The following is a 57671-nucleotide window of genomic DNA, read 5'->3' on the forward strand; positions in this document are numbered from 1 at the left end:
GTAGCGAGGGGACGATTTGAACGTCCGATCTTCGGGTTATGAGCCCGACGGGATAGGCCTGGCTACCCTACCTCGCTAATGTTCTTTTGTATTATTTCTACTATTTAATTTCTGACATTTCATTTGTCAACACATAAGAATAGCAAACATAGTATATAAAGCTATGGGTTACTTTTAAAAATGAGCTTATTTTTGAATTTAATGTTCAATGGAGTATAATTTTAGTAGTTTAGGCAGTTTGGATATTTATTTTTGGCAATTGTCGAGGGGTAAAAATTAAGTAATTGACGGAAAATATATAAATGTAGAAGACAATAGTATTATCAAATATAATCATATCAAAATTTATCAGAACATAACAGAACTTATCAAAATTTGTAAATTAATTATATCGCGTATAATTATAAAATTAAGACTTATAAAACAATCTTGCAACGAAAAGTAGATTTATAAAGCTCCAAATGGTGAATAAATGAAAATTGATATGCACGTTCATACGATAAATTCAAGATGCTCTATGAATTCTATCGATAAATTGGAAAAGATTTGCACTAAAAGTGGCATTACTCCGTTTATCGCTGACCACGACCAATTAACTAAGGTTAAATTTGGCGTGGCAGGCGAAGAAATTTCTACAGCCAAGGGCGAGTTCATAGGATTATTTTTAACGGAACAAATTAATACTAAAGACATTTTTGAAGCATTAGATACAGTTAAAGAACAAGGTGGTCTCATATATTTACCTCATCCTTTCGACGTTAGGAGAAGGAGAACACTTGCCAAGTTTAATATTTTAGATGATAAAGAATTTATTAAAAGAGTCGATGCTGTGGAAGTCTACAACAGCAGATGCGTCGACAATAAACCGAATTTACAAGCCAAGGAGTATGCAAAAAAGTACGACCTTTTAGCTGGTGTCGGTAGTGACAGCCACTTTTCATGGGAACTCGGCAACGCGTACATGGAAGTCGAAGATTTTGATTTAGAAAATCCTAAGCAATTTTTAAAAGTTTTAACAAAAGCTAACAAGTCCATAAACACGGTTTTTAGATGTACAAGGTCAAGACCATTGAATATGCTATTTTTCAGCAAACTATCAAAAAAAATCCATAAATCAGGATATGCAGAATATTTTGACAATATTAGGAGCATTTTTTAAGTTTTTAAGTTTTTAAGTTTTAAATATGTTTTTTTAAGTTTTTGTATATTTGACATATTTTAAATTATTTTACCGTATATTTTTATTATAAGTTTTATTATGAGTTTATTGTAAATTTTATCATATTATGAGAATATACCACAGGATTGCGTGAAAAAATGGATAGTTTTGTTGAAGGAATTATGAATTTAATTTACCAAAGTTTTATTGATACCATCTACGACCTTATCGGGATTATTGTTCCCCTAATCATAATAATTGCAGTTCTTTTTGCAATGTACTACATCTATAAGAATAGATTTCGAATATTTGAAAAAGAAGGCGACCGTATGAAAATAGAATTGTCTGAAACGCGTAAAAGGAAAGAAAAAAAGAAAAACTGAAATAAATTAAGTAAAAAAATAATAAAAATAGTAAAATAAGGATAATATTATTTAATTTTAGGTAAATGGGGGCATTACCCATTAATATTCTATTATTTTCGCATTGCTTAATCTTTTAAATCCGTCTTTTTTAACGAGGTATAAATCTTCGATTCTTACTCCAAATTTACCTATATATAAACCGGGTTCTAATGTAACCACCATATTCTCTTCAAGAGTAAATTTAGAATTCTGGGAAATTGAAGGATTTTCATGTACTTCTACACCCACTCCGTGTCCCAATGAATGAATAAAGTATTTATCATATTCTTTAAAATAACTTCTAACACTTGTTTCTAACTCTTTTGTGGTTATTCCACTTCTCAAAGAATCTTCTGCAATTTTTTTTCCTTCGTTAACCATTCTGTAAATGTCAACCATTTCTTTTGTTGGGTCTAGAAGCACAGTTCGTGTTATATCCGAACAATAACCTTTATACACTGCCCCCAAATCCATTAAACATATGTCTTTCAATATTTCGTCAGAAGGCATGCCGTGTGGCAAAGATGTCTTATTACCAGTTATTGCAATTGTGTCAAAAGAAGGTTTAATACTACCGCTTTTTTTCATGATGTATTCTAATTTAGCAGCTATGGAATTTTCCGTATCGGTTAAATCATCTCTACTATCCATTAAATATTCAGATATAGATTCAACTGCTTTGTCACTTATATTAGCAGCTTTTGAAATATTCTTTATCTCATTTTTATTTTTAACCATTTTCATCTTTGTTAGTTCTTTAGATACTATTTTATAACCCAAACGAACATATTTTAAAAATCCTACTGGTAAATCCCCTTCAACTCCGTTGCAACCATTTAAAGCTTCCCTCCATCCTTCAAATTTAGTTATTATTATATCCTTGGATTCATAAATCTTAGCCAATTCGTAATCCAATTTAGATACCTGTAATTCTATTTGATTTTCCTTTGCATTAATTATTAACACTGAAAAATTTGGAGAATAATCTTCCAAAAAATAATTTATATTTTCTTTTTTTATAAATACTGCTTTATTTATACTGTTATTTTCCATATACCTTAAAAAATGGTCTATTTTTTCTCTTTTAGTTCTCTGAATCATTCATACACCAGCAAGAAAATTTTCAATATTTCAATTTTTCAATTTTTCAATATTACTTATGATTATTATAACGAATCATAGTAGCTATAAAATTATACAAATTCAATAATTTATATATTATCGAATCTAAACACTATAAAATTAATCTTAATTATATTTATAGGTATAATATTTGTTATTGCCTATAATAATTTTTATTCGATTTTAGACTAAAAGAGATATTAATACAATAAATACCATTAAAATAAAAAATTAAAAAGTAGAATAAGGTTATTAAATAATAATTTACTAATTAATTAGTTAAAAATTTCTATATTTGCACCAATTGACTTTATAACATCTACAAAATTCGGGAATGATATAGAAACTGCTTCTTCACCTTTTATTTTAGTTTGACCTTGTGCAAGCATTCCTGCCATTGTGAATGCCATTATTAGTCTATGGTCGTGATAGGTTTCTAATTCTGCACCTTTAAGAGTCTCGCCATTTTCCAAATCTAAACCTTTTATTATCAAACCGTCAGGTTTTTCTTCTATTTTAGCACCCATTTTTGTTAACTCCTTAGTACATGCCATTAAACGGTCACATTCTTTTATACGTACGTGCTCACCATTGTATATTGTCGTAGTACCTTCTGCAAAACACCCCAATACTGCGATAGTAGGTACTAAATCGGGTGTATTTTTTACATCAATGTCAATACCTTTCAATTTAAATTTAGAATTGGTTGAATTCTTAATAATTACTTCATCTTCTTTTACTTCTAAATTAGCGCCCATTCTTTTTACAATACTTAAAATTTCCTTGTCGCCCTGTTTTGAATGTTTAAATAGATTTTTAATGGTTATGTCAGAGTCCAAAAGGACACCCATTGCTATTAGATAGGAAGCTGAAGAATAATCACCTTCTACGATATAATCTGTAGCTTTATAAGTTTGATTAGCATCAATCAAGTAATTATTATTTTCTTTTTTGATATTTACTCCAAATTTATCCAATACGTCGATTGTAATATCTAAATAAGGTTCTGATTTTAAATCGCCCTCAATTAATATCTTACTGTCTTGACTGTTAAAAGGTAGTAACATCATTAAAGAACTTATAAATTGGGAGCTCATGTCTCCTCGTATTTTTACAGTGTTTCCTGCTATTTCAGAACTTTTAATTACCAAAGGTGCTTTATTATCATTTGATAGTACTTCAATGTTCAATTGGCTTAAAGCGTCTATTAATGGACCCATCGGTCTTTTTCGTATCGAATTGTCCCCATTTAAAATTACTATTGATTTTTTATCATTTTTATCGTTATGACTTGTTTTAGTGTTGGAGTTAGATTTTACCTGAGATACTAGCGAGGTTAATATCCTGAGGGTTGTACCACTATTTCCAATATCTATTACATTTTTTGGTACTTTTAAAATGCCTTCTGACTCTATTATCCACTTATCGGATTTTAAATCTATTTTACTCCCTAATGCCTCCATTGAAGTTAAGGAAGATATGCAATCTTGACTGTTTAAAGGCTGGACTATTTTCGAAGTTCCTTTTGATAAACCAGCGCATATAACTGCTCTATGTGTATATGACTTAGAAGGTGGTGCATATACTGTTCCACTTATTTTTTTTGTAGGATTAACTAATAACATTGAATCACCATGATTTCATGAATAATTTGATTTAATTTTTATTTTATAATTTACTTTAAAGTTTATTTTACTATTTTATCCTGTTATATTTTATATTATAACTATAAATTCATATTAATAAATATATCTTATTTGTATTTACATTTAAGTATGTAAAAGTATATGAATGTTAATTAAATATATGAAATTAAACAATTTAACAATATATCAAAAATATATAATCAATTACATAATGAATATGTGATTACATAATGAATATACAAAATGTTAAATTTTAATTGAATTATTCGAAATCAAAAACTCAAAATCAAAAAGGTGATTTAATGCCGATTCATCCAATAGATTTTAGATATGGAACCCCTGAAATGAAAAATATATGGGAAGAAGAAACCAAACTTCAAAAAATGTTAGAGGCTGAAGCTGCACTTGCACAAGCTGAAGCTGAAATCGGAATGATACCAAAAGAAGCTGCTGAAGAAATCAACAGAAAAAAATCTACTGAATTCGTAAAACTTGAAAGGGTTAAAGAAATTGAAAGAGCTACAAGACACGATGTAGTTTCAGTTGTTAAGGCTTTCGCAGAAGTTTGTGAAGGTAATGCAGGAGAATACATCCACTTTGGTTCAACATCAAATGATATAATTGATACTGCCCAATCATTACAGTTTAAAGATGCGGGCGATGTTTTAGAGCAGAAATTAGTAATTTTGAGAAACGAATTACTCCAAAAAGCAGAAGAACATAAAAACACAGTTTGCATTGGAAGAACACACGGACAACACGCTGTTCCTACAACCTACGGTATGAAATTCGCTTTATGGGCTACAGAATTACAAAGACACGTTGAAAGATTACAGGCTGCTAAAAAAAGATTGGCTGTTTCAATGATTACTGGCGCTGTTGGTACAATGGCTGCAATCGGCGAAAACGGAATGACTGTACACAACAGAGTTGGCGAAATATTAGGTCTTGAACCTGTTTTAATATCAAGTCAAGTTGTACAGAGAGATAGGCACGCTGAATTTATGGCTGTTGTTGCTATGATTGCTCAAACACTTAACAAAATTGGCGTAACCGTTAGAAGTATGCAAAGAAGTGAAATTAAAGAACTCGAAGAAGAGTTTGACGCTTCAAAACAAACTGGTTCATCAACCATGCCTCACAAAAGAAACCCAATCACATTTGAGCAAATTTGCGGTTTATCAAGGGTTATTAAAGTTAATGCACTTGCAGAATTTGACAACATGGTACTTTGGGAAGAAAGAGATTTAACAAATTCATCATCTGAAAGATGCTTATTCCCTGAAAGCTGTGTTTTATTAGACCATATCTTGAATTTATCAATAAAAGGATTCAGAAAAATCACTGTAAATAAAGAAAACGTTCAAAGAAACCTTGAAATGTCAAAAGGTTTAATCATGGCTGAACGTGTTATGATGGATTTAGCTAAAAAAGGAATGGGTAGACAAACAGGTCACGAAGTTGTTAGAACCTGCGCTATGAAAGCTCATGAAGAAAGTAGACACTTAAAAGACGTTCTTATGGAAAATGAGGAAGTTATGAAATATGTTACGAACGAAGACCTTGATAAAATGTTTGATTATTCAACATACATAGGTCTTGCCCCTGAAATCGTTGATAATGTATTAAAAGAGTCTAAAAACTGGTAATTTTAAGTAAATTGAATACTAAAAATAAAAATAAAAATAAAAATAAAAACAAAATAAACTAGAAATAAAAATAAAAATAAAATAAAATTTATTGTAGAATAAAATTAATTATTGAATAATTCATTTATTCTATCAATTCTTTTTTGAATTAATTTTTTTGTACCGATATCTCTTCTGTAGAATACTTCTCCTTCGAAGTTTTCGATAGCATTTTGAGCGATTTTTTCGGCATCTTCGATTTTGTCTGCAACTCCTACAACAGCAGCACTTCTTGAGCCGGTTATGTATAATTTACCATCTTCTTCGTTTACTGATGCGTAAAATAAAGTGGCTCCTGTTTTTTCTATTGCTTCGACATTGATTTTTAACTCTTTGCCTTTAACTGGCTCAATAGGGTAGCCGTTTGGTACAATGTATTTACAAACAGTTGCTTTATTGTCAAATTCAATGGTTATTTTATCCAATGTTCCATTTGCGATAGCTTCACAAACTTCTACAAAATCAGTTTTTAAAATTGGCAATAAGTTCATAGCTTCAGGGTCCCCAAATCTTGCGTTATATTCGATAATTTTAGGACCGTTTACTGTTAACATGAATTGACCATATAAAAATCCTTTATATTCACCAACTTCTGCTTTAATAGCATTTACGGTGTTTTTCATTATCTCTTTTGCTTCTTCGTGCATTTCTTCGTTTAAAAATGGCAACTTATGGTTTGGACATGAATATGAACCCATACCGCCGGTTATAGCGCCTTCATCATCATCGTATGCGTGAGGGTGGTCTTGAACAGGTGGCATAAATACGATGTTTTTACCATCTACGAAACCATGTAATGTAAATTCAACACCTACAAGTTTTTCTTCAATAATTAACTTGCCTCCCCCAATACTTTTATCAAATACTTCTTTTGCATACTCTTTTGCTTCTTCGTTATCTTTTAATTGCTCACCAACTACTTTAACGCCTTTACCGCCGGTTAAACCTACTGGTTTAACTACAACTTCTTTTCCTTCCTTAGTCATTTGGTCGATGAATTCAAATACTTCTTCGCTGTATTCGTTAAAAGCTGCGTAACTTAAAGAACCATTTACATTGTATTTTTTGAATAAATTTCTCATGAATTCTTTGCTTGTTTCGATTTGGGCAGGCAATTTGTCAGGTCCTGCAGTAGGAATGTCTAATTCTCTTAATGCGTTAGCCACACCTGCACCTAATGGAGCTTCTGGCCCTATTACTGCCAAAACAGGCTTTATTTTTTTTGCGAAGTCAACTACTGCTTCAACGTCTGTTTCAGGATTAAATGAAACTTCTTCGGATAATTCTATAATGCCGGGGTTTTTGATTTTCATAAGTGTGTACAACTGTACATCCTTGTTTCTTTTTAAAGCTATTGCTATTGCGTGCTCTCTTGCACCGCCACCTACGAGTAAAACTTTCAAATTATCACCAACAGTGTTATAAAAATTAAATTTAATTTAATTAATTTAATTAATTTAATTTACAATTCAAAATTTATTCAAATATACAATTGTGAGTTATTTATTGCCAATTAGAATAATTAGATTAAATATAGCATATTATCCATTTACTTAATGATATTTTAAAGTTACCACCATATCATATATTTAAATTTACAAATATAGGTAATTAAATAAAAAAGGAAAAATAAATAAATAAATAAATAAATAAATAAATAAATAATATTTAATTTTCCTCATTATCTATGATATCAACGTTGTTTAAATCTACTTCAGTATACTCTTTTGTACTAGTATTTAAAATACCTATTGAAGCTAAGCCCGTTAGCATTCCAAAAGCTTCTCCAGGATTTATTACTAAAACTCCGTCTACTTCTTCAAATTTTTGCTCGTGTGTATGACCGTGTAAAACCACATCGTAGTTTTTTGAACGAATTACTGAATCCAAAATTTCTGCGTCCTGACCATGTAATACAAAAAATTTTAAGTTTTCCACGTCAAAAGATAATGAATCTTCGATTTTATTTTCCGGATTTATATCTAATAACCATTCTTTTAAACGGGTCTTTTCTCCATCATTATTTCCATAAGTAGCGTATAATTTAGAGTTTAAATTTTTAAATTCGCTTATTACGAACAAAGAAACAAAATCACCACAGTGTACAACTAAATCAACATTAAAACGATTAAAAACTTGGATAGCTTTCCTAATATTGGGTAAATAGTCGTGCGTATCCGATATTAAACCTATTTTCATAAATTCACCAAACAAAAAAATTATAAACATTGCTTAAAACAAGACAATATTTTAATAATATATCAACGCCCAAATTAAGAAAATGTATTTTTTAGGGCATATTTAATTTTACATTATTTTAATATTTAATGTTATTCATATTTCTATAAATGTAATATTAGTATATAAATATTTATAAATATTTAAAATATTAAATTATATGGTTTTATTATTATTCTTATTTTTTTATTCTTATTATTCTTATTATTCTTATTATTTCCACGATATTATCATAATTATTTCTTCAAATTCAATATTAAATCCATCATTCCATCGATAGTGTAGGTTTTTTCAGGCATTATTGAGTCAAAACCAAATTTATCAACATTTTCTTTGGTTATAGGACCTATTGAGACTATTGTACACTTTTTAAATAAATCCATTAATTCGTCATCCGCATGTTTAAAGAAATTCTTTGCAGTTAATCCACTTGTAAATGTTAACATTAAATTCTCTGAACCCGTATCTTTTAAAAGTTCTTTTAAACCGTTTAATTTTTCAGCTATATCTTCCGGCTCCCCTGAAGTGTAAACAAATAACAAATCAGCGTTTAAATTTTTAACTAAAACATCCCTTGTTGCAGGCGTAGTTGGAATTAATATTTTTTCGTCAGGCTTTACAACTTTTTTAAGAGCCTCTAAAAGATTTTCTGCAGTATAACTATTTGGAACTAAGTCAGGTTCAAAATTAAAGATTTTCTTGAACTCTTTTGCTGTTTCAGTACCTATTACACCTATTTTTTTATCCTTTATCTGCATTTTTTGCGAATCAGTTAAATTCCTAAACAAACCTTCAATTCCCCTTGGACTTGTGAAAACTATCCAATCATAACCGTCGAGTGATACTTCAACATTTTTAAAGGATAATTCTAATGTTGGCAATATTAATGGCTCAAAACCATTTTTTTCCAATAAATCTGAAAAATACTTAGCTTTTTGCTTAGGTCGTGTGATTAAAACTTTCATATTACCCCTTTTAACAATGTTTTTTTAACTCTTTCATATACTGAGTTACTTTTCGAACGTCAGATTCATATTTAACCATTTTTATGAAATCTTTATGTAATTCATTGATTTTTTTAGAATTTTCCATATTATTAATAGCATTTTCTATATCTTGTTCAACTTCTAAAATATTTTTAATAACAGAATTAACAATTTTTTCATCAATTTCGTATTTTTCCTTAAATTCTGAACTATCTTTTATATTGTATTTAGTAGATATATAATCTATTTTAGCATGTATAGAACATAATTCTTCGTCAAATACTTTTTTCATTGAATTTATGATTATATTATCATCCACTAGAACACTGTTACAAGCGATTTTCTGCTCATTAACTTCTTTGTCTTCAACTTTTTCGTTGACTTTTTCAGAAATATTTTCCATTTGATTTTGATTTTGGGCTTCATTTTCTTCAGATTTCAATATATCCCCTTATTTTATTTTAAAACTGTTATTTTATCTTATTTCTTTTTTTTATATTATTTTTTATTCTTCTTAGCGTTATTTTTATCTTGTTAATTATTATATTTTTTTACAATATATTAATTATTATTATTATTATTATTATTATTATTATTAGTATTATTATTAGTATTATTATGATATATGTTGATATAACCATGTTATTTATGTTTTAGATTATGGGAAAACTATATAATTTAATAGTTGTTATTTAGTATTATTTATTATTGATTTAGTTATTAATAATTTGATTATGTTAAATAAATTTATTAGTTGAATTTGTTGAAATCGACATAATAAATACCGTAATTTAAAAGGTGAACTTATGTTAAGAAACATTAACGCAAATTTTGATATTGAAAAAATACAAGCTCGTGAGGTTTTAGATTCAAGAGGAAACCCCACAATCGAAGTTGAAGTATTAACTTGTGGTGGAGGCTATGGCTCTGCAATTGTACCAAGTGGTGCTTCAACAGGTACTCATGAAGCTTTAGAATTAAGAGATAAAGATAACCGATACGGTGGTAAAGGAGTATTAACTGCTGTTAACAATGTTAATGAAAAAATAGCTCCATGTTTAGAAGGTATGGACACAAGAATGCAAAGAACCGTTGATGAAACACTTTTAGAATTAGATGGAACTAAAAGCAAATCAAACCTTGGAGCTAATGCTATTTTGGGAGTATCCTTAGCTGTTGCAAAGGCGGGTGCAGATACTGCCTCAGTACCTTTATACCGATTTATTGGTGGAAGTAATGCTTACGTATTGCCCACTCCAATGATGAATATCATAAACGGCGGAGAACACGCAGGAAACGCTTTAGACTTCCAAGAATTCATGATTATGCCTGTAGGGGCAGACAGCTTTAAAGAAGCTTTAAGAATGTGTTCTGAAACATACCAAAGCCTTAAAAAAGTAATTGCTAACAAATACGGTAAAGATGCTGTTAACATCGGTGACGAAGGAGGATTTGCGCCGAATGTTAAAACAATTGAAGAAGCACTTGCTATATTATCAGAAGGTGTTAAAAGCGCGGGATATGAAGATGAAATTGTATTTGCTCTTGATTGTGCAGCTAGCGAATTCTATAATTCAAAAGAAGGGGTTTACGAAGTTGCCGGTGAGAAATTATCAAGTGATAAATTAATAGAACTCTATAAAAATATGGTAAACGAATATCCAATCGTATCAATCGAAGACCCATTAGATGAAGAAGATTTCGAAGGTTTTGCGACAATTACCCAAGAATTAAAAGGTACTCAAATTGTTGGTGACGATTTATTTGTTACAAATACCGAAAGACTTAGAAAAGGTATTGAAATGGGTTCAGCTAACTCATTATTGTTAAAAGTAAATCAAATCGGTACATTATCAGAATCAATCGATGCAGCTAACTTATCATTTAGAAATGGGTACAGCGTTGTAGTTTCACACAGAAGTGGAGAAACAGAAGATTCAACCATTGCTGATTTAGCCGTTGCTTTAAATGCTGGACAAATCAAAACAGGAGCTCCTGCAAGAGGAGAAAGAACTGCTAAATACAATCAATTACTTAGAATCGAAGAAGAATTGGAATACTCCAAATATGCTGGAAAAGACTTTAAAATTCCATTCTAAAAATTAAACTATTTAATTTATTTAGTTTTTTTATATTATTTTATATTATGTTATTCTTTTAGTCTTTTACTTATTTTTATTTAGTTTTTTATTCTATTCTTATTATTTTGCTATTGATTACCACTATTTTCCGTTATTTTAAAATACAAAAATAAGTTATAAATAATATAGAATTATAATGATAATAATTAAAGTAATAGTTATATAATACATTAAAAATGTTTAAAAAAAATTAAAAATTATTTATTAAATCGGTGAAAATATGGAAATTAATCACGATTACAATGTACAATTGTTTAAAGACTTAGGATTTGTACGTAAACAATGTACAGAATGCGGTCAACACTTTTGGACATTAGATGAAGAAAGAACTACCTGTGGAGACAGTCCTTGTGACCAATATAGCTTTATAGGTAACCCAATTACCTCAAAACCATATACCTATAACGAAATGTTAAACGAATACAGGGAATTTTTACATTCAGAAGGTCATACACCTATTAAAAGGTCTCCTGTTGTAGCTAAAAGATGGAGAGACGATATTTTACTTACAATTGCTACTATTGCAGTATTTCAACCTTGGGTAACTAGTGGATTAGTAAAACCGGTTGAAAATCCGCTTACAATTGCTCAACCTTGTATTAGATTAAACGATATTGATAACGTCGGTAGGACAGGTCGTCACTTAACTTGCTTTACAATGGGTGCTCACCACGCTTTCAATACAGCTGATGATTTCAAATACTGGACCGATAGAACCGTTGAATTATGCTACAAATTCATGACAAAAATCGGAATAGATGGTAAATCAATCACATTCATTGAAAGCTGGTGGGAAGGTGGAGGAAACGCTGGACCTTGCTACGAAGTAATAACACATGGTGTAGAACTTGCTACATTGGTTTTCATGCAATTTAAAAAAGTTGGTGACACTTACGAAGAGATACCGCTTAAAATCGTCGATACAGGATATGGTATTGAAAGATTTGTATGGGCATCACAAGGTACTTCAAATACTTACGAAGCAATATTTAGCAATATAATCAATATTTTGAAGAAAAACGCTGGAATTGGCGAAATTAACAAAAAAATATTAGATGAAAGCGCCAAATTAGCTGGTTTAATGGATATTGAAAACGTAGGGGACTTGAGAGTATTAAGACAACAAGTTGCTGAAAAAATGAATATGGATGTAAACGAACTTGATAAAATATTATCTCCTTTAGAATACATCTACGCTATTACAGACCACACAAGATGTCTTACTTTCATGTTAGGTGATGGTATCGTACCTTCTAACGTTAAAGACGGATACTTAGCAAGATTAGTGTTAAGAAAAACACTTAGGTACATGGAAAAAGTAGGTATTACAATGAGCATAACAGATATTGTAGACTTACAACTTGAAGAATTAAAAGAAAACTATCCTGAATTAATGAATATGAAAAAATATATTCATGATGTGTTAGAATCTGAAGAAAGAAAATACGCTCAAACCGTAAACAAAGGTAGAGGTATGGTTCAGAGAATGGTACAATCAGGTAAAAAATCAGAAGTTGCTGAAATTACGCTCGATGATTTGATTAATTTATACGATAGTAAAGGATTACCGCCTGAATTAGTACAAGATATCATATTAGAAATTAATGAAAATGAAATAAATAATTATAAGAGAATTGCAGAAAGAAAAGGCGAAACAATTAGCGAAGATAAAATAGCTGAAATTAAAAATGGGCAAATTAAAATAAATGTTCCTGACAATTTCTACACAATCGTTGCTGAAAAACACGAAGAAGAAAAATCAGAAGTTCAAAACGAAAATATCGATAGTAAAAAAGAACTTCCTGTAGTTAACGTAAATGGTAAAAGCGTTGAAGCTACTGAATTCTTATTCCATAAAAACAGTAAACAGACTGACTTTAAAGCAAAAGTTCTTGCTGTTGTAGAGGATTATGTTATTCTTGACAAAACCTTGTTCTATGCAGAAGGTGGGGGTCAAAAATACGATATTGGTACTTTAAGCGGTATTGATGTTGTTGACGTACAAAAACAAAATAACGTTGTTTATCATAAAGTAAGCGATGTTAAAGGCTTTAAAGTTGGAGATATGATTTATGGAAAAATCAATTGGGAAAATAGAATCAAATTGATGAGAAACCACACTGCTACCCACATTATAAACGCTGCAGCTACAAAAGTGCTCGGTAAACACATCTGGCAAACTGGTTCAAATGTTGATACCGAAAAAGGAAGATTGGATATTACACACTTTGAGAGAATAACCAGAGATGAAATCAAGGAAATAGAAAAAGTTGCAAATGAGATTGTACTTAAAGCTATTCCCATAACCTGTGAATTCTTAGAAAGAAACGAAGCTGAACAAAGATACGGCTTTAGCATCTATCAAGGTGGTGTAGTTCCAGGAGATACGCTTAGAATTATTAGCATTCCTGATATAGATACCGAAGCTTGTGGTGGTACACACTGTGAAAATACTCTTGAAGTAGGATACATCAAAATCTTAAAAACTGAAAGAATACAAGATGGTGTTGAAAGACTCGAATATTCAAGCGGTAACAACTCCGTTGGAGAAATTGCAACTATTGAAGACTTAGTATTAGATTCTGCTTCAGTTTTTGGTGTCCCCATGGAACAATTACCTAAAACAGCTGAAAGATTCTTTGAAGAATGGAAAGAACAGCGTAAAAAAATAGAAGAACTTCAAAAGAGAGTTGGAGAACTTGTAAAATACGAACTTGGCAATAATTTTGTGAAAGTTGCTAAATTTGATGTACTAGTTGAAAAAATTGATGCTGATACTAAAGAATTAATGAATACTGCAGATAACCTTGTAAAAGACGATAGTATCGTCGTATTACTTAATAATAACGGCAATATATTATTAAAAAGAGGAGATAATGTAGAAATCAGCATGAAAACTCTTATCAGGCAAGTTGCAAAAGGTGGCGGTAAAGATAATTTAGCACAAGGTAAGTACACTGATGAATTTGAAGAAATTAAAAGCAAAGTTATAGAATTTATTGGGAATTCTTCGATTGACTACGTAATCTAAATTATTTAATTTCTTATTCTTTTATTTACCTATTATTTTAATTATTTTCTTTACTGGTTATTTTTTACAATGCTCAATAATTTTAGTAATTTTTTGTAAATATTAATAAATCTTGATAAATTTTATACAAAATTGCATAAAACTTTTATACTTTTTGGAAGTATTTATTTTAAGAGATACATCATTTATAATTAATAATAATGATGAATATAAGATATAGTAATAGTTTTGAAAAATTATAATAATAAAAATAATTGTGAACAATACTATCATAAATTTAAATTAAAAAAAGTAAATTTAAAATTTATTAGTTGGCAGTTCTTTTTTAGGTGTCATTATGTATATACCCGCTCATATTACAGGATTTTTTAAAATAGTCAGAAAAAACGAAAACTTAAAAACAGGTTCCACAGGTGCAGGATTCTCACTTGATAAAGGAACTAAAACGGAAATAAAAGAAGGCAAAGGGAGAATTTATTTCAATGGCGAAGAAATAGACCTTTGCCCTGCTAAAGACGTGCTACATCACTTTAAAAATGTCGTAGGAGAAGAAAAGTTTAATATTGATGTACATTATACCTCAGATTTCCCCCTTGGCTGTGGTATGGGGACATCAGGTGGTTGTTCCCTTGGATTAGCCCATGTATTAAACGATACATTTAATTGTAATGAAAAACCACTTGAAATAGCACATATTGCAGAAGTAAAATGTAATACTGGCTTGGGTGATGTAGTAGCTCAGGAATATGGTGGTATTGGGATAAACACGACCCCCGGATTACCTGCAAATATTAAAAAGCTCAAATTAGATAATATAAACGATTATTACGTCGTAGTGGACATAATAGGTAATAAAAATACCGATACAATTATAAATAATCCAAAATGGATAGAAACAATAAATATTACTGCTGACGCCAAACTCGAAAAATTATTAAAAAAACCAACTTTAGACTATCTTATGGAACTTTCATATGATTTTGCAAAGAATACGGGGCTTGCAACAGATGAAATCATTGAAATTTGTGAAGACCTCAAGTTTACACTTGGCGCTTCGCAAGCAATGTTGGGAAACACGATATTTTGTATTTGTACAGAAAAAGAGTTGAAAGATGTTGAATCCATTCTTAAAAATCCCGTAACTTGCAAAATATACGAATAATTTTCTTCTTTTATTATATACTCCATATATTATATTTTATTATTTTATATCCTATTAATTTTATTATTTTATATCCTATTATATTCTATCGTATTAGTTTGTAATAATATTCAATTAATGACATGATTAATAATTTCAAATAATTATATATATCAGTATAGCAATTATTTAATCTTAAAATAACAATTAATCAATTATTTAAATTTACGAACAATATAAGAGTTAATTAACATTTCTAACTAATTTACAAGGATAAAATTTTAAATAAGGTGTAATTATGCTAAATACAGCAAAACTATTGATATTAATGGCAGGATTAACAGGATTATTATATGCAGTCTGTAGTTTATTCAACATACCCCCAATATTTGCATTACTATTTGCCCTAGTACCTAACTTAATCGCATACTTTTACAGCGATAAAATAGTTTTATCGTCCTATGGTGCAAGAATTGTGACGGAAGAGGAAGCTCCAGAACTCTACAGGATAGTTTCAAGAGTTGCAGAACGTGCAAATATACCAATACCAAGAGTAGCACTTATTAATACGCAAACCCCAAATGCTTTTGCTACTGGAAGAAGTCCAAAAAAAGCAGTTGTAGCAGTTACATTGGGAATTATGGAATTATTAAACGAACAAGAACTTGAAGGAGTTATTGCTCACGAAATAGGACACGTAAAACATAGGGATATACTTACAGGTTCAATTGTAGCTACAATAGCGGGTGCTATTGTTTATATGACGCATATGTTACAATGGGGTCTAATATTTGGCGGTGGACGAGATAATGATAATCCAGGCGGTTTTATGGGTTCCATACTTGCAATAATCGTTGCTCCTATCGCTGCCTCAATTATACAGATGGCCATATCTAGACAGAATGAATATAAAGCAGATGAAGCGGGTGCGTTATATTCCAACCCAGTTTACTTGGCAAATGCACTTAATAAACTAGAAAAAGGGGTAAATGCGTACCCTTTGAAAAATGGTAATCAAGCTACAGCGCATATGTTTATTGTAAACCCATTTAGAGGAAAAGATTTTGCTAGTTTATTCTCGACACACCCTTCTACAGCAGATAGGATAAATAAACTTATGGAAATGGCAGGAAATCCAAAATATTTGCGATAATATAAAAAAAGTTTAAATGTATTTATTTTCTTTTTTATTTATTATTTCGGTTATTTCTTTTATTTTTTATTTTTTATTTTCTTTTTTTATTTTCGTTTTTTACTTTTAATATTAGGGGTCATTAATTTAAAATTATTCCTAAATATTATTAATTTTAAATAACGTTTAAATAAGTGTATTACAATTTTGTATATGTGAACTATAGATATAGATTTAAATAATTAAATAAACAATTTATTAATGATAATATTATGTCATAATATGATTAAAACTTATAATTATTGTCAAAATAGGGATTAAAATGGATAAAAACGAATTAGGACTTAGTATTGAAACAGATGTAAATAATAAAAATATTCAATCGATTCTTAATATTATTAAGGAAGATAAAGGTTGTACCTCATATATTCATGAATTTAAAACAGAATATGGCAAGGAATTAATTCATTTAGAAGCTGAAAATTTAAAAGATATTGAAAAAACAGTCTCTAAAATAAATAATTTGGAATTTGTTCATAATGTTGAAGTCCATGATACAATGGATAAAATATTTGGTAAAAGAGTAATCATATTTGGTGGTGGTAGCCAAGTAACACAAGTCGCAATCGGAGCAATTAGTGAAGCAGACCGTCATAATATACGAGGAGAACGTATAAGTATCGATACCATACCTATTGTGGGCGAAGAAGAGTTGTACAATGCAATATTGGCATTTCAAAGATTGCCAAGAGCTGGAGTACTGGTACTTGCAGGTTCGTTGATGGGTGGAAAAATAACCGAGGCGGTTAAACTAGTCAAAGAAAATACCGATTTACCAATTATTTCATTAAATATGTTTGGTAGTGTAGTTAACCATGTTGATATAGTTGTTTCAGACCCTGTTCAGGCAGGCGTACTTGCAGTAATGACTATAGCTTCAACAGCCAAATTTGACATAACAAGGATTAATAAAAAACTTATCTAATTAGCAATTAATTATAAAATTGCAATTTTTTTTATTTCTTTTATTTATTGTATTTTTTACTCTATTTTTATTATTTTTATTATTTTTATTTTAAATTAGTGATATTATCACCTTTTGATGTTGTCATATATTCCATAAAATATATATTACATATTGCGCATATTAATAAAAAATGTAATATATAATTTCAATTATTCGTATGAAATAATTTATAAAATAACAGTAAAAAACTAAAACAACATAATATAAATTAAAATAATTAAATTAAAAGAATTAAAACTTTTATGTATTTTAAAGTATAATTTATTTAATTATTGGGTGATTAAATGATAAAAACCGTTGTGGGAAGCTATCCTGTTCTTAAAAAACAGCAACCCCAAAATTTTAAAGAAAAGGTGCTCAATAAATTAGGACTATTTGATGAATTTAAAAAATCGATGAACCGAGCTATAGAAGCACAACTTGAATCGGGCATCGATATTATAAGCGATGGTCAGGTTCGTGGCGATATGGTAGATATATTTACAAGCCAAATGTATGGATTTGATGGCAAAAAAGTTATTGATAAAATAGAATTCTTAAAACCAATAACATTAAAGGATTTAAAATATACTAACGAGTATGTTAAATCAAAAAACCCGAATATCGGAGTAAAAGGTATTTTAACCGGTGCTTGTACAATAGCATCATCCATTAGGGTAGAAAAATATTATTCGGATAATAAAGACGAAAGTTTAATCATGGATTTAGCAAAAGCCTTAAACAAAGAAGCTTTAGCAATACAAAATTATGTTAAAGTAATCCAAATCGATGAGCCTATTTTATCGACAGGACTCTACGATATGAAAATTGCTAAAAAAGCCGTTGACGAGATAACTAAGGGTTTATCGATTCCAATTGCAATTCATGTATGTGGAAACGTTAAAGATATATTCGAAGATTTAAATGAATTTAACGTGGATATATTAGACCATGAATTTGCATCTAATAGGGCTAATTTAGATATTTTAGAAAGTTGCAGAAAAAAAATAGGTTTTGGATGTATAAACACTAAATTAAAAACTATTGACCCAGTCGATAGTATCAAAGGATTATTGAGTGAAGGAATTGAAATCATTAAACAGAATCCTTATATAAATGATGATTTAGACGGCAATATAATTATAGACCCAGATTGTGGTATGAGATTGTTACCTGAGAGTGTAGCTTTTGGAAAATTAAAAAATATGGTTGTTGCGGCTGAAGAAATTGAAAAAGAGCTGTATAATAAATAATATAATAATATACTATAATATAATAATATACTATAATATAATAATGGACAATATAAGATATTAAATAATAAAAAAGGATAATAGCACAGCATTCATATACTTATATAATACTAATAATATGTTTAAATTTAAAAATAAGGCGTCATAATCTTAAATTTACAATCGAAACTATATAATGCCTAATAATTACCTAAAAATGAATGTTATTCAAAAATTAAACTTAAACATTTTAAATATAATGGATTATATAAATAAATACAATGTCCTAAATAATCAAGTCCCCTGCCCAAATAAATAATGATTGAAACAGCAAACTCTAGTTGTTACTATCAAATTATGTCAATTACTATCAAATTTACACTGGAGATAGTATGATTAAGAAAAAAAGTTTTGAAGATAATTTCGATGGAAATATAAATAAGAAAGAAAAAAGGAATTTAAAAAATTGTACATATCATAATAGAGGATTAATCTTTAAAGTAATTATATTGACGGCATTAGTAGCATTTTGTACAGTTTCCTCAGTTGAAGGCCTAAAAATACAAAATTACGATGTAAGCTGTAAAATAAATACTAGTAATATAGTCAATGAAACTATCATTTTAAAAATATACAACAATGAAAGCGAAGACATATCGCAAGTGAATTTCGATATTCCACAGATATTCTCAAATCCATCCTTAAAATCGGAGCATGGTGTCAAATCATATGGTTTAAGCACTATGGAGGGAGTAACATCATTGACTATGGATTTTGAAAAACCATTGAAACCCGGAGCTACCACGACCTTATCCATTGGATTTGTAAGAGATATAGATATTGACTATGAAGGTAAAAAATTTGTAACGGTGACCGTACCTGCGTATGATTCCAGATTTACAATGGAAATAGCACTACCCCAAGGTGCAAGTATTGTATCACCAGCAGAAGGTATATTAAGTATCTCTCCACGAGATTACTCCATAGAAACGGATGGTAAAAGAATATATATAAAATGGTCGAAAGATTTGGATGCCGATGAAAAATTTTTCACGTCTTCAGTTAATTATGCTATATTAACACCAGTAAATCCCCCTATAGATACCATACATGATAATACAGACTATTTAAATGTATATACAATATCATTATCTGCAGTTATAGTATTGCTTTTGATTATCGTATTATATCTGATATATAGGCTTAAAATAATTCTTAAAAAATCGATTGAAGATGAAGAATTAGATGAAGAAAAAAGGGATGAAATTAACGATTTAAGGAGAAATTTGGAAATTTCAGAAGTTAATCTAAAAAATTGTAATAAAGAAATTGATAAACTTGAAAAAATCAATTCAAAACAAAATTTAGAGCTTAAAGAATTACATGACGATTTAGAATTCTACAAAATTAAAAATGTAGAATGCAATAACACAATTACAAATTTAGAAAGCAAATTGAAATTTGAAAAAGAAATGAATGAAAAACTTTCTGATGCAATATCTGAGCGAGATAAAGAAATTAAAGAATTAGAAGAATATCAAGAAGCATGCGAAAAACAGAAAAAAACAATTTCTGAATTAAATAAAGAACTTACGTCCAAAAAAGAACATATTGATACTTTGGAAGTAAAAATAGACAAATATAGCGTTGGAAAAGCTGAAACTTTGTTAAATATATTAACGAGTGAAGAAAAAGAGATAATAATTATAATTAAAGAACATGGAACTATATCTCAGAAAGAAATCGTTGATATTACAGGATATACCAAATCAAAGATTTCAAGAATGATTTCAGACCTTGAACAACGAGGTATTGTTGAAAAAATCAAAGTAGGTAGGTTAAATAAAATTAAACTATCTAAAAATTTTGAAGATAAGGGAGATATGTCTTAATTCAATTGACCCAATATTTCCAAAATTATCTTTTATTATCATTACTACTATTATTATTATTATTATTATTATTATTGCGCCAGATTTCAAATTACTAGTTCTATTCTTATTCATTCATATTGTTCATATACATTCTGTTATTTGTTTTCTATTTTTAAACTATATTTATATTCAATTGTGTTGCTAAGAGTACCATATTATGAATTTATTATGAATTAACAGAAATTTTATATACTTCAAGTAGATATTTATAAGAAAACTAAGAGTATATATAAAAATATGTAAAATCAATAGATTAGAATAAGTGAATAATTAATATAAGTTAATAAATAATAATTGACTAATTGAAATAAATGTTAAACAAAATTTAAAAAAAACAAACATATTAGAGATTAAACCTAATTTATTTTATAACATATTCCAAGGTGGATATTATGAAAGTATTGATATCAGTTTGCGGTGAAGGATTTGGACATACCACTCGGTGTATTGCCCTTGGAAAAGCACTATCTAGGAAACATGACGTTAAATTTGTGGCATATGGCAAAAGCAAAGATTTTATAGAATTATCAGGCTATAGGGTCTTAGAAACTTATCCTGAAATAAAATTATCGGGAAAAAACGGTAAATTTGATATTACCAAAAGTATGTTTAATACACAGTACCACCCTGCGAAGGCAGTTAAGAGAGAATTACAAATAATAAAAGATTACGACCCAGATTTGGTAATTTCAGACTGTAAATATAGTACTATATTAGCATCTAAGATTAGTAAAAAGCCATATTATATAATAACAAATCAAAATGCTACAAAAACTCAAAAAAAGGAAAAATACATCGTATACCCAGTTATGAAGGTATTGAATGCAGTGAATAAATCTGCGGAAAAATTAATAATTCCAGATTTACCCTTACCATATACCATTTGCGAGTACAATTTAAAAATGATTGATAATTTACGATTTAGTGGTCCTTTAATCCGTTACGATGTTCCCACTGATGAAAGCGAATACGCTGAAGACTACATCTTGAGTGTAATTGGTGGATTCGAGTATAGACTTAGAATACTAGAATTAATAAATAAAATATCCAAAAAAACAGGTTTGAAAGTAAAATTAGTCTGTGGTAGTGAAGAAGTAGCCAAAAAACTTGAAAAAGAAAAAGGTGAAAATGTCGAAATAATTCCTGTGTCAACTGAAATGGACAAATTAATCAAAAAATGTTCTATGGTAGTTTGCCACGGTGGTCATTCGACACTCATGGAAGCAGTTAGTTTTGGAAAACCAATCATAACAATTCCAGATTTGGACCATCCTGAACAGGAAAACAACGCTTTGAAGATTCAAAATCTAAAATGCGGTATAGCACTTAACTATAAAATTCTCGAAAAAGAATTGGAACCATCAATTATGAAGATTATGAATGATAAAACATATTCTAAAAATGCAAAAAAGCTTAGAAAAATTGCTTTAAACTATGATGGGAAAGAAAAGCTAATTGAAGAATTTGAAAATTCAATACTCCAATAAATACTATTTTTTATTTTTATTTTACTTTTAGTTTACGTTTAGATTATTATTCTTATATTCTTATATTCTTTATTCTTATATTCTTTATTCTTATATTCTTATATTCTTATATTCTTTATTTTATTTTTAGTTTTTACAATTAATTCATAATTTAATTATATTAGTATGTTAATTATAATTATAACAAGAATTAGAATTATAAATTTAGAGATACACTATTACATTTTAAGGTGAATAAATGACTATTAAAAATAGCTTAACAAATCATAGTAATACTTTTAAGGACTTAAAAATAACAATATTGTCTGGAGGAACTGGTACGCCAAAATTAATTCAGGGATTCGACAATATTGAAGAATTAGATAAAAAAAATATGTCCATTATAGTAAATACGGGCGAAGATAACTGGATTGGAAACATATATTTGTCACCCGATGTAGATACTGTATTATATACCCTATCGGGACTTATTAATGAAGAAACCTGGTACGGTGTTAAAAACGATACGTTCGAGTGTCATGAGCAGTTGAAAAAGTATGGATTTGATGAAGTATTAAAAATAGGAGACAAAGATAGAGCATTGAAAACACATAAGAGCAACTTAATAAAAAAAGGTGCTAAACTATCAAATATCATCGATGAAGAAAGAAAAGGACTCGGGATATGTGCTAAAATATATCCAATGAGTAATGACAAAGTTGAAACTAAAATCTTAATCGTTGATGAAGAAAGTGATAATAAATTAATTGATAATAAATCAGATGTGGGTGTTAAAAAACAGCATTTATTAATAAAATTCCACGATTTCTGGATAAATAGGCGTGGAAATTCCAAAGTAGTTGACGTATTTTATGAAAATTCAAATTATGCGGAAGCTGTTGAAGGTGCTATAGAAGATATTAAAAATAGTGATATTATAATAATTGGACCTTCAAACCCGATAACATCTATAAATCCCATATTGAGTATCCCAAAGATTAGAGAATGTCTGAAAAATAAAGTTGTTTATGCCGTATCTCCAATAATAGGTAATAATCCAGTTAGTGGACCCGTAGGTACCTTAATGCAATCTAAAGGGTACGAAGTTAGCTCAAAAAGCGTTTATGAAATTTATAAAGATATATTGGATGTTTTTATTATAGATACTTCCGATTCGAATGATATTATAGATAATATTGGTAATATTGAAATTTTAAAATGTAATACGATTATGAAAAATATTGATGATAAAAAACAACTTGCAAAAGAGATATTAAACCACTATGTTAAGAATTTTAAAGAATAATCAATATATAATATAAGATATTATTAAAAAATGATTTAATAGATTAATTATCAAAGAAGGAATAATTGAATTATTAAAGGTATTAAAGATAATAGATGTTATTAAAAATAATTAATATGTTATGGTATTAAATAATAGGAAATAAAATATATGAAAGTAACAAAATAATATAAAATAATATAAAATTTATAAAATATATGTGGTTTAGCATAAATACATAATCTCAGGAAGGAGATAAAAATGATACAAATAACTGTTATGCAAATTGATAATTACGGACCTTGGACAGTAACCCCAAACCCTCGAAGGGAAAGCGATTTACAAGCTCTCCAATCAAGATTATACACTGACTTAAGCTTACAATTCGGAGCTCATAAAGGACTCGTATTTTATACAAGATTTGACAATTTAATTGCTGTTACAAATGGTATTGACTTAGAAACTCATAAAAGAATTCAAAACAGCGTTAAAAATAGATATCCTTTTACATTGAGTATGTCGATAGCTTCTGCAGAGACGCCTTATGAAGCTCAGAAAATTGCTACAAAAAGATTACAAGAGTACGGTAGTGCACAAGACGAAGTTAGAAAAGAAGTATTCGATGTATCAACTGAATTAGTATCAGAAAATGAAGGATACGTACAATTAGCCCATATTGATATTGACGATGTTACGGGCACTATGACCGATAAAGATTCGGCATATGACACGTATTTACAAATAAAAGATGCACAAGTAAAATTATTTAAATCTTTAAGAAACTACAACGCTCTTGGCTTTTTCATAGGCGGAGATAATTTTATGTGTCCATGTAATGGAATGAATGAAAATGATTTAAGCTGTATGTTTGAAGATATTTTAAAATCCGATGGGATTAGTTTAAAAGCAGGCTTAGGCATTGGAAAAACTGCTGAAGATGCTTCAAATCTTGCAGATATTGGTTTAGAAATAATTAGAGATAAAAAGTGTGAAGGTTCAGTATATACATTAAGACAAAACTCTGAAGAATCACTTAAAGTACCTCATAACTACACATGCTCATTTTAAATAGCTCGTGTATTATCATTAAATTAAATAAATAATTAAATAAATATACTTATATCCCCTAATATCTATTTTAACATAATTTACGAATTTTATTCTTTTATTGAGATGTTATATTATGAAAAATTTAAAAAATAAGGATTATTTAATAGATTTAGAATATTTAAAAGATTTAAAAACTTTAAACAATAAAATCGTTCTTGCACCTATGGCGGGCATAACAGATGCAGAATTTTGTAAAAAATTTAGTAATTTTGGAATCGTATGTATTGGGGCATACAATCTTGACCCTGAAACTTTAAAAGCAAGTTTTGAGATTGAAAAAAGAGGTAGAAAAGAATTTAATATCCCTCTAGACAAATTTAGCAACTATATAAAAAATGAAATTAAAGAAATTAAAGAATCTCAAAATAGTAAAAATTCATTAGTTTCTACGAATATACGGTTCAAAGACTTAGATTTATATAGTAATCCCCATTTGATAGATAATTTACAATCAGTTATTGGAAATTCGGATATAATAGAGTTTAATTGTCATTGTAGACAGCCTGAAATTACCAAATTAGGATTGGGTCAAGAGTTGATTACCAAAAAAGAAATAAAAGAATTAATTAAAATTCTTAAATTTATACAGGGACTTAATATTAAAAAAATACCTTTATTTATAAAAATAAGAGCAAATTATATTTCTTCAAAAGAGTTAATCGATAATTTTAATGAAAGTAAAATAATTGATTATATAGACGGTATTCATATTGATTGCTTTAATCCGGGGCATAATTACCCAGATTTAGAATATTTAAAAGAATTAAGGCAAAAATTTCCTGAACTTATTATTATTGGCAATAATTCCGTTAAATCAGAAAATGATGCAAAAAAAATGTTAGAATATTGTGATTTTGTATCTGTTGCTCGCTGTGTACTAGCCAATAATATAGAATGGATTGAAAATTTTAATAAAAACAATATTAAGAATAAGAATTAGAACTTAAGAATAAAATAATTAAAAAATTTATTAATTAAAAATATATTACTCATTTATTAATCGTTTTCCCAATATATTGCATCTAATAATATAGCTACTGGATATCTCATAGTCTCTGACATATCCGTTGCATATTTTATTATTTTTTCTGCTTCTTCAGGTGTTTTTGGGCAATAATAAGGTATTTCTGCAACTTCTAAGAGTTTTTTAGTCCATTGACCCATTGGGATTTGTGCAGATATTTTTTCCTTTAAATCTCCCCGATGGCTAATTATCATTACGAGCGGTATTTTATAAACTTTTAAAAGGGAACCTATAGCATTTATAGAATTGCCCAACCCGGAATTTTGCATTAAAAGAGCTGTTTTACGACCTGCCAAATGAGCTCCTGCGCAAATTCCTAGGCCTTCTTCTTCCCTAGTTACTGGTATATGTATCAATTTGTTTTTTTGGGCTTCAAAATCTATATCAGGACTGTTTTGATTTAAATTATTCTCAATTTCATTTTCTATGAGGATAATTAAATTTTTTAAATTTGCACAAGGCACACTTACTATAAAATCCACGTCTGAAGATTTTAGCGCATTAAAAACTGTATTACTTGCTTTTAAATTATTTTTATCATTTTGGTTCATAATATCACGAATATAATTATAACTTAATAAGGTATCTTTAAATTTAGATAATTTATTATCTTTTTAGGTTATATTTCTAAATTATATTTTTATAAGAATTTACAATATCACGTATAAGTTATATAATATAAGATAGTATCTACTATGTAATAACTGATATATAATAATAGATTTAAATATTATAGAATTATTGTATTTCTACGTAAAGTTAATATTTTGATGAAAAACGGTGCTAATATGGAATTAAATAAGGAAATTAATAAAGAAAATAATAAAGAAAATAATTATAGTAATAACAAAATTAATGAAAAATTATTTAATAACTTAAATGTACATCTAGAAGGATATGGTTGTACATTAAACACATCGGATACGGAAATAATAAAAAATTCAATGATTGAACAGGGTTTTAATGTATATACGGGAGATTTTAAAATTTCTGATAGTGAAAATATAAACTTGGTTGTTATAAATACCTGTATTGTTAGACAGGAAACCGAACATAAAATGATTTCGAAAATCAAAAAATACAAAGAATCAGGCAAAAAAGTAGTTGTAGCCGGTTGTTTGGCAAAAGCACTATCTAAAAAAATAGAAGGATTATACGATGCTTTAATAATGCCTAGAGAAGCTCATTTGTCCGGTGAAATTGTAAAAGCTGTTTTTGAAGGTAAAAACTATCAAGAAGTTGTAAAAACAAGTGTAAGTTCTATAGACAACAAATTGAACTATTTGGCTAAAGATAATACCGATAATACCCATAACAAAGTTAATAGTAGCAATAATTTAATAATGGCATTACCAATATGCGAAGGTTGTCTTGGAAATTGTACTTACTGTATTGTAAAAGTGGCTAGAGGTAATTTAATATCTTACGAGCCAAAAAACATTGTAAAAAAGTCTGAAGAGTTACTAAAGTCAGGTACTAAATGTTTATTAGTAACTGCTCAAGATACGGCTTGTTACGGTTTTGATAGAGACGATAATTATAGATTACCAAATTTAATAAATGATATTGTAAATAATAAAAATTTAATAGATAATACGGACGAAAATAAAACATACAACTTTGGAGTTAGAATTGGAATGATGCATGCAAATTATGCAAATTCATTTATTGATGATTTAATCGAGACATATTCCAACGAAAAAGTTACAAAATTCTTACACTTGCCTATCCAAAGTGGTGACAATGAAGTACTAAAAGATATGAATCGAGGCTATACAGTTGACGAATTTATATCGGTTCTTGACGAATTTAAGCATAAAGTAAAAGATTTAAATTTCACTACGGACATTATTGTTGGATTCCCTACCGAAAGTGAGGAAGCCTTTGAAAATACATTAGAGGTTTTAAAACAGATAAAACCAGATTTCACACATGGAGCTAAGTATTCACAAAGGAAATATACTGTAGCAGGACGTATGAAACAAATAGATACCAAAATAAGAAAAGAACGCTCTGAAATACTTAATAAACTTCGAAGAGAAATAAGCTTTGAAAATAATAAAAAGCATATCGGTCAAACTTTTGAATGCTTAATTGTCAAAGAAGGAGAAGCGATAACCAATAACTGTAAAAAAGTATTATTTGATTCACCAGATGATGCAGAAATCTCCATTGGAGAATTTAAAACAGTTAAAGTTACCGGTGCAGGCACTTTTGGTTTACAAGGTAAACTATTAAATTAAAAATGTTTAAAATAATAAATTTATTTTAAATATGTAATTTATTTTAATTAATATTTAAGTATTCTAACATCTAATCTAATTTTTAGTTAACAATTCATGTATTTCATCTAAATCCATTTCTATTGGTTCGGATATTGATATAACAGGTTTCTTTTCATCATTATATCTTGGAACGATATGAAAGTGAACGTGTGGAACTTCCTGACCTGAAATAGGCTGATTATTGTTTATTATATTGTATCCATCCATACCTAAGACTTTAAGCTTTTTAACCATTTTATGAACTAAAACTATTAATTTTGAAGCTAATTCTTCGGACATGTCATCAAAATCTACGTAATGTTCTTTTGTAAGGATTAAGGTGTGACCTCTTGATTTTGGGAAAGCATCCATAATTACTAAAAAATCATCATCTTCATATAATTTTCTTGAAGGTATTTTGTTGTTTACAATATCACAAAATATACACATAATTTCACCCAATTAAATTCCCATATGATACTTTTAAAATATTCTTAGTACCTTATTATCTTAATATTTTAGTATTTTAGTATTTTTCTAGCATTTTCTTTTGTTATTCATTCCTTATTATTATTAAATTTACTATTTTATATAATTTTATATATAATTTTAAAACATTAAGTAATACACAAAACGACTAAATATACTTTTATATACTAGTATATCTAATTTATATTAATCAATCGGTGTAAAAATGATATTAGTGTATAAATTTATCATATCAGTATTTATAATTGGTTTAATAGCATATATGAGTCACAAAAAGAAATTTTTGGATACAAAAGGGATAATTGGCTCTTCGACTATGGCTTTTATTATAATAATGGGTACTGATATAACTTGGCTTTTAGTATTAATTAGCTTCCTAATTTTAGGTAGTCTTATGAGCAAAGTAGGGTATGGGAAAAAAGATAAATTAAAAATGGGTGAAAAAACCCGTTCGTTAAAAAACGTACTTGCAAATGGGTTAATGCCATTGATATTCGTTATATTGTATATTGGTGGACTATTAGATTATCCAACTGCGCTTTTGGGTTACTTGGGTTCGATTGCTGCAGCTAACTCAGATACATTTTCGTCAGAATTAGGCATGGTATTCGGCGGAAGTCCTAGATTAATTACGACATTTCAAAAAGTAGAAGTTGGAACTGATGGAGGCATAACCTTTGGAGGTACATTCTTTGGTTTGATTGGTTCTTTTACAATAGGGTTAATTGCTATGCTACTATTCGGAAAAATAGAATATTTAGGTATTTGTACCTTATCCGGGATATTCGGTAACTTTGTAGACAGTCTTGTAGGAGCTACATTTGAACGTAGGCATTTATTAAATAATGAGTACGTTAATTTCATTGCTACACTCGCAGGAGGACTATTTGCCATATTTGTAGCAGTTAAGGTAATTTAAAGGGAAATACGTTAGGAAATGATAATAATTTATTTTTAATCCTTTAATTTATTATATTTAATTTTTAAACTATTATTTTCAATTTAAATTTATTATTGTAACTTTTTAATCAAACTTTCAGATAATTTTTTAGAAATTGCCATTAGAGCTAAGATGGGTGGTTTTCCAATACTCTCAGGCAATATGGAAGCGTCACATACATACAAATTTTTTATATTTGATTCAAAATTATTATTTACTACTTTGCCAAGTTTACAAGTGCCTGATGGATGGGAACCTCTTGGTATGGTAGAATATATTTTATTAATACCTAAATCTCTTAATATAGGGGTTGCAGTAGCCATTGCCTCCATAAATATCTGAACATCTTTTTCAGACATTGGTTTAGATATTGAATTTTCGAGTATTGAGCCATTTTCACTATCTTTTATTTTTATCATAAAACCAAATATGTCTGATTTTCTGATTTTCATACTGTTTTCACTTTCTTCCATTATTCTATTATATAATAGCTCGGAATAGTGGCTACTTAAGATGTAATCACCATAGTCTTTGTAAATTGCCATTGGAACTTCTTTATTGATGTTACTATCAATTAAAACGCCTCCAACAGTTACAAAACTATCAATAAATAAATTTTTTCCCAAGTCTTCACTATTTATATTTTCTTTGGCATATAACTTTGATAATATCCGAGGGCTGTTAACTCCACCCGCACAAAGTACTATGTTTTTGGCAAATATACTAAAATTATTATTATTATTATTATTATTATTAGTATTATTATTAGTATTATTATTGGACTCATTTTCCAAAATAACTTCGAATTTATAATTATCTTGTTCTTTTAAGGATATATCGATTACTTTTGAATTCAAAATAATTTCAGATTCTTTAAAATCCTCATTGGTTATATCCAAAAATTCGTAAAAATATGCTCTTGCCTCACAGCCTTTATGAGCACAAAGTCCACAATTTATACATTTATCAAAGTTTACTAATTTAGGAGTTTGTTTAAATCCTTTATTTATCAACTCGACTTCGTAACGTGATAAGCATTCTTCAGGAACTACGGATATATTAAGTTCTTTTTTAAGCTCTTCGTACTCTTTTTCTAGATTTAAACCTTTAATATTAACTTCCAAAGCGTTTCCTACAAAATAAGAACCTGCCCCCCCAATACCCTTAGCGTATATAGTTTCTATATTATTTCCTTCTTTTTCAATTACATATTCGGGTTTTAAACCACCCATTTCTACAATACCTATTTTTAAATCATTTTTATTATGTTTATTACTTTTTAATTGTTTTTTGAGTTCTTTATATACTGAACTTCCCGATACGCCAGCGCCTATAATTAAAACGTCGTATCTAGGCGGTATATCATATTTGGTTGTGTCACAAGTTTTACAAATCATATTATTCCCTTTTAAATTTGCCATAGTGTCCCTTTTTTATTTTTTAGATTATTCTTTGTTTTTAAATACCTATTTCCGAATGGATAATTTATTTTGATATTGCATAATTTTAAATAGGTAATTTTATAATAAACTTATCAATGTTTTTGAAATTAATAGCAATGTTATATAATATATTATATGTTAAATCCTATAATATTATTTTTATTTAATTTGGAGTAATATATTTTCAGTGGAAATTAATTTAATACTAAAACGATATTGCATAAAATGATATCTTATATAAAATAAGATTAAAAAATAATGGTGATACTATGATTATAATTCCAGGTTCAAAATCTCAAAAATTAGCAAAAAATGTTTCTGAACTATTGGGCTGGCAGTTATCAAGAACTGAAGCAAAAAGCTTCCCCGATGGCGAAAAATATGTAAGAATTCACAGCGATGTGGAAAATGAAGACGCAATTATAATTCAAACACAAAATACTCAGGAAGCAATTATAGAATCTATTTTATTATGCCAAGCTTTAAAAGAAGAAAAAGCTAAGAGTATAACTTTAGTTGTTCCTTATTTGGCATACGCAAGACAAGATAAAAAGTTCAACAAGGGCGAACCTGTCAGCATAATTGCTTTTGCTAAGATTTACTCACAATTCTGTGATAGAATAGTTACAATTAACCCCCATGAAACACATATTGAGCAATTCTTTGAAATACCATTTATATATGGAAATGCAGTTCCTAAAATAGCAGAATCAGTTAAAGAAGAGTTAAACAACCCTGTTGTATTATCCCCTGATAAAGGAGCTATAGAATTAGCAAAAGAGGCTTCAAAAATAATAGGTTGCGAATACGATTATTTAGAAAAAGTTAGGTACTCCCCAACAGAAGTAAACATTGCACCTAAAAACTTAGACGTAAACGGTAGGGACGTATTAATTGTGGATGATATTATATCTACTGGCGGTACAATGGCTACAGCAATAAGTATGTTAAAACAACAAGGTGCAAATAAAGTAATTGCTTCATGCGTACACCCAGTATTAATCAATGATGCTTTAAACAAATTATACAACGGTGGTGCAAATAAAGTAATAGGAACAGACTCTTACGCATCAGAAGTTAGCTTTGTAAGCGTAGATACTATTATAGTAGATGTTTTAAAAGATTTATTCTTAAAATAAACTCATTAAGATATGCAAAATAAATAAATAAATAAATAAATAAATAAATAAGAAACTGAAAATTAATATATTTTTAATATTATATTAATATACTTTTAATATATTTTTAAATATTATTTTCAGATTCTTCAATTACTTCAGACTTTGATTTTAATTTTACAAGAATATAATTCTTGATTAATGATTTAGAGATATATGCAATATCTTTTAATACATAATTATCTATTTTTAAATTTTCAATTCTTTCGTGCGACCTATCGTAATCCAATTTTATTCTTAAACCATCTAATTGAGTTACAATTGGCATGGGTGCGAATATACCGTGAACATCTGCTATATTTTTTTCTATTTCATCTTTTAAAACCACTGGAGGTATTATAGGGGGGTCGTATGATAATTCAAGCCTTTTTTCACCGATTTTCTCGGTGATATTTTCTATCATATTATCTAGCGCCTTAATTTCAGAGCCTCTTCTTAAACGTTGGCTACGCCTACCTAAATTTCCAATGTAGGTTTTACCAACTTCAATTTGTTCAGGGCCTCCAGTGACAATTACTGGAATATCTACATCAAATAGATGGGTTTTATCTTCAATACAGCTTTTAAAATTACCCATCACGTATATGGCAAGGTCATGTTCCTCAATAAGCCTTTTTTCCTTTTCCTTGATTTGACTTATTGATTTTCCCGCACCGTGCGATAATCCTATCATATTAGGCTTAGCTCCAAATTTACGGACGTATTCTGAAACGTCACAAGCTATATGGGGCAAATGATGACGTGACAAACTTGGTGCCACCACTGCAATTTCTATTCCTGCTAATGGAGTCTCTACAACCTTACCTTTGTAATTTTTTGAAAGGTTTTTGAATTCCGCTATTTCATCTTCTGGAAATGCGACAGTCATGAAAACATCCAATTGCATAACGTGCTCTTGGATTATAAATCCACCCACGTCTTCAATCCATTCTTTTAGCTCATTGTGTTTGTAAACTCCGCCTTCATACCTAACTATTTGATACATATAATCACCATACTGTAATTATCATAAATTATACTAGTACTTTTAATTAACATATTGCATTTTGTATTATATTTTATTTGTTAATCCATACTATAAAACAATTTATAATTATATTTGTAATTTATAATATATATCAAATTACATTCAAATATAAAGGGTATAATTATATCTATAGTCGTTTATTAAAGTAATGTTTTAATGTTGACTAAAATAATTTATATATCTAAAATAATAATCTTTATGAGATACAAAATACATGTAAAATAACGACAAGTAATTTTAACATTTAAATTATAATTAGAAAATAATAAAATAAATATAAAAATCTTGTTATTTTATATACTATTTGGTGATAATTTGGAGAATATAAAAAATAATAATAATAATAATTTAGACAGTAATGGTAAAATAAACGTTGTTGGACACGCTGCAATTGATTATATTTTTGATTTAGATAAATTCCCGGAATTAAATACATCAGTGCAAATTCCTAGTGCTAAAAAATACTATGGAGGTGCTGCAAGTAACGTGGCAGCACAAATATCTAATATGGGCATAAATTCATCATTGATATCTTGCGTAGGTACTGATTTCATCACATCTGGATACGAAGAGTATTTAAAAGACTTGGGGGTCTCTTTAGACTTTGTATACACATCCACAGAAGAAGAAACACCAAAAGCTTGGATATTTACCGACCCAGACGCTAATCAAATTACATACTTTTTATGGGGGGCTGCGAAACATTACAAAGAGATAATTGTACCAGATTTTGACGGGGATATCGTACACTTATCGACAGGAGACCCAGAATATAACATAAAATGCGCTAAAAAAGCTAAAGAATTAAACAAATTGGTTTCTTTTGACCCAGGTCAGGATTTAACATTGTATAGTGCTGAAAATTTAGAGGAAATAATTAACTATGTAGATTTCCTATTTATGAATCATCACGAATATAGAAGAATAATGGAAACAATAAATAAAACACCGGAAGGTATGAAAAATAAATTAAATTACTTGATTGTAACCTACAACAAAGATGGTAGCCATATATACCATGAAGGGGAAGAAATAAAAGTTCCTGCAATTATGGTTGAAGCTATGGACCCTACAGGTGCAGGAGACAGCTATAGAGCGGGCTTTTTATCTGCTTACTTAAAAGGATATTCTTTGGAAAGTTGCGGTTATGTCGGAGCCTGTGTAGCATCCTATGTGGTTGAAAAAGTAGGTTGCCAAACAAATTTGCCTAAATGGGATAAAATTACAGATAGATTGTCTGAAAAATTAAATTATACGTTAAAAGAGTTATAAAATTAAATAAAATATTTAATTTCTATTTTTTATTTAATATTTTAATATTTAGTTATTTTTTAATAATTTAATAATTTCTTCAAGTAACTCATCTAAGTTAATCCTCCCGATTACGTCGGTTACTGGTAAATTTAATTTTTTAGATATATCTCGTAAAATCAAAGATATTTCTTCGTCACTTTCAGAATCGAATAATTTTTTCGAATTTACAGTGACTCCAATTACTTTTTTACCAGTTAATAACTCTGTGGCTAATATGTGCTTAGTTATATCCTCTAAATCTAGCAAATCAGAAGCTAATAATATATAATCCGGATTAGAGCCTAAAAGAAGAGCAATACTTATTACACTTCCACCCCTTCCAGTTCCAACTTCCAAAGGGTTTGCAAAAATACCCGTTTGTCCAGAAACTATCATTAAATCATTTTCCGTTAAGTTATTTTCCATCTCTATTTTTTTCATAACTCCTAATATGGTGGGTGCCACATGACATATTGGTATTGGTTGGGGTATAACCATTTCGTCTGCACCGCATATCATAGATTGAGGTTCGGTACCTAAAACACCCAAATTAATTCCTTTGTTTGTTAATTCATTTTTTAAAGTCATGCATGCTGTAAATTTACCGGATTGCCTACCTGTGCCCACTATTGTAAGGACTTTAGGTTTTATACCATCTAAACCTTTATATGCGTAATCTTCAACTTTTTTATAAATTTCAGGGTCTGAAATATCCCTTACAGATACGTTGTGATTTTTTGCTAGTGCAAGCAAACTTTCGTTATTTTCGATTCTTTGCAATCTTGCCATGTTTAATATTTTCTTTCCTTTTTTAATCTCATTTGATATTGTTTTTTCCCAAATAAGTAATTCCTCGTCATCCAATATCTCTTTATTCCAAATAAAACAAGTGTAATCCTTTTTAGTATTACTATCATCAATATTATTTATATTGATGCTATTGTTCGTGTTATTATCAGTATTTTTAGTATCTATGTCCTTTGTAATGTCATTAAAATCATTAAATTCTATATCAATTATATTTACAAATCCAAATAATTTTATTCCATCTGCCACTTTGTTATTGTGTGATAATTTTACTTGCTCATTTTTCATAATTATCCTTCTTATGATATCAAAGATATATTTATTTTATACGTATTTTACGATAAAATATAGTTTTTTATAGTTTTTTATAGTTTTTGGTTAGGTATTACCTTTTATTTTTATAGTTAGTAATTATTTAGTAATTATTGTTACTTTATTTTTCAATTAAATATCAAGTTATTATTTTATCATATATCTAAAGTTTTCAATTAAATACTTTTTCATAGTCGACTACAATACCCCTAATAAATTATATTTTAAAAATATTAATTTTTAAGAGCTTATTTATATATTTGAGACTTTTTAAGCGTTTTATAAAACAATGGTATATAAAGTTTTCTATTTAATAACAATAGTCTCATATATAAATTTGAATTTTAATATAATCATGAATGTTATTTTAATATGAAGTCGTATTTAATTATTAGATAATAATTAAGCAAAAATATAATAATTATTAATAGTTGTGTAATAATTATTTACTAATTACCTAGTGATATACGCAAATAAGTATATTTAAAATCTTTATAATAGTAATATAGTAGTAATATACTTACATAAAATTGAAATAAACAAGTAAATTCAAGTTAGGGTAATAAATATCTAGATATTTATTATAATACTAAAAATAGGGATAATATGGAGCAATTAAATAGCACTATTGAAGAAATAATGATTAAAAATGTAGTATCTGCAAAAACCAGCGAATCTGTTGTTGACGCATTTGAAAATATGCTTAAAAACAAAGTAAGTTGCTTACCTATAGTAAACGACGATAAGGTTTTAATGGGCATTATAACGACCACAGATGTAGGCTACAACTTAATAAAAGATGTCTACACCTTAGAAACTACTCTTGAAGAAGTAATGACAAAAGATGTAATATCTGTTAAACCTTCTGAAACAATTAAACAAGCTTTGCAAAAAATGGATATAAACGGAACTGCTTCAGAAATTATAAACCAGCTTCCTGTAGTTGACGATGATGGAAAATTGATTGGTATAATTTCCGATGGGGATATAATTAGATATATTTCAAAATTAATATAATCTATAATCTAAGTTCAAATTATAAATTATAGTTTAATCTAATATATTTTTAATTATATTATTTTTTTTTAAATTATATCTTCTAAGAGATAGATATATTTTTATTATCTTGATTAAAAATTATTTTTAACATAAGGTTTATTGAGTATTATTAACCAAAATACCAATTATATCTCAATAAATATATAATATGTATAACAAATAATATATCGAAATATAAATATATGAATAATAAAAAATTACATTTATAATTATAAATAATGATATTAATAAAATATAAATTGAATATAACATATTGATAAATTAAATTAAATTAAATTAAATATAAAATATAATGTTACTTAATGTTTTTACAAAACTGATGTGGTGATATTGTATATAAATAAATAATATACATCAAATCATATTGTGAGGAGATATTGTGAGTGCAAGAGAACAATGGGGCTCTAATTTGGGTTTCATAATCGCAGCAATTGGTTCTGCGGTTGGTTTAGGAAACATATGGCGGTTTCCATACATGGCTTATGAAAATGGTGGAGGGGCTTTCCTTATACCTTATATAATTGGTTTATTTATTGTTGGTGTTACAGTTTTAGCTTTAGAGTTCGTTATAGGACATTCTACAAAGGGTTCCGCACCCCTTGCTTGGAAAAGATTAAACGGTAAATTCGAATGGTTAGGTTGGCTTTCCGTATTTACTGCATTTATAATCACTACCTACTATATGGCAATCCTTGGTTGGGGTATTGCATACTTATACCAGCTTTTATTCATAGGAATACCTGCAGATATCGGAGGATTCTTCTTCAATGATATATTACAAATCTCAAGTGGGCCTGGTGAAATAGGTACATTCCCATTATTATCGTTAATATCAGTTGTTCTTGCGTGGGTTGTAACTTATGTTATTATCAATTCAGGGGTTAAAAAAGGTTTGGAAAGAGCAAACAAGGTATTTATGCCCATACTATTCCTTATGACTGTTGCATTAGTTATAAGAGGGTTTACCTTACCGGGTGGTATCGATGGTATCTTACTCTACGTAACTCCAGATTTTTCAAAGATAACTAACTTAAAAATTTGGGTTGACGCATTCTGTCAGATATTCTTCTCCTTAAGTTTAGGATTTGGTATTATGATAGCATACTCAAGTTACTTACCTGAAAAAACTGACTTGACAAAAAGTTCACTTATTGTAGCTTTGTCAAATTCATTCTACTCATTAATTGTAGGTCTTGCGGTATTTGGAACATTGGGATACATGGCATTCCAACAGAACATACCAATAACTGAAGTTGTTCAACAATCCATTACTTTGGCATTTGTTACATTCCCTACGGCAATTTCATTAATGCCTTTCGGAAGAGAATTTGGTATTATATTCTTCTTAAGCTTCGTTATTGCAGGTATCTCATCAGCATTATCCTTAATGGAGTCATTCTCGTCTGCAATTATCGATAAATTCCAAATCAGCAGGAAAAAGACTTCGTTTATTGTTACAATATTAGGTATTCTAGGGAGTTTAATATTCGTAACTCAGTCTGGTTTATACTGGTTAGATATAGTAGATAACTTCATTTCAAACGTAACATTACCATTAGTTGGTATATTAGAAGCTATTGCGGCAATATGGTTATTTAAAGGTGAAAAACTTGTTGAATACATCGATAGATTGTCCCCTATTAAAATGGGTTCATTATGGAAAGTATTCGCAGGTATAATTACACCAGTGTCATTATTGGTGTTCTTAGGATTCCATACGTACAGTTTAATTACAACAGGTTACGGCGGATATGAAAGCATATTTGTAGCATTAGGTGCTGCAGTTATTCCTGCTATGCTCTTAGGTTCAATCATCTTTACATCAATACCTTGGAAAGAAAAAATTCAAGACTGGGACAGCTTTAACTACAATAGATTTAAAGAAATTGCAAAAGAAGTATTAAAAAAGGAAGAAAAAATATAAATAAGCTAAAAATATAAAATTATAACTAAATAATATATTATACCACATTAATTTTATAATATATTTTTTTAAATACCTTTAATTTTTCTACTTTTCTATTTTTCTATTTTTCTATTTTTTAATTTTTAATAGTTATCATACTACCTAAATTCAATTAGATAAATAAATATAGTATAATATATAGAAATATTTTCAATAACTCTGTTATTAGCCCTTATTGCTAATAAATACAATATTTTGGTATTTTTAGAATATTAATGAATTTTGGTGATATTATATGTATTTTAATAAATTATCTACGATAGAAAGAGTATACAACATAGGCTTGGAACATGATTCAATAGAATATTTATTTACTTATATAAACAAATTTATATTGGAAAGTGAAAGCGATTTAATAAAATTGTACGACTTAAAAATATTAAATAAGCTTAGTGTAAGTCAAATAATGTCTTCTAGGGTCGTTACAGTTAATGAAAATGATTCTGTAGATTTTTTGAATAGCGTAATACGGAAGCATAAACATTTGGGCTATCCGGTCGTAGATTCTGACAAAGAACTTGTTGGAATTGTTACATTCAATGACCTTGAAAAGAAATCAGTACCTGGTAAAACAAAAATAAAAGACATAATGACTAAATCCAAGAATTTAGTAACCATAAGATGCGATGAATCTGCATTAGCTGCTCAAAAATTAATGATAAAAAGTAAAGTTGGTAGATTAATAGTTTTAGATGAAGAAAACAATATATTGGGCATTATAAGTAAAACGGATATCTTAAAAACCAATGAAATATATAGTAAAAAAACTACCAAAATAAAAGATTGTAAACATATTACAAACCTTTATTTCTACGATACAGATGTTAAAAAGCTTGAAAGACTTAAGGATAATATAATAGTACTTATGAGCGCTAGAGGATACATAATTTCTGAAAAAGAAGATTATGTAGAAGTAAAATCAAGAGATTGGGACGCATTTGCTAAATTAGTTAAAAATAATAACGGGGAATTATCCCATATATCTATTGACACCAAATTGTTGGATATTATGAGTATTAAAGTTATTAAAGAAATGATGAAAACGATTGAAAAAGAAAAGTTTGAAGAAATCGTAATTACTGACCACGTAACTATGGTAAATGAAAAATCAGCAATACAAAGAGTTATTACAGACTTTGCATTATTTGAAGACAGTAAAAGGACTTTTGGTACAATTACCGTTCGAGTGGACATGTGATTAAAAATAAACGAAAATTACTAATGAAAATAGTAATTATATTATTTATATTAAAATATCATATATCAAAATCTTATTTTATATTTTACAATAAAATAAATTATTAAATTTTAAAGTTATTTACTGTATTTATTGCGTCCTGTAGTTTAAAATTGTTTTTGTACAATGCAGAACCTACAACAACGCCAGCTACACCTATTTTTTTGAATTCAATTAAATCTTCGATTGTAGTTACTCCGCCAGATGCTATAATCGGTATATTTAAGTTATCTACGAGTTCTTTTGTAGGTGTGATATTTATACCATTTAAAAGACCTTCAGAGTCTACATTTGTAAATAAAATACTACCAGCACCTTTTTCTTCTAAAATTTTACCCATTTGAACTGGTGTGTACTCTGTTTTTTCCTTCCATCCTTTTATAACTACTTTACCATCTTTTGCATCTAAAGCAACCATTATTTTGTCACTACCTACTTTTTTAGCAAGTTGTTCAACAAAATCTGGATTTTGAACTGCCACAGTACCGATAATAACTTTATTAATCCCCAAATCGACTAATTCTTCCACATCTTGTATGGTTCTTATGCCACCACCCATTTGAACAGGTACTTTTGACTCTTGAATTATTTTCTTAACACAGGGTAAATTTACACGCTCTCCGTCAATTGCACCATCCAAATCTACAAGGTGCAACATCTCTGCACCATTTTCTATCCACATTTTAGCTATTTCGTCAGGGTTGTCATACTCCACATGTCTCTTTGTGGGGTCTCCTTGTATTAACTGCACGCATTTGCCTTCTTTCATATCCACAGCAGGTATAATATACATCAGTTTCACCATCTAAAATTTTATCATAATTCTATTATAATTCTATTATAATTCTATTATAATTTTATACATATCAAAATACATTTTATACAATTATACTTTATTATTATTCGCTTATACAGACGTACTCTTATAAATTTTAATTACATCCATTAGTAAGATAATTATTGTATTTAATTAAAAATTATAAATATCTACCCTTTTTTTCAACTTTATCAATCATTTTTAAAGTTTTATCATAATCTTTAGAAATTTTGTAGCCTTCCAGAATATTATTCCAAATTTCGTCAAATTGTTTGTAATGTGTGCTTATTAGTGCTTTTTTCAAAACAATTAAGTCAATCGCCCTATCCTCAAAAACGTCAGTATATTTTGCTAATCCAAAATCTAACACATATAATTTAATATTTGATTCATTACATAACCCATTGTCTTGACTAACCATAAAATTAGAGGTAGTTAAATCATTGTGAATTATGTTTTCGTTGTGCATTTTAGCAATTGATTCACCGACTCTAATTAATAAATTTTTTAAATCAGGATTTAGACATTTATTATTTAATATATAATCTTTTAAAGATACACCGTCGATAAATTCCATTATTATGCTATTTTCATCTTTATTTATATCATAAACTGTAGGGGTGCAAATTCTTAAATTTTTTACATTATTTAAAAATCTTGCTTCTTTTACCGTTCTTCTTTGTCTTATAAGTATATCCAACTCATTTACACGGTAACCTTTTACTATCCTAGTCTTCTTAATAGATTTATTCCCTAAATAATCAATAATTTCAATATCTGCCTCAGCACCCTTTCCAATTAAATTTTCGGGTATTACTCGTTGAGCTTCATTTATTTTTATATTATCCTCATTATTAATCCAATTTACACCCACCATATCTGCACGGTAATTTGGCATAATTTTTGTATCTGCTAAATCAGTTCTTTTTCCATTTTTATATTGTAAAATACCTAACCAGCCTATCATAGCCCCATTATCGCCACAGTATTGTTTTTCGGGCACATAGAAGTCAACATTTTGCTCATTACACATTTTTTGTAGCATTTCTTTTAAACGGTCGTTTGCAGCAACTCCTCCAACTAACATTACTTCTGACTTATTGGTGTGTGCTAAAGCTCTCTCAGTTATTTCTGTTAACATTGCGAAAGCCGTTTCTTGTAAAGAGTAGCATACATCTTCCAAAGTATGATTCCCACTGGTATCTTTTGATTTCTTAATTGCCGCAGTTAGTAATCCAGAAAGAGATAAATCCATACCTTTTATTGTGTAGGGTAATTTTAAGTAATTTCCACGATTTTCCAAATTATCTTTTGATTTCTTTGCCATTTGTTCGATATATACGCCACCAGGATGTGGTAATCCACAACTTCTTGCAAATTGGTCTAAACAGTTTCCTATAGCTATATCGTGAGTTTCACCAATTACTCGATATTTATTACCTACGTAAGCCAAAATTTGGGTATTTCCACCGCTTACATATAATGTTAAAGGGTCTTTTGCAGGTGTTGTTAATTTTCCTATCTCTACGTGACCTACACAATGATTAACGCCGATTATAGGTTTATTTAGTGAAAGAGCCAAAGCTCTCCCCGCCGTTGCAGTCACTCTTAAACTTGGACCTAAACCAGGTCCTTGAGAAAAAGCCACTAAATCAATATCTTTTGGATTCACGTTGTTAAATGCGTCTTTTAAAAGTTTTATAAAGGTTTCCGCGTGATGGTCTGCAGCTTCACGAGGATTTATTCCTTGTAATGGCGGTTTGTAGATTATTGTATTATTGTACAGTACTTCTCCATCCTCGGTGACTATACCCACTCCTGTTTTTTCAGCAGTCCCCTCTAAGCCTAAACAGATTAATTTTTTACTTTTTCGATTCATAATTTTCAACTTCGTATCATCTAAAATATTATTCTAAAATATCATAATATTGATATGTTAATTAACTATTTAAATTAAATATTTATAATATGTAAGTAAATAAGTATGTGAATTATATCAATTTATAATTTCATAACTCAGAATAGAAAAAATCATATTTCGAGTAAATATAACAATGATATATCAATAATATTAGTATCTATTAATCAAATATTAAAAATATTAAAAATTAAAATAAAATTATAATTCAAATTCATAATGAGGGACATAATGAAAACTTTAATGATACACTCTGATTATTTAGAATATGAAGCTAAACAAAAAACTAAAATGGCTGAAGAAACTGAAAAATTAAGCGGAAAAATGGACGAATGTTTAACCGTTTTTATAGCGGTTGAAAGAGACGATGAATCCGACCCTGAAGCGGTTGTTAAAAACGTTGTTGATGAAATAAAGAAAACTGCTGAAAATTTAAAGGTTGAAAATATTGTATTATACCCATATGCTCACCTTTCAAGTAATTTGGGCTCTCCTGATGTTGCTAAAAAGATTTTAAAAGATGTTGAAGAAATTTTAGCACCTGAATACAATGTTTTAAGGTCACCATTTGGATGGTACAAGGCATTTAAAATTAGCTGTAAAGGTCACCCATTAAGTGAACTTTCGAGACAAATTAGTGCTGAAAGAACCGAAGATGCTGAAGAAAAGGAAAAATCAAAAACCACTTTCTATGTTGTAGACAAAGACTTTAATTTAATTGAAATGGATGAAAAAAGTGTTAAAACAGTTAAAGATGATGGTTTAAAAGCATTATTAAAACATGAATTAGGAATTAAAGAAAATAAAGAAGATAGAAAAAGCAAAAAGAAAAGTGAAAGCGAACCTCCTCACGTTACATACATCAAAGAAAAAGAAATTTGTGATTATGAACCAAGTTCAGATGCAGGTCACTTTAGATGGTACCCAAAAGGTAAATTAATCAGAGATTTATTATCAGACTATGTTTACGACTTAGTTGTTAAATACGGAGCTATGCCTGTTGAAACTCCTGTAATGTATGATTTAGGAAACAAAGCAATTAAAGAACATGCTGATAAATTTGGAGAAAGACAATATAGATTCAGACAAAGCAATAAAGACTTAATGTTAAGATTTGCTGCTTGCTTTGGTCAATTTATGATGAAAAAAGATATGTACTTATTACCTAAGCACTTACCTTTAAAATTGTACGAATTATCAACCTACAGCTTCAGATACGAACAAAGAGGAGAATTAGTAGGTTTAAAAAGATTGAGAGCATTCACAATGCCTGATATGCACACTGTTTGTATAGACATGGAACAAGCAAAACAAGCATTTGAAGAACAGTTCTGGATGGGCTTAAAAACTGGTGATGACTTAAAAACACCTTACTCAATCATATTTAGATTTACAAAAGACTTCTACGATGAACACAAAGATTGGTTATACAACATAATCACAGAATATAGAGCTAAATACGAAAAAGATGTAATTTTAGAAATTTTACCTGCAAGAAAACACTACTGGATTGGTAAAGTTGATATGGCTGTTGTAGATAGCTTTGGAAGACCTATTGAAAACCCTACAGTTCAAATCGATGTAGAAAGTGCAAAAAGATTTGACATTACTGTAAATGATGGCGATAAAAAAATAAACCCTATTATATTACACTGTTCACCTACAGGTAGTGTTGAGAGAGTATTATGTGGTTTATTAGAAGGAGCTTACTTAAACACTCTCGAAGACGTGCCTCCAATGTTACCTACTTGGTTAGCACCTATTCAAGTTAGAGTTATACCAGTTTCCGATAAACATCAAGAATATGCGCTTTCAGTTGCTGAAACATTAAGAGCTAATGGAATAAGGGCTGATTACGACGATAGAGAAGAAAGTATCGGTAAAAAAATCAGAAATGCGGGTAAAGACTGGTCTATGTACGTTGTAGTTATTGGTGACGAGGAAATGGAAAAAGGTAACTTAAATGTAACCGTTAGAGCTAAATCTTCAACCAAAAAACCAGTTAAAGAAGTAATGACCTTAGATGAGTTAATAACGAATATAAAATCAGAAACTGAAGATTGTCCGGTTAGGCCATTGCCATTACCTATCAAATGCTCAGTACAACCAATATTTAGATAAGAACTTAAAAATAAAAATAAAAATAATTTAATAAAATACTAAAATACTTTTTTTTCATTTTTGAGATGTTTAAAATTTAAAATAAATAATTTATTAAAAAAGATATAATTTATATTATATTATTTTATGTTATAATTCTATAGTTAAGTTAATTATGCTTTTTCGTTCCTACTTAATGCGATTATCCCATTTGCAACGGAAACAGCTACTGGAGTTCCTCCTTTTGGACCTATTGTTGAAATAGCGCTATTTTCGGAATTTCTTAATAATTCTTTAGATTCTGCAGCCTTTACAAAGCCCACCGGTGCCCCCACAACTAGAGCAGGTTTTATATTTTCTTCTTTTGTCAATCTAACAATTTCTATTAATGCTGTTGGTGCATTTCCGATTACTACAACTCCACCGTCAATTTTGTCTTTTAATAATCTCATTGCAGCTTCTGCTCTTGTTATTTGTTCTTTTTTTGCCAATTCGATTGTTTCTTCACTTTTTATATTGTTATAGATATTTTCATACCGAATTCCTGCTTCAACCATTGAAATATCTACGATTATAGGTTTTCCATTCTTTATTGCTTCGACACCGTTTTTTACTGCGTCATCTGTAAAATCCATTAATTTTGCATATTCGGGGTCAGCAGTTGCGTGAACAACTCTTTCAATTATACCCATTTGTTCTTCAGTGTAATCCTCGTATTTTGTTCCTAAAACATCTTTTATCTTTGATTTTACTATTTCTCTTGATTTTTCGGCAATATCTAATCCATTTTTGGTAATGGCTCCCATAAACATTATTTCACCAGCTGTCTAAAGTTTTTAAATTTTATAAAGTTTTATAATTTAAATTTCAAGTTTATATAATGATTGTAATATATTTTCGTATTATTTATTAAAGTTATGTTTAATTATATTATTATTTAATTTATTATAGTACTATAAAATACAATATTATAAATAGATATGGAAATTAATTTTAAGTAATTTTAAGTTGATATTTAATAATATCTTTGAAAATAAAAACAAAAAAATATGATGAAAAAAGTAAAAATTCATTTTTTTTTGAATTAGATTAAATATACACATATATTTCGTTATCTAAAACTTTTATAATTTCAGATTCCTGGTCTAATTCAGTATTAATTATTTCAATATCGGCTTTTAAACAGTCTTGTATTGCTACGCTTAATATATGTTGAACATTTTCATCTTTTGAATATAGTTTAACAGGTATTTTGTGGAATTTTGATAATCTTGCAATATCTCTTAATGCAAATCTCATTTCAGTGTACAATACCACATTGGCCATAGCTTCTTCAACATTTTTCTTAAAACCAAATAATACAGGGTATTCTTGTTGCGTTATCTCATCTTTTTTAACTTCGTGTTGAACTTCGTAGTTTGATAGTAATCTGCCAATTACTGATTGAGGCAAGCCTGCAGGGATTTTTACTTCAATAATATCAAATTCGGGGTTGTTAAATTCGTTATTTTCTTTATTTTCGCTATTTTTTGCATCCATTTTTTTCACATCATTTATTGTTAGATTGTCTAAATATTACATCATTAAAGTTAATCAAAACTATGACTTACTACGATATATATTTATTTGAAATTAATTTATACCATAATGTAAAATTAACTTATAATGCCCCTAATTTAGCCAATAACGCTGATAACTGAATTCTATCGTTTCCGCCTTCTACAATCCTAAAGTCGCATTCTGCTATAGCTTCAATTAAAGATATTTTTTCATGCTCTTCGATATCCAAATATGGAACTTCCCTAAAGATTTGAGTAAGGATATCTTGTCCACCCATTCCCCAATCGACCATTAGTTTATAAAGTTGTTCCCTTGATTCCATAAATCTTGCGTTTAATGCTAAATCTAACATTTTCTTAATTTCGTCAGGTCTAGCCCTTGAAGATACTTTGTAAACTATATCTTCATCAATTTCATTGGAAACAGCCGCTGCAGTCTGCAAAACATTTATTGATTTTCTCATATCGCCTTCTGATACGTAAATTATTGCGTCACTACCACTTTTATCCAAGGTTATATTTTCACTTTTTGAGATGTATTCCATGTATTCTAAAACATCTTCTGTTTTTAATGGCGAAAATCTAAATATTGCACATCTTGATTGAATTGGAGGAATAATCTTACTTGGATAGTTGCAACTTAAAATAAACCTACATATATCGGAGTATTTTTCCATTGTACGTCTTAAAGCATTTTGAGCATCAGATGTTAAAGCGTCACTCTCGTCAAGGAATATGACTTTAAATGGTGCATCTCCGATTGGTTTTGTTCTTGCGAAATCCTTTACTTTTGTCCTTATTACGTCAATACCTCTCTCATCAGAGCTGTTTAATTCCAAAAAGTTTTCTCTCCACTCTTCGCCATAAAGGTCCTTTGCTAAGCATAACGCTGCAGTGGTTTTTCCAACACCCGGTGAACCACTAAATAGTAAATGTGGCATTGATTGCTTTTCAACATAATTTTTAAGTCTTTCTATTATTTCTTTTTGACCCACAATTTCGCTTAAAGTATTTGGTCTGTATTTTTCAACCCATGGCTTTTGCATATTTTCCCTCGATTACTAAAAGATTAATTTTTAAAATAAATTAACGATAATATTATAATCGTTATAGAATGTTAAATAATATCTAATATCTTTTAAGGTTTATTTATATATTTATAAATTAATTTAAAGTATTAATGTAATCTACTTTTATTCTATTATTATTCTACGTTTATTCTTTAGAAAATGTATATTTTATTAATTCTCCAAAGCGGGATTTTACAATATTTTTCTTACCTAAAACTTTAGCGTGAGCATCTAATTCAATAATACCATAGTCAAACATGTCTTTTATTGGATAATAAAGTCTAGGACCGTCACTTATGCCAACTGTAACCGCATTAGGGTTTTTTTCTTTAATCTGGCTAAGTACTTTATCGTCTAAAGCGTGCGGTACTCCTGAAACAAATATAATATCTGGAATTTCATCAATATTATTTGAATTAGATAACTTATTCAATATTTCGGAAGCTTTAGAACCTGTAATTGGATATTCATCTAATCCACCCGTTATATAATCTATGGTTATCCCATTTTCCTTAAATTCTGATAATACATTTTTTGCATCGTTTTTTACTTTTTCAAATCCTACACTATTGTCTAAATTTGCAATGTTTATTATGGCCGCATCATCTTTGAAAGCTTTGTTTATTTCCACGATAGGGTGTGAAAATAAGTACGATGTTTCTTTCTTCGCATTTAAAACACAAGCTATTACAGGCTTTGATTTAACGTTATTTAAGTTATCTAAATCACTTGAACTATTGGAACTATTTGAATTTCTTATTTTTTCCTTGAATATTTTTATTACTTCATCGATATCATCGTCGTAAGTTGGCTTTAAATATTTTTTCTTTGCCATTCCCTTGGCTTTTTCTACTTCAGTAGCTTTATTCAATAATTCAACCTGCCTATTAAATTCTTCTTCAGAAATTAAATTTACATCTAAAGCACTTTCCATTGCTCTAATAGCGCCTATTGTATTGTCTGTAAGTCCACTGTGGATATCTACGGCAAGTATTAATTCATTGTCTCCATATTCCTCATTTAAACCAGTTATATCTTCACCGATTATCATACTAGCACAAGTTCCTACAACTCCTATTTTTAATAATCTAGAGCTTTTAAGGTTTTTAGGGTCTTTTGAATCTTCTTCACGTAAATAGGATATTACATCATCAATTACGTTCTTTAATTTTTCAGTTGCGCCAAATATGAAGTCATTTTCATTCATAGCCGTTGTAAATACCCTTATGCCATCTATTTCCAAAAGTCTTGCAGTTCTAAAACAGCAACCACTAGGTCCGTGCATAATTATGGCATCTACGCCCATATCTCTTAGTTGGTACATTGTTGCGGCTATTGGAGAAGGTCTAGGGTGTAATATCACGTTATCACTCGTATTTTTATAAATGCTATATTTTTTATGATATAGTACGATTATAAGATTAATATAATTAATCATAATTCGATTATAATATAGAATATTATTAAATTTATTATTAGTAATAATATCAGTTATGCACTATTAATATTTTATCAATCAGATACAATATTTTATAATTTTTATAGGATTTTTTCAGTATTTTATCATTAATTCATAAGATGATTTGGGATATATAATATATTTTATATATTATAAGATATATTAAAATTTATAGAGTCAATATTATTAGTTAGACATTTAAATTTGGATTAACTTTAGTTACAGCATTTAAAAGCGTGGCTTAAAATACATAGATAATATAAAAATAAAACTAAAATAAAACTAAAATAAACTATGAAAACGTGCTTTGGAGGAAGAAAAGCGTGACAAAACTTAGAAGAGTAGTTCTTGACGTATTAAAAACACACGAACCCAAATTAACAGATTTAGCACTTGAAATTTGTGCTTTGGAGGGTATCGATGGTGTAAATATCACAGTATATGAAATCGATAAATCCACGGAAAGTGTTAAAATTACTATAGAAGGCTACGATTTAGATTACGACGTTATTAAAGATGTAATTGAAACAATGAACGGTGTTATACATAGTATCGACGAGGTAGCTGCAGGTACTAAAATTGTAGACGAAGTTAAAACTCCCCAAGATAGATAAATAATTTATATTAATTTTATTATTATTTTTAAAATTTAAAATAAAGATTATTGTGATATTATACGATAGTTTAAAGTAATCATGACTTAGTATATTAATTTTATAGTGCTTAACATTTAAATTAAAGTACCAATAACGTTTTACAGGTTAAAAATTCAAAAAGGACAAATATGACTAAAAATACTAAAAACGAATTCAAAAAGGACGAAAAAGAATATATTGATATAAACTACATCAATACATCCGAAGGAATTGAATATTTAAAAAAAATCGGATGGAAAGGCTTTGTTTTTACTCAAAATGTACACTTATCAAAAAAAGTAGAAAAAAATACGGCTGGAAAATCAGATAAAATTGAAGTAGAAAAAACGGATTATAGCAAAGAAAAATATTTAGAGTGTAAAGAATTAGGTAATACTGCAGGTTTAAATGTTTATTCAGGAATTTTATTGTATGCTTCAGGCGTTAAAGATTTAGAAAAAGGCATAAAAAAATATAGGGGCAAATGTGATGTATTAATGGTAAAAGGTGGAGATTTAGATATTAATAGGTTTGCACTTGAAAAAGATGACGTAGATATATTAACATCCCCAGCATTTAGACGTTTAGACTCTGGAATAGACCATATAACCGCTAGATTAGGTAGCGTGCATAGAGTAGGCTTAAATTTAAATTTTTCGGATATTTTAGTAAAAAAAGGCTATGAAATAGCAAGACTATTAAATTCATACCAAAGAAATATCAAACTTGCTAAAAAATATAACACTCCGGTTATTATATCAACTGGCGCTAAAAATATGTACCAAATAAAATCTCCAGAAAATTTAAGAAGTTTTTTAACAACCATTTCTAATTTAGAATATGCTAAACTTAGCATGGGTCAAATGAACAATATTATAAGTTATAGAACCAAATTAAAAGAAAATAATGTACTAATGTATGGTTTAGAATTTGAAAAAGTTGAAAAAAAAGCTGAAAATATTGAAAAAGAAATATAAACTACATATAAATGTGTAAAATAATACAAATTATAATTTATAGTTATTATGTTATGTTTATAATTACATATTGATTATAAATTAAATACTTCTTTTGCATTTTCCCCTAACATTTTATTTATTAAATCATTTGCACTATAATTTACAGATTTTAAATACCCCGAATTTTTTTCCAAAACAACTTTCATCTTTAAAAGACTGTATATATCAGAAGGGGCACTTGAAATATCACTGTTTATCATTATTTTTAAATTATTTGACTCCCTAAGCGCTTTTAAATCCTCTCGCTCATAAACGTATTTGATTAAATCCATTGCTGATTCAGGCGTTAATTTTTGAGGTTGTACTGTGAAACCCATATGAATATTATTTTTATAATCGGGATTTTCAGAAATTTTTAAATCGTTTGTTTTTACAATGTAATCCAGTATTAAATCAATATTTTCATAATCTACATGTTCTATGATGATATTGGTTGTTAAATCGCTCTCATCGATTACTTCTAATAATTCTTTGGTAATCTCTCTTTTATTGGTTCTTGGTGTATGAAGTACTATAGGCTTTTTTAAACTCTCTGCTAAATCCATTTGCTTTTTTAAGATTATTATTTCGGTTTCAGTAGCTAATTCTAGCCCTACTTCGCCTAAGCCTACAACTTTCTCATTTTTTAAATATTCTTTGATTATTTGATAATCAATGTCATCTATCTTTTGAGGTATAGCCCTTGGATGAATGCCAATACAGACATAGTATTTTAAACCTACCTTTTCAAATCTCTTTGGTTCGAACATTAATAATTTGTCAAAATGAGCCCTGGAGACTTCGAATGAGTAAACTGGCATAGGGTCATGTGCATGAGTAATTACGCCATCTAAAAATTTCGATAAAGCTTCTAAATCTTCAAATGAGCGAGTGTCAGAATGAATATGACTATCAATTAACATAATACAATCACCTTAAAAAAATAAAAATTATTATTAGTATTATTAGTATTATTAGTATTAGTATTATTTAATATATTATTCAATATGTTGTTTATTAAGGTATTTATATTATATGGAAAGTGTTATTAAAATTTTGACAATAAATCACCAATTAAACCTGGTATTACATAATATATTAGATTTTTATAAGATTCTATGAATAAATCTATCATATTTATATTATTAGCTATTGAATAATTTCTTAAAGCCCAATCTAATGGCTCCAACAAACCTGCAATACTTACGAGAGTTAATATAGTTCCCAATAATATAATATAATTTATATAATCTCTTAATTTTAACTTTGGAAGATTTTTGATACCTGATATATTTGTACTTTTATTGTTATTATCCCTATTATTTTCGTTATTAGTATTATTAGTATTATTATCCAATGATTCATTTGAAAAATTTTCTTTTTTGGAATTTAAGTTTAATGTGTAAGATAAAGGTAATATCTTTAAAGCATAATGTATTCCCAAAGATATGGACAAAGCTACAGCTCCAAATTCAAAAATACCATGTGGTATAACAGCTATTAAATCTAAATATCTTAATTTAGCACCTGAAAGTCCAGTGAACGGATTTATAATTGTTATTAGGTAAAATATAAATAAAGCATTTAAATAGGATATATTAGTATCATTTTCTTTTTTAATATCGTGCCTATATAATAACGCAACTGCAATTATTGCAGAAGATATTGTAAAACACGCTATAAAATTATTAACGATATATGTAAGAGCTAATGATATATAGGACACTTCAGGACCAGTATGAGCTACCACTGCACTAGATACTATTTCAAATTTTTTAGTAGCAATAAAATCTGCGTTTTTTAAAGAATACAACGAATTTATATACATACCCAATAATGTTATTGAAAGATATCCCGCAATACATAAAATATAAGTCACAAAAAACTTTTTTGAGAATGATAATTCCAAAAATTTTATATATCGATTAATTACGTAATTATAAGTGTTTTTTAACAATATTTCCCCTTATTTGTGTCTTTTTAAATTATAATATCATATTTTAAATATCATATAAATATTATTTAGCTATTATTTAATTATTATTTAATTACGGGTTTACTAATATAATGCTTTATTAATTTACTATTTTAAACGTTAAATATTAATTACTACTTAAACATATTAATACCCATGACGTTTATACACTCCAATAATATATAATTTAGATATATGAATATTTAGTATTATAATTTTTTATAATAGTAATACAAGATATAAAAGTATGAAAATAATATGGAGATAATTGACAAATTTAATATTATTCATAATAACCACTATAATTGCGTGAAAAATATGAAACGATTAGTTATTGCAGGCACTTCTTCGATGGTGGGTAAAACTACAGTATCAACAGGAATTATGGCAGCACTTAGTAAGAAATTAAATGTACAACCCTATAAGATAGGTCCTGATTATATAGACCCTACATATCACACTACGGCTACAGAAAACCACTCGAGAAATCTAGATAGCTTTTTTATGAACGATTTTCAGATTAAAAAATTATTTGCTAAAAACTCAAAGAAAGCTGATATAAGTGTAATTGAGGGCGTCAGGGGACTTTATGAAGGATTATCCCCTTATAACGATATTGGAAGTACAGCGTCAGTTGCTAAAAGTCTAAAAAGTCCAGTGATTTTATTAATGGATGCAAGAAGCCTTACTAGAAGCGCTGCTGCAATAATTAAAGGTTTCAAAAGCTTTGATAGTGATGTAGACATTCAGGGCGTCATATTTAATAAAGTAAGGGGCGAAAAACACTACTCAAAATTAAAAGATGCGGTAGAATACTACGATAAAGATATAAAAATAATTGGTGCAATCCCTAGAAGTGAAGAACTAACCGTTTCACAGCGGCATTTGGGATTGGTACCAACCCCTGAAAAGAAAAACGAAATGACTTCTCAAATAGAGCGTTGGGCTGAAACTATTGAAAATAGCTTAGATTTAGACCTTTTAAAAGAGTTGAGCGATGCTGATTTTGATACCAATTTGAATGTGGAAAATATAAAAAATATAAAAAATTTAGAAAATATAGAAAATATAGAAAAGATAGGGACTAACGAGTGTTGTAATTTAGAAAATGGATTATGGGATGTAAACAAAAATAATTGTAAGGTAGCTATTGCTCATGATGAAGCCTTTAACTTCTATTACTGGGATAATATAGATGCTTTAGAAGATAATGGAGCTAAGATAAAATTCTTTAGTCCATTGCATGATGAAGAAGTACCTGATTCAGATATGATATATATTGGAGGCGGTTACCCAGAAATATTTGCAAAAGAATTGAGTCATAACAAAAAAATGCTCAATTCAATTCGGCAACGTGTTGAAAACAAAGAATCCAAGATTTATGCAGAATGCGGTGGTTTGATGTACGCTTCAAGGTATGTAGACGGCTATGAATCACTTGGATTATTGGATTGTGAAGCGGTAACTACCAAAAACGTGCAAGGATTAAGTTATGTTAAAGGAGAATTTACTGAAAATTGTCCCATTGGTAAATCAGGGTTTAAATTCAGAGCTCATGAATTCCACTATTCCAAATTAGTAAATATTGGTGAAAATTCAAAATTTGCATATAAAATTAATCGTGGAGTTGGCATAGCTAATAATCTTGACGGGCTTTTAAATGATGATAAAACAGTTTTAGGGGGCTATGCTCATCAGCATTGCGTTGGAAATCCATATTTTGCTAGTTCGCTAGTTAATTACATTTAATAATCCTATTTTTTTATTTTAGATATTACAAATTAACTTATTTATTAATTTATATCAAAAAATACATATATATGCAAATATAAAGGTTATATTAGACTAAATATATAATTCATGCAATATATTGACAAATTTATTAAAAATAAGATATAGATTACAAATATAATTAAATTAATTAAATTAATTAAATTCTTAAATAGGTTAGTAAATAGTTAAATATTGATTATAGTGTTAAATTGCAACTCCCAAATAATATTAACTATTAATTGGTGTTTTTTGATGGATAAAATTAAATATGTTATAAGACATGGTTTGGAACTATCTAACGATTTAAATGCAGATACTGTGTTAATATTCACTGAATCTGGTTCTTCGTACGAACAATATAAAAAAATTATACTAGAAAACCCCAAATTGGTAAAAACAGGTTTAAAAGTTATAGTGGCTACTCCAAATAGTGACACATATTTTAAACTTAAAAATGAACCCATAATCCCAATATTAATGAATTATGGTAAAAATAGCAGAGTCTCAACAGTTAATCAGGCTATGATTGTGTTGTTAGAGAATGGATTTCTAAATATTGGAGAATTAATCGTATCAATTTTTGGAACCTCTAAGGTATCCATAAGTAATAATATTTCAGTATTAGAGGTAGATGATTATCCAGATTTTGTAAGATTTTATAATTATATCAGCTCATTAGACGATATAAAAAGAAAAGTTATATTAGAAGCCTTAAATATTGGTATCGAACTTTCTGTTGAGGGTAGAGAAGGTAAACCAGTCGGTACCACATTTTTAATCGGTGAAAAAACTGAATTATTAAAAATGACTACTCCATTGATACTAAATCCGTTTGAATGTCATGATGCAATAATATTTGATAAAAAAGTCAAAGGTACGTTAAAAGAACTATCCACCATTGATGGAGCTTTTTTAATAGATTATATTGGAAATGTATTCGGAGGCGGACGTTATATAAATTGTGGTGGCGCTAAAATTAATTTACCCCATGGTTTAGGTGCTAGGCATTATTCTGCTGCGACTATAACCAAATATATAGATTGTGTTGCAATCACGTTGTCGGCTAGTGGTGGAATAGTACGTGTATTTGATAATGGAGAAATATTAGCTGAATTTAAGCCTAACTCTTAATAATTATTTATTATTTTATTAATTATTTTATTAATTATTTTATTAATTATTTTACAATTTTTTAGATAGTTATATTGATTTATCGAGAATTATCTTTTTGAGTTAATCCGACTTTAATTCTAAGATTAAATCATTTTAAACTGCATGCTATTTTATTATCAATCGATAAATATATAACAAATATGAAATAATAAACATTGTAAAGATTATCTAATCATTTAAAGAAGATTTAATTTTGATAATCTTAATAATAATGTTATCTATGATTTAAAATTTAAAATTTAGTTTAATTAAGTATGGTGAAATTATGACACTTGCGGAAAAAATAATATCTAAAAAAATGGGTAGAGAAGTTGTTGCGGGTGAAACTGTTGAAGTTGACGTAGATATTGCGATGACTCATGACGGAACTACGCCCTTAACCGTTAAAACCTTTGAAAAAATTGCAGATAAGGTCTGGAATCCTGAAAAAGTTGTTATCGTATTCGACCATAACATACCTGCGAATACCTCAAAAGCTGCAAATATGCAAGTATTAACTCGAAACTTTGTAAATGAACAAGGTATTAAAAACTATTACAAAGGTGGAGAAGGGATTTGTCATCAATTATTACCTGAAAAGGGTCACGTATTACCAAATACTGTTATAGCAGGTGGTGATAGCCATACTTGTACCCATGGGGCATTTGGGGCATTTGCTACAGGTTTTGGTGCAACAGATATGGGTTATATCTATGCAATGGGTAAAACATGGTTGAAAGTTCCTGAAACCATACGTGTGGAAGTTTCAGGGGTTAATGAACGTATATATGGAAAAGATATCATTTTAAAAACGTGTAAAGAAATAGGTAGGAGTGGAGCAACATATATGGCTCTTGAATATGGGGGAAATGCGGTTAAAAATTTAGATATGGACGACAGAATGACTTTAAGTAATATGGCCATAGAAATGGGTGGTAAAACTGGTTTAATTGAAGCTGATGATACTACTTATGAATATTTAGCTCTTGCAGGAGTTAATAGTTCAAAAATAGCAGAATTAAAAAAAGAAAGGTTAACGTCAGATTATTACGACGAAAAAATTCAAAATGACGCATATCATGGTGTTTTAGAATTTGATATAACAGACATGGAAGAGCAAGTAGCTTGCCCACATCACCCCGATAACGTCACAGATGTTTCAAATATTAAAGGTCTTGAAATAAACCAGGTATTTATAGGTTCTTGCACCAACGGTAAAATAAATGACCTTAGAGTTGCTGCAAAGTACTTAAAAAATAATGAAGTTCATAGAAATGTTAGATTGATAGTAATACCTGCTTCCAAAGCCATATTTAATCAAGCAATAGCCGAAGGACTAATAAATACTTTCGTAGATGCTGGTGCAATGATATGTACACCAGGATGTGGACCTTGTTTAGGTGCGCACCAAGGAGTTTTAGGAGATGGCGAAGTTGCGTTATCTACCACAAATAGAAACTTTAAGGGTAGAATGGGTAATTTAAATTCAGATGTCTACCTTTCTTCCCCTGCAGTAGCTGCTATGAGCGCTATTAAAGGTTATATTACTAATGAACATGAAAAATATTAATTGTAAATACCAAACTCTTTATTTTTATTTTATCTTTATTATTTTATTTTACTTATGGTATATTTTAAATTTAAATCTTAGAGTACTATGCTATAATCTAGTTTTTTTTAACAACCTATTTAATTATTAAAATTAACTTTAATAGTATTCTAATTAAATTTAACTAAAAATATTTATATACTAGTAATGTATTAAAGATAAGTTAAATATTGTAAAATTAAATAGAATTATATAGATTTGAATAAAATTGAATAGAATAGACTATACGTACTAAACTAACCTAAATTCAAAATAACATTAAAACACAAAAATACCAAAAATACCAATAATTTAAATTAATCAACTAACTATTAATCTCTTATTTTTAGATAATAAGCATATAAATTAATGAGGTGAAATTTTGCACATTATGGAAGGTTATTTACCTGTAGAATGGGCAATAGTGTGGTATATTATATCTGCTATTGTTGTAGGATACGGTATAATGAATTTAAATAAAGTTCTTAAAAATAATCCAGAAGCTAAACCATTATTAGCGATATCTGCTGCTTTCATGTTTGTATTAAGTTCTTTAAAATTGCCATCAGTATCAGGTAGCTGTTCACACCCCACAGGTAACGGCTTAGGCGTCATATTATTTGGCCCTGCGATTACATCAGTTTTAGCAACCATTGTATTGTTATTCCAAGCGTTAGTACTTGCACACGGAGGTCTCTCCACATTAGGTGCAAACATATTCTCAATGGGTATTATGGGACCATTTGTTGGATATTTAGTATTTAAAGCCCTTAGAGGCAAATTAAATATAACATGGGTTGTTGTACTCACTGCAATATTTGCGGATTGGGCTACATACTTAACTACATCCGTACAATTGGCTTTGGCA

At 28.6% G+C, this 57671-nt stretch carries 47 protein-coding genes and 1 tRNA gene (1 of these 48 running past the window's edge); 28 read left to right on the forward strand and 20 right to left on the reverse strand.

Annotated elements, in window-relative coordinates; translation table 11 throughout:
- Window position 1 precedes the first annotated feature (1 nt).
- Window positions 2-77: transfer RNA gene (locus M2325_RS05620), tRNA-Met, on the reverse strand.
- A 395-nt stretch (window positions 78-472) separates the two neighbouring features.
- Here M2325_RS05620 and M2325_RS05625 point away from each other — a divergent pair.
- Both M2325_RS05625 and M2325_RS05630 read left to right on the forward strand, forming a co-directional pair.
- Complete coding sequence (locus tag M2325_RS05625; protein ID WP_259051973.1) at window positions 473-1159, forward strand: PHP domain-containing protein; 687 nt, start codon at window positions 473-475, stop codon at window positions 1157-1159.
- A 158-nt stretch (window positions 1160-1317) separates the two neighbouring features.
- Window positions 1318-1542 (forward strand): hypothetical protein, encoded by a 225-nt coding sequence (locus M2325_RS05630; protein WP_259051976.1) that lies wholly within the window; start codon window positions 1318-1320, stop codon window positions 1540-1542.
- Window positions 1543-1623: 81 nt separating this feature from the next.
- Here M2325_RS05630 and M2325_RS05635 read toward each other — a convergent pair whose 3' ends face one another.
- Together M2325_RS05635 and aroA are read right to left on the reverse strand one after the other, a co-directional pair.
- Window positions 1624-2664, reverse strand: a complete 1041-nt coding sequence (locus tag M2325_RS05635; RefSeq protein WP_209631867.1) for a M24 family metallopeptidase — start codon at window positions 2662-2664, stop codon at window positions 1624-1626.
- Between the two features lie 296 nt (window positions 2665-2960).
- The gene (gene aroA / locus M2325_RS05640; protein ID WP_259051985.1) at window positions 2961-4310 is read right to left on the reverse strand and encodes a 3-phosphoshikimate 1-carboxyvinyltransferase; all 1350 of its coding nucleotides are present in this window, start codon (window positions 4308-4310) and stop codon (window positions 2961-2963) included.
- 323 nt (window positions 4311-4633) lie between these two features.
- Here aroA and purB point away from each other — a divergent pair, with 323 nt between their 5' ends.
- Window positions 4634-5980: an adenylosuccinate lyase gene (gene purB / locus M2325_RS05645; protein WP_209591142.1), complete on the forward strand. Its 1347-nt coding sequence runs from the start codon at window positions 4634-4636 to the stop codon at window positions 5978-5980.
- Between the two features lie 104 nt (window positions 5981-6084).
- Here the strand turns inward: purB and purD are convergent, their stop codons facing one another.
- From purD to M2325_RS05665, 4 genes are all read right to left on the reverse strand, one after another.
- Window positions 6085-7422, reverse strand: a complete 1338-nt coding sequence (purD, locus tag M2325_RS05650) for a phosphoribosylamine--glycine ligase (protein WP_209591143.1) — start codon at window positions 7420-7422, stop codon at window positions 6085-6087.
- A 265-nt stretch (window positions 7423-7687) separates the two neighbouring features.
- Window positions 7688-8218 carry a metallophosphoesterase gene (locus tag M2325_RS05655; RefSeq protein ID WP_209591144.1) on the reverse strand — a complete coding sequence of 177 codons (531 nt, stop codon included), beginning with the start codon at window positions 8216-8218 and terminating at the stop codon, window positions 7688-7690.
- A gap of 275 nt (window positions 8219-8493) precedes the next feature.
- Window positions 8494-9222, reverse strand: coding sequence for a uroporphyrinogen-III synthase (locus M2325_RS05660; protein ID WP_209591145.1), 729 nt, complete (start codon window positions 9220-9222; stop codon window positions 8494-8496).
- Between the two features lie 10 nt (window positions 9223-9232).
- The gene (locus M2325_RS05665) at window positions 9233-9685 is read right to left on the reverse strand and encodes an MJ0235 family protein (protein WP_259051993.1); all 453 of its coding nucleotides are present in this window, start codon (window positions 9683-9685) and stop codon (window positions 9233-9235) included.
- A gap of 364 nt (window positions 9686-10049) precedes the next feature.
- Here M2325_RS05665 and eno point away from each other — a divergent pair, with 364 nt between their 5' ends.
- From eno to M2325_RS05720, 11 genes are all read left to right on the forward strand, one after another.
- The gene (gene eno, locus M2325_RS05670; RefSeq protein WP_209591147.1) at window positions 10050-11342 is read left to right on the forward strand and encodes a phosphopyruvate hydratase; all 1293 of its coding nucleotides are present in this window, start codon (window positions 10050-10052) and stop codon (window positions 11340-11342) included.
- A 262-nt stretch (window positions 11343-11604) separates the two neighbouring features.
- Window positions 11605-14415 carry an alanine--tRNA ligase gene (alaS, locus tag M2325_RS05675; RefSeq protein ID WP_259052002.1) on the forward strand — a complete coding sequence of 937 codons (2811 nt, stop codon included), beginning with the start codon at window positions 11605-11607 and terminating at the stop codon, window positions 14413-14415.
- A 337-nt stretch (window positions 14416-14752) separates the two neighbouring features.
- A complete protein-coding gene (locus tag M2325_RS05680) occupies window positions 14753-15577 on the forward strand; it encodes a pantoate kinase (protein WP_209591149.1) in 825 nt (274 codons plus the stop codon).
- Between the two features lie 277 nt (window positions 15578-15854).
- Window positions 15855-16709, forward strand: a complete 855-nt coding sequence (locus M2325_RS05685; protein ID WP_209591150.1) for a zinc metalloprotease HtpX — start codon at window positions 15855-15857, stop codon at window positions 16707-16709.
- A gap of 301 nt (window positions 16710-17010) precedes the next feature.
- Window positions 17011-17673, forward strand: coding sequence for a DUF5612 domain-containing protein (locus M2325_RS05690; RefSeq protein ID WP_209591151.1), 663 nt, complete (start codon window positions 17011-17013; stop codon window positions 17671-17673).
- A 326-nt stretch (window positions 17674-17999) separates the two neighbouring features.
- Window positions 18000-18947, forward strand: a complete 948-nt coding sequence (locus tag M2325_RS05695; protein WP_259052004.1) for a methionine synthase — start codon at window positions 18000-18002, stop codon at window positions 18945-18947.
- 371 nt (window positions 18948-19318) lie between these two features.
- Window positions 19319-20818 carry a helix-turn-helix transcriptional regulator gene (locus M2325_RS05700; RefSeq protein WP_259052006.1) on the forward strand — a complete coding sequence of 500 codons (1500 nt, stop codon included), beginning with the start codon at window positions 19319-19321 and terminating at the stop codon, window positions 20816-20818.
- A 434-nt stretch (window positions 20819-21252) separates the two neighbouring features.
- Window positions 21253-22347, forward strand: a complete 1095-nt coding sequence (locus M2325_RS05705; RefSeq protein WP_209591154.1) for an MJ1255/VC2487 family glycosyltransferase — start codon at window positions 21253-21255, stop codon at window positions 22345-22347.
- A gap of 238 nt (window positions 22348-22585) precedes the next feature.
- Entirely contained in the window at window positions 22586-23632 is a 1047-nt protein-coding gene (gene cofD, locus M2325_RS05710; RefSeq protein ID WP_259052007.1) for a 2-phospho-L-lactate transferase, read from the forward strand.
- A gap of 240 nt (window positions 23633-23872) precedes the next feature.
- Window positions 23873-24679 carry a GTP cyclohydrolase III gene (locus M2325_RS05715; protein WP_209591156.1) on the forward strand — a complete coding sequence of 269 codons (807 nt, stop codon included), beginning with the start codon at window positions 23873-23875 and terminating at the stop codon, window positions 24677-24679.
- A gap of 115 nt (window positions 24680-24794) precedes the next feature.
- Window positions 24795-25661, forward strand: a complete 867-nt coding sequence (locus tag M2325_RS05720; protein ID WP_259052008.1) for an MJ0144 family RNA dihydrouridine synthase-like protein — start codon at window positions 24795-24797, stop codon at window positions 25659-25661.
- 56 nt (window positions 25662-25717) lie between these two features.
- Here the strand turns inward: M2325_RS05720 and comD are convergent, their stop codons facing one another.
- Complete coding sequence (comD, locus tag M2325_RS05725) at window positions 25718-26296, reverse strand: sulfopyruvate decarboxylase subunit alpha (protein WP_259052010.1); 579 nt, start codon at window positions 26294-26296, stop codon at window positions 25718-25720.
- A gap of 237 nt (window positions 26297-26533) precedes the next feature.
- Between comD and M2325_RS05730 the strand changes: the two genes are divergently transcribed.
- Window positions 26534-27988, forward strand: a complete 1455-nt coding sequence (locus M2325_RS05730) for a tRNA (N(6)-L-threonylcarbamoyladenosine(37)-C(2))-methylthiotransferase (RefSeq protein ID WP_259052013.1) — start codon at window positions 26534-26536, stop codon at window positions 27986-27988.
- Between the two features lie 75 nt (window positions 27989-28063).
- Here M2325_RS05730 and M2325_RS05735 read toward each other — a convergent pair whose 3' ends face one another.
- Window positions 28064-28459 carry an HIT family protein gene (locus M2325_RS05735; protein WP_209591159.1) on the reverse strand — a complete coding sequence of 132 codons (396 nt, stop codon included), beginning with the start codon at window positions 28457-28459 and terminating at the stop codon, window positions 28064-28066.
- Window positions 28460-28703: 244 nt separating this feature from the next.
- Between M2325_RS05735 and M2325_RS05740 the strand changes: the two genes are divergently transcribed.
- Window positions 28704-29417 carry a TIGR00297 family protein gene (locus M2325_RS05740; protein ID WP_209591160.1) on the forward strand — a complete coding sequence of 238 codons (714 nt, stop codon included), beginning with the start codon at window positions 28704-28706 and terminating at the stop codon, window positions 29415-29417.
- A gap of 92 nt (window positions 29418-29509) precedes the next feature.
- On the opposite strand, the gene M2325_RS05745 is transcribed toward M2325_RS05740, so the two are convergent.
- Window positions 29510-30859 carry a GMC oxidoreductase gene (locus tag M2325_RS05745; protein WP_259052031.1) on the reverse strand — a complete coding sequence of 450 codons (1350 nt, stop codon included), beginning with the start codon at window positions 30857-30859 and terminating at the stop codon, window positions 29510-29512.
- A 290-nt stretch (window positions 30860-31149) separates the two neighbouring features.
- On the opposite strand from M2325_RS05745, the gene M2325_RS05750 reads away from it, so the two are divergent.
- Window positions 31150-32019: a ribose-phosphate diphosphokinase gene (locus M2325_RS05750; RefSeq protein WP_209591161.1), complete on the forward strand. Its 870-nt coding sequence runs from the start codon at window positions 31150-31152 to the stop codon at window positions 32017-32019.
- Between the two features lie 106 nt (window positions 32020-32125).
- On the opposite strand, the gene M2325_RS05755 is transcribed toward M2325_RS05750, so the two are convergent.
- Window positions 32126-33043 (reverse strand): methanogenesis marker 7 protein, encoded by a 918-nt coding sequence (locus M2325_RS05755; RefSeq protein ID WP_209591162.1) that lies wholly within the window; start codon window positions 33041-33043, stop codon window positions 32126-32128.
- Between the two features lie 357 nt (window positions 33044-33400).
- Here M2325_RS05755 and M2325_RS05760 point away from each other — a divergent pair, with 357 nt between their 5' ends.
- Window positions 33401-34357, forward strand: a complete 957-nt coding sequence (locus M2325_RS05760; protein WP_259052035.1) for a carbohydrate kinase family protein — start codon at window positions 33401-33403, stop codon at window positions 34355-34357.
- A gap of 48 nt (window positions 34358-34405) precedes the next feature.
- Here the strand turns inward: M2325_RS05760 and M2325_RS05765 are convergent, their stop codons facing one another.
- On the reverse strand, window positions 34406-35473 hold the full coding sequence (locus M2325_RS05765) for a DUF1611 domain-containing protein (protein WP_209631857.1): 1068 nt from the start codon (window positions 35471-35473) through the stop codon (window positions 34406-34408).
- A 630-nt stretch (window positions 35474-36103) separates the two neighbouring features.
- On the opposite strand from M2325_RS05765, the gene M2325_RS05770 reads away from it, so the two are divergent.
- From M2325_RS05770 to M2325_RS05780, 3 genes are all read left to right on the forward strand, one after another.
- On the forward strand, window positions 36104-36514 hold the full coding sequence (locus M2325_RS05770) for a CBS domain-containing protein (RefSeq protein ID WP_209591164.1): 411 nt from the start codon (window positions 36104-36106) through the stop codon (window positions 36512-36514).
- Window positions 36515-36935: 421 nt separating this feature from the next.
- On the forward strand, window positions 36936-38480 hold the full coding sequence (locus M2325_RS05775; protein WP_209591165.1) for a sodium-dependent transporter: 1545 nt from the start codon (window positions 36936-36938) through the stop codon (window positions 38478-38480).
- 277 nt (window positions 38481-38757) lie between these two features.
- The gene (locus tag M2325_RS05780; RefSeq protein WP_209591166.1) at window positions 38758-39720 is read left to right on the forward strand and encodes a CBS domain-containing protein; all 963 of its coding nucleotides are present in this window, start codon (window positions 38758-38760) and stop codon (window positions 39718-39720) included.
- A 103-nt stretch (window positions 39721-39823) separates the two neighbouring features.
- Here M2325_RS05780 and hisA read toward each other — a convergent pair whose 3' ends face one another.
- Together hisA and M2325_RS05790 are read right to left on the reverse strand one after the other, a co-directional pair.
- Window positions 39824-40552 carry a 1-(5-phosphoribosyl)-5-[(5-phosphoribosylamino)methylideneamino]imidazole-4-carboxamide isomerase gene (gene hisA, locus M2325_RS05785; protein ID WP_209591167.1) on the reverse strand — a complete coding sequence of 243 codons (729 nt, stop codon included), beginning with the start codon at window positions 40550-40552 and terminating at the stop codon, window positions 39824-39826.
- A 184-nt stretch (window positions 40553-40736) separates the two neighbouring features.
- Window positions 40737-42455: a bifunctional N(6)-L-threonylcarbamoyladenine synthase/serine/threonine protein kinase gene (locus tag M2325_RS05790; protein ID WP_259052038.1), complete on the reverse strand. Its 1719-nt coding sequence runs from the start codon at window positions 42453-42455 to the stop codon at window positions 40737-40739.
- A gap of 270 nt (window positions 42456-42725) precedes the next feature.
- Between M2325_RS05790 and M2325_RS05795 the strand changes: the two genes are divergently transcribed.
- The gene (locus tag M2325_RS05795; RefSeq protein ID WP_209591169.1) at window positions 42726-44615 is read left to right on the forward strand and encodes a threonine--tRNA ligase; all 1890 of its coding nucleotides are present in this window, start codon (window positions 42726-42728) and stop codon (window positions 44613-44615) included.
- A 152-nt stretch (window positions 44616-44767) separates the two neighbouring features.
- Here the strand turns inward: M2325_RS05795 and M2325_RS05800 are convergent, their stop codons facing one another.
- From M2325_RS05800 to cfbD, 4 genes are all read right to left on the reverse strand, one after another.
- Complete coding sequence (locus M2325_RS05800) at window positions 44768-45406, reverse strand: cobalt-precorrin-8 methylmutase (protein WP_209631854.1); 639 nt, start codon at window positions 45404-45406, stop codon at window positions 44768-44770.
- A gap of 277 nt (window positions 45407-45683) precedes the next feature.
- Window positions 45684-46133, reverse strand: coding sequence for a hypothetical protein (locus M2325_RS05805; RefSeq protein ID WP_209591171.1), 450 nt, complete (start codon window positions 46131-46133; stop codon window positions 45684-45686).
- A 121-nt stretch (window positions 46134-46254) separates the two neighbouring features.
- A complete protein-coding gene (locus tag M2325_RS05810; RefSeq protein ID WP_259052051.1) occupies window positions 46255-47199 on the reverse strand; it encodes a replication factor C small subunit in 945 nt (314 codons plus the stop codon).
- Window positions 47200-47368: 169 nt separating this feature from the next.
- A complete protein-coding gene (gene cfbD / locus M2325_RS05815; protein WP_259052053.1) occupies window positions 47369-48586 on the reverse strand; it encodes a Ni-sirohydrochlorin a,c-diamide reductive cyclase catalytic subunit in 1218 nt (405 codons plus the stop codon).
- 419 nt (window positions 48587-49005) lie between these two features.
- Here cfbD and M2325_RS05820 point away from each other — a divergent pair, with 419 nt between their 5' ends.
- Both M2325_RS05820 and rnp3 read left to right on the forward strand, forming a co-directional pair.
- Complete coding sequence (locus M2325_RS05820; protein WP_259052334.1) at window positions 49006-49296, forward strand: DUF211 domain-containing protein; 291 nt, start codon at window positions 49006-49008, stop codon at window positions 49294-49296.
- Window positions 49297-49466: 170 nt separating this feature from the next.
- A complete protein-coding gene (gene rnp3 / locus M2325_RS05825; protein ID WP_209591174.1) occupies window positions 49467-50294 on the forward strand; it encodes a ribonuclease P protein component 3 in 828 nt (275 codons plus the stop codon).
- 74 nt (window positions 50295-50368) lie between these two features.
- On the opposite strand, the gene M2325_RS05830 is transcribed toward rnp3, so the two are convergent.
- Both M2325_RS05830 and M2325_RS05835 read right to left on the reverse strand, forming a co-directional pair.
- Window positions 50369-51238, reverse strand: coding sequence for a TatD family hydrolase (locus M2325_RS05830; RefSeq protein ID WP_209591175.1), 870 nt, complete (start codon window positions 51236-51238; stop codon window positions 50369-50371).
- 125 nt (window positions 51239-51363) lie between these two features.
- The gene (locus tag M2325_RS05835; RefSeq protein WP_259052055.1) at window positions 51364-52272 is read right to left on the reverse strand and encodes a hypothetical protein; all 909 of its coding nucleotides are present in this window, start codon (window positions 52270-52272) and stop codon (window positions 51364-51366) included.
- 336 nt (window positions 52273-52608) lie between these two features.
- Here M2325_RS05835 and cfbB point away from each other — a divergent pair, with 336 nt between their 5' ends.
- From cfbB to M2325_RS05855, 4 genes are all read left to right on the forward strand, one after another.
- The gene (gene cfbB, locus M2325_RS05840; protein WP_259052063.1) at window positions 52609-54039 is read left to right on the forward strand and encodes a Ni-sirohydrochlorin a,c-diamide synthase; all 1431 of its coding nucleotides are present in this window, start codon (window positions 52609-52611) and stop codon (window positions 54037-54039) included.
- 276 nt (window positions 54040-54315) lie between these two features.
- Complete coding sequence (locus M2325_RS05845; protein WP_209591178.1) at window positions 54316-55194, forward strand: diadenylate cyclase; 879 nt, start codon at window positions 54316-54318, stop codon at window positions 55192-55194.
- 307 nt (window positions 55195-55501) lie between these two features.
- Window positions 55502-56785 (forward strand): homoaconitase large subunit, encoded by a 1284-nt coding sequence (gene hacA / locus M2325_RS05850; protein ID WP_209591179.1) that lies wholly within the window; start codon window positions 55502-55504, stop codon window positions 56783-56785.
- A 400-nt stretch (window positions 56786-57185) separates the two neighbouring features.
- On the forward strand, window positions 57186-57671 hold the 5' portion of the coding sequence (locus M2325_RS05855) for an energy-coupling factor ABC transporter permease (protein WP_209591180.1). It continues 183 nt past the right edge of the window; the window shows 486 of its 669 coding nt (coding positions 1-486); it begins with the start codon at window positions 57186-57188; its stop codon lies off the right edge, out of view.

Source organism: Methanococcus voltae PS (genome assembly GCF_024807035.1).
GTDB classification, from domain to species: Archaea; AGJL01; Methanococci; order Methanococcales; family Methanococcaceae; genus Methanococcus; species Methanococcus voltae.

What these genes read in the sequence shown, in the direction of transcription:
- M2325_RS05625 (WP_259051973.1), top strand. Translation starts at nt 473, where the DNA reads ATGAAAATTGATATGCACGTTCATACGATAAATTCAAGATGCTCTATG.
- M2325_RS05630 (WP_259051976.1), top strand. Translation starts at nt 1,318, where the DNA reads ATGGATAGTTTTGTTGAAGGAATTATGAATTTAATTTACCAAAGTTTT.
- M2325_RS05635 (WP_209631867.1), bottom strand. Translation starts at nt 2,664, where the DNA reads ATGATTCAGAGAACTAAAAGAGAAAAAATAGACCATTTTTTAAGGTAT.
- aroA (WP_259051985.1), bottom strand. Translation starts at nt 4,310, where the DNA reads ATGTTATTAGTTAATCCTACAAAAAAAATAAGTGGAACAGTATATGCA.
- purB (WP_209591142.1), top strand. Translation starts at nt 4,634, where the DNA reads ATGCCGATTCATCCAATAGATTTTAGATATGGAACCCCTGAAATGAAA.
- M2325_RS05655 (WP_209591144.1), bottom strand. Translation starts at nt 8,218, where the DNA reads ATGAAAATAGGTTTAATATCGGATACGCACGACTATTTACCCAATATT.
- M2325_RS05660 (WP_209591145.1), bottom strand. Translation starts at nt 9,222, where the DNA reads ATGAAAGTTTTAATCACACGACCTAAGCAAAAAGCTAAGTATTTTTCA.
- eno (WP_209591147.1), top strand. Translation starts at nt 10,050, where the DNA reads ATGTTAAGAAACATTAACGCAAATTTTGATATTGAAAAAATACAAGCT.
- alaS (WP_259052002.1), top strand. Translation starts at nt 11,605, where the DNA reads ATGGAAATTAATCACGATTACAATGTACAATTGTTTAAAGACTTAGGA.
- M2325_RS05680 (WP_209591149.1), top strand. Translation starts at nt 14,753, where the DNA reads ATGTATATACCCGCTCATATTACAGGATTTTTTAAAATAGTCAGAAAA.
- M2325_RS05685 (WP_209591150.1), top strand. Translation starts at nt 15,855, where the DNA reads ATGCTAAATACAGCAAAACTATTGATATTAATGGCAGGATTAACAGGA.
- M2325_RS05690 (WP_209591151.1), top strand. Translation starts at nt 17,011, where the DNA reads ATGGATAAAAACGAATTAGGACTTAGTATTGAAACAGATGTAAATAAT.
- M2325_RS05695 (WP_259052004.1), top strand. Translation starts at nt 18,000, where the DNA reads ATGATAAAAACCGTTGTGGGAAGCTATCCTGTTCTTAAAAAACAGCAA.
- M2325_RS05700 (WP_259052006.1), top strand. Translation starts at nt 19,319, where the DNA reads ATGATTAAGAAAAAAAGTTTTGAAGATAATTTCGATGGAAATATAAAT.
- M2325_RS05705 (WP_209591154.1), top strand. Translation starts at nt 21,253, where the DNA reads ATGAAAGTATTGATATCAGTTTGCGGTGAAGGATTTGGACATACCACT.
- cofD (WP_259052007.1), top strand. Translation starts at nt 22,586, where the DNA reads ATGACTATTAAAAATAGCTTAACAAATCATAGTAATACTTTTAAGGAC.
- M2325_RS05715 (WP_209591156.1), top strand. Translation starts at nt 23,873, where the DNA reads ATGATACAAATAACTGTTATGCAAATTGATAATTACGGACCTTGGACA.
- M2325_RS05720 (WP_259052008.1), top strand. Translation starts at nt 24,795, where the DNA reads ATGAAAAATTTAAAAAATAAGGATTATTTAATAGATTTAGAATATTTA.
- comD (WP_259052010.1), bottom strand. Translation starts at nt 26,296, where the DNA reads ATGAACCAAAATGATAAAAATAATTTAAAAGCAAGTAATACAGTTTTT.
- M2325_RS05730 (WP_259052013.1), top strand. Translation starts at nt 26,534, where the DNA reads ATGGAATTAAATAAGGAAATTAATAAAGAAAATAATAAAGAAAATAAT.
- M2325_RS05735 (WP_209591159.1), bottom strand. Translation starts at nt 28,459, where the DNA reads ATGTGTATATTTTGTGATATTGTAAACAACAAAATACCTTCAAGAAAA.
- M2325_RS05740 (WP_209591160.1), top strand. Translation starts at nt 28,704, where the DNA reads ATGATATTAGTGTATAAATTTATCATATCAGTATTTATAATTGGTTTA.
- M2325_RS05745 (WP_259052031.1), bottom strand. Translation starts at nt 30,859, where the DNA reads ATGGCAAATTTAAAAGGGAATAATATGATTTGTAAAACTTGTGACACA.
- M2325_RS05750 (WP_209591161.1), top strand. Translation starts at nt 31,150, where the DNA reads ATGATTATAATTCCAGGTTCAAAATCTCAAAAATTAGCAAAAAATGTT.
- M2325_RS05755 (WP_209591162.1), bottom strand. Translation starts at nt 33,043, where the DNA reads ATGTATCAAATAGTTAGGTATGAAGGCGGAGTTTACAAACACAATGAG.
- M2325_RS05765 (WP_209631857.1), bottom strand. Translation starts at nt 35,473, where the DNA reads ATGAAAAATGAGCAAGTAAAATTATCACACAATAACAAAGTGGCAGAT.
- M2325_RS05770 (WP_209591164.1), top strand. Translation starts at nt 36,104, where the DNA reads ATGGAGCAATTAAATAGCACTATTGAAGAAATAATGATTAAAAATGTA.
- M2325_RS05780 (WP_209591166.1), top strand. Translation starts at nt 38,758, where the DNA reads ATGTATTTTAATAAATTATCTACGATAGAAAGAGTATACAACATAGGC.
- hisA (WP_209591167.1), bottom strand. Translation starts at nt 40,552, where the DNA reads ATGTATATTATACCTGCTGTGGATATGAAAGAAGGCAAATGCGTGCAG.
- M2325_RS05790 (WP_259052038.1), bottom strand. Translation starts at nt 42,455, where the DNA reads ATGAATCGAAAAAGTAAAAAATTAATCTGTTTAGGCTTAGAGGGGACT.
- M2325_RS05795 (WP_209591169.1), top strand. Translation starts at nt 42,726, where the DNA reads ATGAAAACTTTAATGATACACTCTGATTATTTAGAATATGAAGCTAAA.
- M2325_RS05800 (WP_209631854.1), bottom strand. Translation starts at nt 45,406, where the DNA reads ATGTTTATGGGAGCCATTACCAAAAATGGATTAGATATTGCCGAAAAA.
- M2325_RS05805 (WP_209591171.1), bottom strand. Translation starts at nt 46,133, where the DNA reads ATGGATGCAAAAAATAGCGAAAATAAAGAAAATAACGAATTTAACAAC.
- M2325_RS05810 (WP_259052051.1), bottom strand. Translation starts at nt 47,199, where the DNA reads ATGCAAAAGCCATGGGTTGAAAAATACAGACCAAATACTTTAAGCGAA.
- rnp3 (WP_209591174.1), top strand. Translation starts at nt 49,467, where the DNA reads ATGACTAAAAATACTAAAAACGAATTCAAAAAGGACGAAAAAGAATAT.
- M2325_RS05830 (WP_209591175.1), bottom strand. Translation starts at nt 51,238, where the DNA reads ATGTTAATTGATAGTCATATTCATTCTGACACTCGCTCATTTGAAGAT.
- cfbB (WP_259052063.1), top strand. Translation starts at nt 52,609, where the DNA reads ATGAAACGATTAGTTATTGCAGGCACTTCTTCGATGGTGGGTAAAACT.
- M2325_RS05845 (WP_209591178.1), top strand. Translation starts at nt 54,316, where the DNA reads ATGGATAAAATTAAATATGTTATAAGACATGGTTTGGAACTATCTAAC.
- hacA (WP_209591179.1), top strand. Translation starts at nt 55,502, where the DNA reads ATGACACTTGCGGAAAAAATAATATCTAAAAAAATGGGTAGAGAAGTT.